Annotated in this window: 57 protein-coding genes, 1 other RNA gene, 1 pseudogene and 2 other annotated features (1 of these 61 only partly in view); of the genes and pseudogenes, 51 read left to right on the top strand and 8 right to left on the bottom strand. The window is 39.7% G+C overall.

The window, feature by feature from the left end; genetic code table 11:
* Nucleotides 1–153 precede the first annotated feature (153 nt).
* The 9 genes from PDT38_RS13895 (at nucleotide 154) to pheA (ending at nucleotide 6,547) form a co-directional block, all read left to right on the top strand.
* On the top strand, nucleotides 154–942 hold the full coding sequence (locus PDT38_RS13895; protein ID WP_270802435.1) for a peptidoglycan DD-metalloendopeptidase family protein: 789 nt from the start codon (nucleotides 154–156) through the stop codon (nucleotides 940–942).
* Entirely contained in the window at nucleotides 935–1,801 is an 867-nt protein-coding gene (locus PDT38_RS13890; protein WP_270802433.1) for a M50 family metallopeptidase, read from the top strand. Before PDT38_RS13895 ends, PDT38_RS13890 begins: the two co-directional genes overlap by 8 nt.
* A gap of 263 nt (nucleotides 1,802–2,064) precedes the next feature.
* Nucleotides 2,065–2,141: a sequence feature (ribosomal protein L21 leader region), on the top strand.
* Between the two features lie 12 nt (nucleotides 2,142–2,153).
* Complete coding sequence (rplU, locus tag PDT38_RS13885; RefSeq protein ID WP_270802431.1) at nucleotides 2,154–2,462, top strand: 50S ribosomal protein L21; 309 nt, start codon at nucleotides 2,154–2,156, stop codon at nucleotides 2,460–2,462.
* A 13-nt stretch (nucleotides 2,463–2,475) separates the two neighbouring features.
* Nucleotides 2,476–2,817, top strand: coding sequence for a ribosomal-processing cysteine protease Prp (locus PDT38_RS13880; RefSeq protein ID WP_270802429.1), 342 nt, complete (start codon nucleotides 2,476–2,478; stop codon nucleotides 2,815–2,817).
* Nucleotides 2,818–2,829: 12 nt separating this feature from the next.
* Nucleotides 2,830–3,111, top strand: a complete 282-nt coding sequence (rpmA, locus tag PDT38_RS13875) for a 50S ribosomal protein L27 (RefSeq protein ID WP_172296691.1) — start codon at nucleotides 2,830–2,832, stop codon at nucleotides 3,109–3,111.
* Nucleotides 3,112–3,304: 193 nt separating this feature from the next.
* Nucleotides 3,305–3,874, top strand: a complete 570-nt coding sequence (locus PDT38_RS13870; RefSeq protein ID WP_270802427.1) for a sporulation initiation phosphotransferase B — start codon at nucleotides 3,305–3,307, stop codon at nucleotides 3,872–3,874.
* 32 nt (nucleotides 3,875–3,906) lie between these two features.
* Entirely contained in the window at nucleotides 3,907–5,193 is a 1,287-nt protein-coding gene (gene obgE, locus PDT38_RS13865) for a GTPase ObgE (protein WP_270802425.1), read from the top strand.
* 54 nt (nucleotides 5,194–5,247) lie between these two features.
* A complete protein-coding gene (locus PDT38_RS13860; protein WP_270802423.1) occupies nucleotides 5,248–5,694 on the top strand; it encodes an ACT domain-containing protein in 447 nt (148 codons plus the stop codon).
* A 1-nt stretch (nucleotide 5,695) separates the two neighbouring features.
* A complete protein-coding gene (gene pheA / locus PDT38_RS13855; RefSeq protein ID WP_270802422.1) occupies nucleotides 5,696–6,547 on the top strand; it encodes a prephenate dehydratase in 852 nt (283 codons plus the stop codon).
* A gap of 106 nt (nucleotides 6,548–6,653) precedes the next feature.
* On the opposite strand, the gene PDT38_RS13850 is transcribed toward pheA, so the two are convergent.
* Nucleotides 6,654–7,196, bottom strand: coding sequence for a transcription repressor NadR (locus PDT38_RS13850; RefSeq protein ID WP_270802421.1), 543 nt, complete (start codon nucleotides 7,194–7,196; stop codon nucleotides 6,654–6,656).
* Nucleotides 7,165–8,343 carry an IscS subfamily cysteine desulfurase gene (locus PDT38_RS13845; RefSeq protein WP_270802420.1) on the bottom strand — a complete coding sequence of 393 codons (1,179 nt, stop codon included), beginning with the start codon at nucleotides 8,341–8,343 and terminating at the stop codon, nucleotides 7,165–7,167. The genes PDT38_RS13850 and PDT38_RS13845 overlap by 32 nt, the downstream gene beginning before the upstream one ends.
* 98 nt (nucleotides 8,344–8,441) lie before the next feature.
* Between PDT38_RS13845 and nadB the strand changes: the two genes are divergently transcribed.
* The 9 genes and pseudogenes from nadB to PDT38_RS13800 all read left to right on the top strand — a co-directional run bounded on the left by nadB (nucleotide 8,442) and on the right by PDT38_RS13800 (nucleotide 16,150).
* Nucleotides 8,442–10,016: an L-aspartate oxidase gene (gene nadB, locus PDT38_RS13840; RefSeq protein WP_270802419.1), complete on the top strand. Its 1,575-nt coding sequence runs from the start codon at nucleotides 8,442–8,444 to the stop codon at nucleotides 10,014–10,016.
* Nucleotides 9,997–10,830: a carboxylating nicotinate-nucleotide diphosphorylase gene (nadC, locus tag PDT38_RS13835; protein ID WP_270802418.1), complete on the top strand. Its 834-nt coding sequence runs from the start codon at nucleotides 9,997–9,999 to the stop codon at nucleotides 10,828–10,830. Before nadB ends, nadC begins: the two co-directional genes overlap by 20 nt.
* Nucleotides 10,831–10,854: 24 nt before the next feature.
* Nucleotides 10,855–11,964, top strand: a complete 1,110-nt coding sequence (gene nadA / locus PDT38_RS13830; protein ID WP_270802417.1) for a quinolinate synthase NadA — start codon at nucleotides 10,855–10,857, stop codon at nucleotides 11,962–11,964.
* A gap of 106 nt (nucleotides 11,965–12,070) precedes the next feature.
* Complete coding sequence (gene safA, locus PDT38_RS13825) at nucleotides 12,071–13,114, top strand: SafA/ExsA family spore coat assembly protein (RefSeq protein ID WP_270802416.1); 1,044 nt, start codon at nucleotides 12,071–12,073, stop codon at nucleotides 13,112–13,114.
* Nucleotides 13,115–13,271: 157 nt separating this feature from the next.
* Nucleotides 13,272–13,913, top strand: coding sequence for a YhcN/YlaJ family sporulation lipoprotein (locus PDT38_RS13820; RefSeq protein ID WP_270802415.1), 642 nt, complete (start codon nucleotides 13,272–13,274; stop codon nucleotides 13,911–13,913).
* 82 nt (nucleotides 13,914–13,995) lie between these two features.
* Complete coding sequence (locus tag PDT38_RS13815) at nucleotides 13,996–14,721, top strand: YebC/PmpR family DNA-binding transcriptional regulator (protein ID WP_270802413.1); 726 nt, start codon at nucleotides 13,996–13,998, stop codon at nucleotides 14,719–14,721.
* A 107-nt stretch (nucleotides 14,722–14,828) separates the two neighbouring features.
* On the top strand, nucleotides 14,829–15,119 hold the full coding sequence (locus PDT38_RS13810; RefSeq protein ID WP_270802411.1) for a hypothetical protein: 291 nt from the start codon (nucleotides 14,829–14,831) through the stop codon (nucleotides 15,117–15,119).
* A 308-nt stretch (nucleotides 15,120–15,427) separates the two neighbouring features.
* Nucleotides 15,428–15,881, top strand: a pseudogene (locus PDT38_RS13805) (DinB family protein).
* 89 nt (nucleotides 15,882–15,970) lie between these two features.
* The gene (locus PDT38_RS13800; protein WP_172296667.1) at nucleotides 15,971–16,150 is read left to right on the top strand and encodes a small acid-soluble spore protein H; all 180 of its coding nucleotides are present in this window, start codon (nucleotides 15,971–15,973) and stop codon (nucleotides 16,148–16,150) included.
* A 393-nt stretch (nucleotides 16,151–16,543) separates the two neighbouring features.
* Here the strand turns inward: PDT38_RS13800 and PDT38_RS13795 are convergent, their stop codons facing one another.
* A complete protein-coding gene (locus tag PDT38_RS13795; RefSeq protein ID WP_270802408.1) occupies nucleotides 16,544–17,191 on the bottom strand; it encodes a phosphotransferase in 648 nt (215 codons plus the stop codon).
* A 214-nt stretch (nucleotides 17,192–17,405) separates the two neighbouring features.
* On the opposite strand from PDT38_RS13795, the gene PDT38_RS13790 reads away from it, so the two are divergent.
* The 7 genes from PDT38_RS13790 (at nucleotide 17,406) to yajC (ending at nucleotide 22,394) form a co-directional block, all read left to right on the top strand.
* Nucleotides 17,406–17,939 (top strand): intercompartmental signaling factor BofC, encoded by a 534-nt coding sequence (locus PDT38_RS13790; protein WP_270802546.1) that lies wholly within the window; start codon nucleotides 17,406–17,408, stop codon nucleotides 17,937–17,939.
* Between the two features lie 101 nt (nucleotides 17,940–18,040).
* Nucleotides 18,041–18,646, top strand: a complete 606-nt coding sequence (gene ruvA / locus PDT38_RS13785) for a Holliday junction branch migration protein RuvA (RefSeq protein ID WP_270802406.1) — start codon at nucleotides 18,041–18,043, stop codon at nucleotides 18,644–18,646.
* 11 nt (nucleotides 18,647–18,657) lie between these two features.
* The gene (gene ruvB, locus PDT38_RS13780; RefSeq protein WP_270802404.1) at nucleotides 18,658–19,662 is read left to right on the top strand and encodes a Holliday junction branch migration DNA helicase RuvB; all 1,005 of its coding nucleotides are present in this window, start codon (nucleotides 18,658–18,660) and stop codon (nucleotides 19,660–19,662) included.
* The gene (locus PDT38_RS13775; protein WP_172296655.1) at nucleotides 19,655–19,855 is read left to right on the top strand and encodes a DUF2905 domain-containing protein; all 201 of its coding nucleotides are present in this window, start codon (nucleotides 19,655–19,657) and stop codon (nucleotides 19,853–19,855) included. The genes ruvB and PDT38_RS13775 overlap by 8 nt, the downstream gene beginning before the upstream one ends.
* 39 nt (nucleotides 19,856–19,894) lie before the next feature.
* Nucleotides 19,895–20,923: a tRNA preQ1(34) S-adenosylmethionine ribosyltransferase-isomerase QueA gene (queA, locus tag PDT38_RS13770; protein ID WP_270802402.1), complete on the top strand. Its 1,029-nt coding sequence runs from the start codon at nucleotides 19,895–19,897 to the stop codon at nucleotides 20,921–20,923.
* A 29-nt stretch (nucleotides 20,924–20,952) separates the two neighbouring features.
* Nucleotides 20,953–22,098, top strand: a complete 1,146-nt coding sequence (tgt, locus tag PDT38_RS13765) for a tRNA guanosine(34) transglycosylase Tgt (protein WP_270802400.1) — start codon at nucleotides 20,953–20,955, stop codon at nucleotides 22,096–22,098.
* A gap of 35 nt (nucleotides 22,099–22,133) precedes the next feature.
* Nucleotides 22,134–22,394 carry a preprotein translocase subunit YajC gene (yajC, locus tag PDT38_RS13760; protein ID WP_270802398.1) on the top strand — a complete coding sequence of 87 codons (261 nt, stop codon included), beginning with the start codon at nucleotides 22,134–22,136 and terminating at the stop codon, nucleotides 22,392–22,394.
* Between the two features lie 67 nt (nucleotides 22,395–22,461).
* Here yajC and PDT38_RS13755 read toward each other — a convergent pair whose 3' ends face one another.
* On the bottom strand, nucleotides 22,462–22,845 hold the full coding sequence (locus tag PDT38_RS13755; RefSeq protein WP_270802396.1) for a TIGR04086 family membrane protein: 384 nt from the start codon (nucleotides 22,843–22,845) through the stop codon (nucleotides 22,462–22,464).
* A 148-nt stretch (nucleotides 22,846–22,993) separates the two neighbouring features.
* Between PDT38_RS13755 and PDT38_RS13750 the strand changes: the two genes are divergently transcribed.
* Nucleotides 22,994–23,626: a DUF421 domain-containing protein gene (locus PDT38_RS13750; protein ID WP_270802394.1), complete on the top strand. Its 633-nt coding sequence runs from the start codon at nucleotides 22,994–22,996 to the stop codon at nucleotides 23,624–23,626.
* Nucleotides 23,627–23,630: 4 nt separating this feature from the next.
* On the opposite strand, the gene spoVB is transcribed toward PDT38_RS13750, so the two are convergent.
* Nucleotides 23,631–25,184 carry a stage V sporulation protein B gene (gene spoVB, locus PDT38_RS13745; protein WP_270802392.1) on the bottom strand — a complete coding sequence of 518 codons (1,554 nt, stop codon included), beginning with the start codon at nucleotides 25,182–25,184 and terminating at the stop codon, nucleotides 23,631–23,633.
* 115 nt (nucleotides 25,185–25,299) lie between these two features.
* Here spoVB and PDT38_RS13740 point away from each other — a divergent pair, with 115 nt between their 5' ends.
* The 7 genes from PDT38_RS13740 to dtd all read left to right on the top strand — a co-directional run bounded on the left by PDT38_RS13740 (nucleotide 25,300) and on the right by dtd (nucleotide 34,253).
* Nucleotides 25,300–25,596, top strand: coding sequence for a post-transcriptional regulator (locus PDT38_RS13740; protein ID WP_270802390.1), 297 nt, complete (start codon nucleotides 25,300–25,302; stop codon nucleotides 25,594–25,596).
* A 39-nt stretch (nucleotides 25,597–25,635) separates the two neighbouring features.
* Nucleotides 25,636–27,849, top strand: a complete 2,214-nt coding sequence (gene secDF / locus PDT38_RS13735; protein WP_270802388.1) for a protein translocase subunit SecDF — start codon at nucleotides 25,636–25,638, stop codon at nucleotides 27,847–27,849.
* Nucleotides 27,850–28,216: 367 nt separating this feature from the next.
* On the top strand, nucleotides 28,217–28,492 hold the full coding sequence (locus PDT38_RS13730) for a LapA family protein (RefSeq protein WP_270802386.1): 276 nt from the start codon (nucleotides 28,217–28,219) through the stop codon (nucleotides 28,490–28,492).
* Between the two features lie 63 nt (nucleotides 28,493–28,555).
* A complete protein-coding gene (recJ, locus tag PDT38_RS13725) occupies nucleotides 28,556–30,892 on the top strand; it encodes a single-stranded-DNA-specific exonuclease RecJ (RefSeq protein ID WP_270802385.1) in 2,337 nt (778 codons plus the stop codon).
* Between the two features lie 17 nt (nucleotides 30,893–30,909).
* Nucleotides 30,910–31,422 (top strand): adenine phosphoribosyltransferase, encoded by a 513-nt coding sequence (locus PDT38_RS13720; protein WP_270802384.1) that lies wholly within the window; start codon nucleotides 30,910–30,912, stop codon nucleotides 31,420–31,422.
* Between the two features lie 172 nt (nucleotides 31,423–31,594).
* The gene (locus PDT38_RS13715) at nucleotides 31,595–33,796 is read left to right on the top strand and encodes a RelA/SpoT family protein (RefSeq protein ID WP_270802383.1); all 2,202 of its coding nucleotides are present in this window, start codon (nucleotides 31,595–31,597) and stop codon (nucleotides 33,794–33,796) included.
* 13 nt (nucleotides 33,797–33,809) lie between these two features.
* On the top strand, nucleotides 33,810–34,253 hold the full coding sequence (gene dtd / locus PDT38_RS13710; RefSeq protein WP_270802381.1) for a D-aminoacyl-tRNA deacylase: 444 nt from the start codon (nucleotides 33,810–33,812) through the stop codon (nucleotides 34,251–34,253).
* A 231-nt stretch (nucleotides 34,254–34,484) separates the two neighbouring features.
* Here the strand turns inward: dtd and PDT38_RS13705 are convergent, their stop codons facing one another.
* Complete coding sequence (locus tag PDT38_RS13705) at nucleotides 34,485–35,783, bottom strand: N-acetylmuramoyl-L-alanine amidase (protein ID WP_270802379.1); 1,299 nt, start codon at nucleotides 35,781–35,783, stop codon at nucleotides 34,485–34,487.
* A 120-nt stretch (nucleotides 35,784–35,903) separates the two neighbouring features.
* Here PDT38_RS13705 and PDT38_RS13700 point away from each other — a divergent pair, with 120 nt between their 5' ends.
* The 5 genes from PDT38_RS13700 to PDT38_RS13680 all read left to right on the top strand — a co-directional run bounded on the left by PDT38_RS13700 (nucleotide 35,904) and on the right by PDT38_RS13680 (nucleotide 40,633).
* The gene (locus PDT38_RS13700; protein WP_270802377.1) at nucleotides 35,904–36,071 is read left to right on the top strand and encodes a YrzK family protein; all 168 of its coding nucleotides are present in this window, start codon (nucleotides 35,904–35,906) and stop codon (nucleotides 36,069–36,071) included.
* Between the two features lie 58 nt (nucleotides 36,072–36,129).
* Nucleotides 36,130–36,365, top strand: a binding site (T-box leader).
* 69 nt (nucleotides 36,366–36,434) lie between these two features.
* Complete coding sequence (gene hisS / locus PDT38_RS13695; RefSeq protein WP_270802375.1) at nucleotides 36,435–37,703, top strand: histidine--tRNA ligase; 1,269 nt, start codon at nucleotides 36,435–36,437, stop codon at nucleotides 37,701–37,703.
* Between the two features lie 15 nt (nucleotides 37,704–37,718).
* Nucleotides 37,719–39,497, top strand: a complete 1,779-nt coding sequence (gene aspS / locus PDT38_RS13690; protein WP_270802373.1) for an aspartate--tRNA ligase — start codon at nucleotides 37,719–37,721, stop codon at nucleotides 39,495–39,497.
* Nucleotides 39,498–39,562: 65 nt separating this feature from the next.
* Nucleotides 39,563–39,759: non-coding RNA, 6S RNA (gene ssrS / locus PDT38_RS13685), on the top strand.
* Nucleotides 39,760–39,868: 109 nt separating this feature from the next.
* Nucleotides 39,869–40,633 carry a tRNA threonylcarbamoyladenosine dehydratase gene (locus PDT38_RS13680; protein WP_270802371.1) on the top strand — a complete coding sequence of 255 codons (765 nt, stop codon included), beginning with the start codon at nucleotides 39,869–39,871 and terminating at the stop codon, nucleotides 40,631–40,633.
* Nucleotides 40,634–41,003: 370 nt separating this feature from the next.
* Here PDT38_RS13680 and PDT38_RS13675 read toward each other — a convergent pair whose 3' ends face one another.
* A complete protein-coding gene (locus tag PDT38_RS13675; protein WP_270802369.1) occupies nucleotides 41,004–42,269 on the bottom strand; it encodes a replication-associated recombination protein A in 1,266 nt (421 codons plus the stop codon).
* Between the two features lie 351 nt (nucleotides 42,270–42,620).
* Here PDT38_RS13675 and cymR point away from each other — a divergent pair, with 351 nt between their 5' ends.
* The 12 genes from cymR (at nucleotide 42,621) to PDT38_RS13615 (ending at nucleotide 53,849) form a co-directional block, all read left to right on the top strand.
* Nucleotides 42,621–43,037: a cysteine metabolism transcriptional regulator CymR gene (gene cymR, locus PDT38_RS13670; RefSeq protein ID WP_270802367.1), complete on the top strand. Its 417-nt coding sequence runs from the start codon at nucleotides 42,621–42,623 to the stop codon at nucleotides 43,035–43,037.
* A 19-nt stretch (nucleotides 43,038–43,056) separates the two neighbouring features.
* Nucleotides 43,057–44,196: a cysteine desulfurase family protein gene (locus PDT38_RS13665; RefSeq protein ID WP_270802365.1), complete on the top strand. Its 1,140-nt coding sequence runs from the start codon at nucleotides 43,057–43,059 to the stop codon at nucleotides 44,194–44,196.
* A gap of 26 nt (nucleotides 44,197–44,222) precedes the next feature.
* Nucleotides 44,223–45,338 carry a tRNA 2-thiouridine(34) synthase MnmA gene (mnmA, locus tag PDT38_RS13660; RefSeq protein WP_270802363.1) on the top strand — a complete coding sequence of 372 codons (1,116 nt, stop codon included), beginning with the start codon at nucleotides 44,223–44,225 and terminating at the stop codon, nucleotides 45,336–45,338.
* 98 nt (nucleotides 45,339–45,436) lie between these two features.
* Complete coding sequence (locus tag PDT38_RS13655; RefSeq protein ID WP_270802361.1) at nucleotides 45,437–46,087, top strand: tetratricopeptide repeat protein; 651 nt, start codon at nucleotides 45,437–45,439, stop codon at nucleotides 46,085–46,087.
* 62 nt (nucleotides 46,088–46,149) lie between these two features.
* A complete protein-coding gene (recD2, locus tag PDT38_RS13650) occupies nucleotides 46,150–48,516 on the top strand; it encodes an SF1B family DNA helicase RecD2 (RefSeq protein WP_270802545.1) in 2,367 nt (788 codons plus the stop codon).
* Between the two features lie 87 nt (nucleotides 48,517–48,603).
* Nucleotides 48,604–49,104, top strand: a complete 501-nt coding sequence (locus tag PDT38_RS13645) for a PRC-barrel domain-containing protein (RefSeq protein ID WP_270802359.1) — start codon at nucleotides 48,604–48,606, stop codon at nucleotides 49,102–49,104.
* A complete protein-coding gene (locus tag PDT38_RS13640; protein ID WP_172296603.1) occupies nucleotides 49,082–49,273 on the top strand; it encodes a hypothetical protein in 192 nt (63 codons plus the stop codon). The genes PDT38_RS13645 and PDT38_RS13640 overlap by 23 nt, the downstream gene beginning before the upstream one ends.
* Nucleotides 49,274–49,300: 27 nt before the next feature.
* The gene (locus tag PDT38_RS13635; protein WP_270802544.1) at nucleotides 49,301–49,414 is read left to right on the top strand and encodes a DUF3918 family protein; all 114 of its coding nucleotides are present in this window, start codon (nucleotides 49,301–49,303) and stop codon (nucleotides 49,412–49,414) included.
* Between the two features lie 120 nt (nucleotides 49,415–49,534).
* Nucleotides 49,535–50,545: a substrate-binding domain-containing protein gene (locus PDT38_RS13630; protein WP_270802356.1), complete on the top strand. Its 1,011-nt coding sequence runs from the start codon at nucleotides 49,535–49,537 to the stop codon at nucleotides 50,543–50,545.
* 188 nt (nucleotides 50,546–50,733) lie between these two features.
* Complete coding sequence (locus tag PDT38_RS13625; RefSeq protein ID WP_270802543.1) at nucleotides 50,734–52,029, top strand: ABC transporter substrate-binding protein; 1,296 nt, start codon at nucleotides 50,734–50,736, stop codon at nucleotides 52,027–52,029.
* 45 nt (nucleotides 52,030–52,074) lie between these two features.
* Nucleotides 52,075–52,962, top strand: a complete 888-nt coding sequence (locus tag PDT38_RS13620; protein WP_270802354.1) for a carbohydrate ABC transporter permease — start codon at nucleotides 52,075–52,077, stop codon at nucleotides 52,960–52,962.
* Nucleotides 52,963–53,006: 44 nt separating this feature from the next.
* On the top strand, nucleotides 53,007–53,849 hold the full coding sequence (locus PDT38_RS13615) for a carbohydrate ABC transporter permease (protein WP_270802542.1): 843 nt from the start codon (nucleotides 53,007–53,009) through the stop codon (nucleotides 53,847–53,849).
* A gap of 225 nt (nucleotides 53,850–54,074) precedes the next feature.
* Here PDT38_RS13615 and PDT38_RS13610 read toward each other — a convergent pair whose 3' ends face one another.
* Nucleotides 54,075–56,219 (bottom strand): alpha-galactosidase, encoded by a 2,145-nt coding sequence (locus PDT38_RS13610; RefSeq protein WP_270802352.1) that lies wholly within the window; start codon nucleotides 56,217–56,219, stop codon nucleotides 54,075–54,077.
* A gap of 498 nt (nucleotides 56,220–56,717) precedes the next feature.
* Between PDT38_RS13610 and PDT38_RS13605 the strand changes: the two genes are divergently transcribed.
* Nucleotides 56,718–57,671 carry the 5' portion of a glycoside hydrolase family 113 gene (locus PDT38_RS13605; protein ID WP_270802350.1) on the top strand. Its footprint extends 21 nt past the window's final position, so 954 of the gene's 975 nt are visible here — the first part of the coding sequence; it begins with the start codon at nucleotides 56,718–56,720; its stop codon lies off the right edge, out of view.

Below are 57,671 nucleotides of genomic sequence, written 5' to 3'. Positions count from 1 at the left end.
AGTCATGTTTTCAAATTCCGTTTCAACAAGTCCTGAGCTCACGCCCTGGTTTCACACACGAAGGTATTTCTTCTATGACGATCTTTACCTGCATAAATGGATTGGACAAGACATACGATGGTACAAACAACCTGAATGTAAAGGATGGGGGTTATGAGTCATAGAAGAGCACATGAGATTCGTAAAAGAATCGCTAAAAAAAGAAAGCAGAGGCCGCTAGGAACGAAACAGGCGGACAGCAAAAAACACGAACATCTACCAGTTTGGACTGCCTTTTCAGAGGAAGATGGAAAACATGGTAATGTTCCTGTATATGAAGGTCATTCCCATTTAAATGGGAAACATCCGCTCATAAAGGCCGATGCACTCATCATCAAATCTCTTTTGTCCGCCTGCCTTGTTCTTGTTTCTGCAATAGCTTATAAAGGTCACTTTGAACCTATTAAGCAAATAAAGCCGGTCGTCAGTCAAATTTTTACTGAGGAATTTCAATTCGCTTCTCTCAGTAATTGGTATGAATCTACATTTGGACACCCGCTGGCAATGTTTAAGCCGAAGAATAGTAAACAACCGAATCAAGTTGAAGTCAACCAAGGACTCGTTACACCTGCAATGGGAAAGGTCCAAGAGAAATTTTCCGGGCAAGGAATTAAAGTGGAAACAGAGAGTGAAGCAATTGAGAGTATGAAAGAGGGCTATGTCATTGAGATGAATAAAAGTCCTAAGACAGGTCTAACCATTGTCATTCAGCATGCGGATAATAGCTATAGTTACTACGGGCAATTGAAAAAAGCAAATGTTGCCTTATATGACTTTGTTGATAAAGGAAGCAAACTAGGAACGATACAGCAAAATAAAGATCATAAGGGTGTTTATTATTTTGCGATTAAACAGGGGGAAGAATTTGTTGATCCGATACAGGTGATATCATTTGATGACTAAATGGACAGAGCTTATGACAAAGCTCCATATTCATCCTCTGCTATGGTTTGTAATGGCGCTTGGTTTACTGACTGGGCATATTAAACCATTATTTTGTTTAATGATTATTATTTTTATTCACGAACTTGGCCATGCTACAGCTGCTATTTATTTTTCATGGAGGATTAGGCGAATTTTCTTGCTGCCTTTCGGGGGAACACTTGAGGTTGATGAACATGGTAATAGACCATTAAATGAAGAAGTTGTTGTCATTCTGGCCGGGCCGCTGCAGCATATATGGCTTCAGTCTGCGGCTTGGTTTTTGTCAGTCAAAGCAATAATCGGACCTCAGTTATTTGAAATGTTTACATTTTACAATTTGACCATTTTGGTGATTAATTTATTCCCGATCTGGCCGCTTGATGGAGGAAAACTCATGTTTCTTCTTTTTTCAAAATACTATCCATATCAAAAAGCACAACGGATGATGTTGATCTTTTCATGTTTTATCTGTGCTTTATTCATTGGAGGAGTGTTACTAGTTTCCCCTTCTCAACTAAGTGCTTGGGTGTTGCTGACATTTCTGTCTGTCTCTTTATACAAGGAGTACCGTGATCGGCATTATAGCCATATTCGCTTTTTGCTAGAGCGTTATTATGGAAAGGATAGAGAGGTTTTTCAGTTGAAACCGATCATCGTTTGTGCCAGTGATCAAATATATGATGTGATGCTTAGATTTAAGAGAGGCTGCAAGCATCCGATTGTAATAGAAAAAGACGGGAAAAAAGTGAGTCAGCTTGATGAAAACGAAGTTCTTCACGCTTACTTTGCTAACAAGCATACAACATCTTCAATGGAAGAGCTTATGATGGCTTTATGAACGACCCCGATTTACGTTTGTTCGCTTCTTGGGATTCAGCGCTTCCCGTAGCTTCTAGCTATCAATATCGTTGATACGAGGAATTGAATATCTAACGGTTTCTTGTGATTTTGGCTGTATTCACAAATATTTGTGGTCATGTCTTTTATTGTTTCACTAGATCCAACCATTTTCATCGAGCTACTTCAATATATCAAAACTGGTAAAAAGCATTGACATTCACCATTGATTTTGGTATAGTTTTTTATGTTATGGCTGTAGCACCATTGCTACAACCGCTCAGCGCAGGTGTTAAGTGCTTACTATAGCCCCCTGCTGACTGGCGAGTCTTAGTCTATTAGGAGGTGCAGAGATGTACGCAATTATTCAAACAGGTGGAAAACAAATTAAAGTTGAAGAAGGCCAAACTGTATATGTTGAAAAGCTTGCTGTTGAAGCTGGCGAAACAGTTACATTTGACAACGTATTGTTTATCGGCGGTGAAAACGTGAAAGTTGGTAGCCCAATGGTTGAAGGCGCTACGGTAACAGGCAAAGTTGAAAAACAAGGCCGTGCTAAAAAGATTACCGTATTTAAGTACAAACCAAAGAAAAACCAACATAAAAAACAAGGTCATCGTCAGCCTTACACTAAAGTTGTAATTGAAAAAATTAACGCTTAAGGCGTGAAAAGATATGATTCACGTAAAAATGACAAGGTCCCAATCGAACAAAGCGATTTTATCCTTTGAAATGTCGGGGCATGCGAATTTTGCTGAACGTGGACAGGATCTCGTTTGTGCGGGAGCATCAGCCGTTACCATTGGAGCCATCAATGCGGTCGTGAAGTTGACAGGTATTGAACCGCTTCTTGATCTCGGGGAAGACGGTGGATTTATACATTTTAAATTCCCGGATGAAACGGATCAGGAGGCATATCATAAAGCTCAGTTACTTCTTGAAGGTATGCTGGTTTCTCTACAAACCATTGAACGAGATTATGAAGGTTACTTAAAAGTAACGACAAATAGAATATAGGAGGTGAGTTACATGTTAAGATTAGATCTTCAATTTTTCGCATCTAAAAAAGGAGTAGGTTCAACTAAAAACGGACGTGACTCTGAAGCGAAACGCCTCGGTGCTAAACGGGCAGATGGTCAATTCGTATCTGGCGGTTCTATCCTTTATCGTCAGCGCGGAACGAAAATTTACCCAGGTGAAAACGTAGGTCGCGGTGGAGATGATACACTATTTGCTAAAATCGATGGAACTGTTAAGTTTGAACGTTTTGGTCGTAACCGCAAAAAAGTGAGCGTATATCCTGTAGCCTAACCTAGACAAACTCCGGTCGTTTTAGACTGGAGTTTTTTACATATTTATTCATATAACCACTACCCCAAGTATGGGATTCCATCTCATCTGCTTCATAAACGTGTTTCAATTACATGACCTTCTCTGTTATAATTCAAAGTGCAAACAAAAATCAGACTCCTAAAAAAGAGACCTAATGATTGGGAGTGCTAAAATGGAAGAAATGTCAAAAAATAAATTGGATCATAAAGTGTTAACAACCGAGCTTGTTCACTTACTTAGCCATTCAAGGCATGATTGGATGAATAAACTGCAGTTGATTAAAGGAAACCTAACATTAAAAAAGTATGACCGTGTGTTTGAAATTATTGAAGAAGCGGTCATTGAAGCTCAGCATGAATCAAAGCTTTCAAATCTGAAAATGCCGCGTTTTGCTTATGAATTACTTACATTTAATTGGAAGGCTCGTTCACTAACACTTGAATATGAAGTGCTTGGAGAAGTCAGAGATTTATCAGCTTATGATGAAAAGCTTGTATGTCTAATCGGACAACTATTGCGTATTTTTGATGAGTCCGTTTTGAAAGGCACTGATAACCATCTGACCATCACACTGCAAATAGATAGAGCTGATGTGAATTTCGTGATTTTTTTGGATTTTCACGGTGTCTTTACAAGCCTGACAAAATTAAAAGGATTTCAACGGTCACAAGAAGATTTTTATGACATGAAACGGTTTGATGTGTCAGATCACGAATGTCTTGTAGAAATCGATATGAAGTAAAAGCGGGTTTTTAGGAAAGAACGGAGGACAATATGTTTGTTGATCAGGTAAAAGTATATGTTAAAGGTGGAGACGGCGGGAATGGCATGGTTGCTTTTCGCCGTGAAAAATATGTACCAAAAGGAGGGCCGGCAGGCGGAGATGGAGGAGACGGCGGAGACGTCATCTTTAAAGTGGATGAAGGCCTCAGTACATTGATGGACTTTAGATATCAAAGACACTTTAAAGCGATTCGTGGAGAACATGGCATGTCAAAAAATCAGCATGGTAGAAATGCTGAAAATATGGTCATTAAAGTTCCGCCTGGTACAGTTGTTATTGATGATGATACAAAACAAGTGATCGCCGATTTGACTGAACATGGCCAGGAAGAAGTGATTGCAAAAGGTGGACGCGGTGGACGCGGCAACACTAGGTTTGCAACACCTGCAAATCCAGCACCTCAACTTTCAGAGAATGGTGAACCAGGAAAAGAACGTTATGTGGTGCTTGAACTAAAGGTTTTAGCTGATGTCGGTCTTGTTGGTTTCCCAAGTGTTGGAAAATCGACGCTTCTATCGGTTGTTTCCTCAGCAAAGCCCAAGATTGCTGATTATCACTTTACAACACTTGCTCCAAATCTCGGGATGGTTGAAACAGAAGATGGCCGAAGTTTTGTGATGGCTGATCTGCCAGGGTTAATCGAAGGGGCTCATGAAGGTGTTGGCCTCGGACATCAATTTCTTAGACATATTGAAAGAACACGAGTGATTGTTCATGTGATTGATATGTCAGGTCTTGAAGGCCGCGATCCATATGAAGATTATCAGACCATCAACCAAGAGCTTGAACAATATAATTTAAGACTTACTGAACGACCGCAAATTATTGTTGCAAATAAAATGGATATGCCTGAAGCAGAAGAAAATCTTCGCGCATTTAAGGAAAAATTAACGGATGATCATCCTGTTTTTCCAATCAGTGCGATTACGAAACAAGGGTTAAGGGATCTGTTGTTTGAGATTGCTAATCGTTTGGAAACAACACCGGAATTTCCGCTTTATGATGAAGAAGAATTGGCTGAAAACAGGGTTATGTACAAACTTGAGGATGAAGAGGAGTCATTTGTTATTACCCGTGATCCGGACGGTACCTTTGTTCTGAGCGGTGCCAAACTTGAGCGCTTATTTAAAATGACGGATTTCTCAAGAGATGAGTCTGTCAAACGGTTTGCCAGACAATTACGCGGAATGGGCGTTGATGAGGCATTAAGAAAACGAGGAGCAAAAGATGGGGATATCATCCGATTGCTGAAGTTTGAATTCGAATTTATTGACTGATCATCAGGAGAGTTTGCCCATGCAGGCTCTCCGTATTTTAAGGAGAGAGAGAAATTGGCGAAAGAGGAGATCTTTTATCTTGTCAGAGAAGACGTATTGCCAGAGGCGATGAAGAAAACACTTGAAGTTAAAAAGCTAATTGAACGGAAGAAAGCTGAATCTGTAGCAGAAGCAGTGCAAAAAGTTGACTTGAGCCGCAGTGCTTTTTATAAGTATAGGGATGCAGTATTTCCTTTTTACACAATGGTTAAGGAGCAAATAATCACTCTTTTTTTTCATTTGGAGGACCGTTCAGGAACGCTGTCCCATTTACTTCAGGTTGTGGCTGAATCGGGGTGCAATGTCCTATCAATCCATCAATCGATACCGCTTCAAGGAAGGGCCAATGTCACCTTATCTGTTAGCACAAGAGGAATGAATAGAAATATTGATTTGCTAATGAATACATTAAGAAAACTAGAATTTGTCGAAAAAGTCGAAATATTAGGTTCGGGTGCATAAGATGAGAGTTGGTTATTTAGGTCCAGAAGCTACGTTTACCCATTTAGCTGTGCGTTCTTCGATTTTGCATGCCAAACACCAACCATATCATACAATCCCAGCCTGTATGGATGCTGCTATGAAGAGGGAAATCGATTTGGCTGTCGTTCCACTGGAAAATGCACTTGAAGGATCAGTCAATTTAACGATTGATTACTTAATTCATGAACAGCCACTTTATATTGTTGGTGAAATCACGGCTCCAATTCGCCAGCATTTACTTGTTCACCCTTCTAAAAAAGCAGATTGGAAAGAGATTCAAACGATTTATTCTCATTCACATGCGATTGCACAATGTCATAAATTTTTACACAGTCATTTTCAATCGGTCTCGTTTGAATATGCCACTTCGACAGGAGCGGCGGCAAAATATGTGAGCGAACATCCGGAAAAAAACATTGCTGTGATCGCTAACGAAATTGCAGCTGAAACCTACCAATTAGAGATTGTGAAACGCGACATCCATGATTATCACGATAACCATACAAGGTTTGTGTTTCTTCACCCTGATCAACATATTTCATTTCAAGTTGATCCGTTATTAACATCGAGACCGAAGACGACATTGATGGTCACTCTTCCTCTAGATAGATCAGGAGCGCTTCACCAAGTGTTGTCCGCTTTTGCTTGGAGAAATTTGAATCTTTCTAAAATTGAATCCCGTCCGACAAAAACAGGATTAGGAAATTATTTTTTTATCATCGATATTGAGAAGAGCTTAGATGAAGTTTTGCTTCCTGGGGCGATCGCTGAACTTGAAGCCTTAGGTTGTAAAGTAAAGATGCTAGGGACTTACCATACTTATCGTTTATAAAATAATAAAAAAACTCCTCCGCAGTGCTGAACAGCCGGAGGAGTTTCGTGGTAAAAGCTGGTGGGTAGTTTTCCACCAGTTTTTTTATCGTTTTTCTGTTCTAAATTCATTCAGGAATAAGAATATTAGCTTTTTTTAGAGCTTCGCAAGCTTGGTCGATTTTTTCGTCAGTCGCCGCTTCTAGTGTATGAAGATGGGTCCCATTTGTAAGCTGAGATAAGTATGCGGCATTTGTTGAAGAAATTTTTTTAATAAAGTCGCTCACTTCTTTTCTTGTGCTCACTCTGATAGAAGCTGTCAAATCGCCATATACAGGATGTTCAATGATGACATCTTTAACTGTTACCCCAAAATCGACAATTAGATTCAGCTCTTCTTCAGCTCTTTCTGGCCCATGTTCACATGCGATGATACGTGTAACAGGTTGTTTTTCACTAGTTTGGGAGTGTAAATACAGATATCCTTGACTTGTAGCGATAATCGGTTCATTTTTGGCCTTTAATAAAGAGATATCCTGGACGATCACCTGTCTTGAAACAGCAGATTTTTTTGCCAGTTCACTACCTGTTAAAGGTGTTTGTGATTCTTTTAGCCAAATGAGTAGTTGTTTTCGCCGCTCAGCTCCTGTAAGTTTGATTTCCTCTGCCAATCCGATAGTCTCCTTTCTCATCATTCATAGCTGAAAAAACATCTAGCAGTTGATCGACATGCTCTTTGGATGTGTCATAACCAAAGGAAATTCGAATAAATTGAAGCGCTTGTTCTGTTGATATATTCAGAGCCTTCATCGTGTTTGAAGGTTCATGGTAGCCAGCTGAACATGCGCTTCCTGTTGATATACAGATATTGTGTCGATTACATTCCAACATAACATATTGTCCTTCAAAAGCATCAAAAAAACAACCTAAAATGTGCGGTAGCACTTCAGTATTTGCCGACGCGGAAACGGCGAGTGAAACCGGAAGTTTCCGGTTCGCAATCCCTTGTAAAAAATGGTTTCGTAGTTTTAGATGTTTTTCGTATACTTCATTCATTTGATTGATCGTCCATTCAGCTGCCGCAATAAAAGCCCCGATACCGGGAACATTGACAGTGCCACTCCGAAAGCCTTTTTCATGCAGGGTTCCAGGATAGACCGGTTTCCAGTTGACACCGGGTTTCATATAGACCGCTCCTGTTCCTTTTGGACCGTATACTTTATGACTTGAAATAGATAAAGCATCAACTCCAAGATTTGAAGCATTGACTGGAATTTTCGCAAATGTTTGAACAACATCACTGTGCAGGAGGACTCCTTGTCGATGCAGATAAGAGGAAAGTTCACGCAGAGGCTGAATAACACCTGTTTCCGAATTTGCATGCTGAATCGATACAAGACCTGTTTCTGGACGAAGGTGCTGTTTCAATATGTCAGTTGTAATTACTCCGTCAGCATTTGGTTTCATTGTGCTGACTTCAAATCCTTGCATGGTCAATTGCTGCTTTAAGATATGGATTGACTGATGTTCCATTTCTGTCATTAAAAAATGACGTTTCTCCGAAGGAAGACCATTTAAAATTGAATGAATGGCCAGGAAGTTAGCTTCCGTTCCACCACTTGTAAAATAAATTCCTTCAGGATCGCCGTTTATCAGTTTTGCCAGTGTCTTACGACAGTATTTCAGAATATTGTCTGCTTTGCCGCCAGCATCATGGAGGCTGCTAGAATTACCATAAATATCTGTGCTTAGTTTTTCAAACGCTTGTAAGGCACTACTTGAGATCGGTGTTGTCGCTGCATAATCAAGATAAATCACATCCAGAGTCTCCCATTCTATAAAAAGTACTTGAGTTTATTTTATCGATATGTAAATATAGGTGTCAAGACAGATGTAAATTTACAGGAGGAGTCAACATGTCTGGTCAGACAATTATTGTTGTCGGTGCTGGTGCGGCTGCTTTATCTTTGGCTGCGGCTATGCCGCCTTCATATCAAGTCATGGTCATTACAAAAAAATCAATCAGTGACAGCAATTCAACACTTGCACAAGGGGGCATTGCCACATCGATATTAGCCGAAGATACGAGCTATGCACATATAGAAGATACACTGTATGCGGGCTGTGGCCATAATCATTTTGATATTGTCAAAGGTGCTATTACAGATGGAAAACGACTTGTTCACGAACTGATCAAACATCATTTTCCTTTTGATGTGGATCATGACGGGAATTTAGAGCTTGGCAAAGAAGGAGCGCACTCTATGAAGCGGATTTTACATGCTGGAGGAGATGCGACAGGACGGATGTTGATCCAGTATTTAATTGAACAGCTCGGTGAACATGTCATGTTGAAGGAGTATGAAACTGCGGCTGACTTATGGGTTGAAAATGGACGCTGTGCTGGTGTTTGGACTAAAGATCAGGCTGGGAAAACTCACCTTAGAAAAGCGGATCATGTGGTTATTGCGACAGGAGGCTGTGGCCAGCTATTTCAAATCAATACTAATAACCGTTCTGTTACAAGTGACGGACTTTCTTTGGCCTATCGGGCTGGAGCAGAGCTGACCGATTTGGAGTTCGTTCAGTTTCACCCAACACTCCTTATCAGTGATGGGGTCTCATATGGGCTTGTTTCTGAAGCTGTTCGTGGGGAAGGAGCTGTGTTAATCGATCAAAATGGCCAACCCGTGATGGAAGGTGTTCACACACTAAAAGATTTGGCACCCCGGGATATTGTGGCAAGAGTTTTACATCAAAAACAGACAGAAAGAGCTCGCCTGTTTTTAGATATTAGAAACATAGCAAATTTTGAAAGTCGCTTTCCAACCATTTCTTCTCTTTGTGAAAAAGCTGGTATCTCAATTGAAGAAGGCCAAATTCCTGTATCACCAGGAATGCACTTTTTAATGGGGGGAGTCTCAGTCAACAAGTGGGGAGAAACAACGGTTCCCAACCTTTATGTGATTGGGGAATCAGCCTGTACGGGTTTTCATGGTGCTAATCGGTTAGCAAGCAATTCTCTACTAGAATGTCTTGTGTTCGGAAGAAGAGCTGCTGAGCGTATACAAAGTAAAAAAAATCTCCCTGTGGTGAATAAAAAACTACACAAACCTGATGAGATCGTATTTGCTGTCCCAGAATCGACTTTGGAAGACATACAGACAAAGATGACACAATCTGTATCAATTGTGCGTTCAGCTCCAGAATTATTAAAGATGAAAAATTGGCTTGAACAAATGCCAGTTCAAATCATAAATGTGAAAGAAATCACAAACGAACAGCTTGAGCTGTCACATGTCTGGCAAACAGCCAAACTGATGACACAATCTGCATTACTTCGTACTGAAAGCAGAGGCGGGCATTATCGCTCAGATTTTCCGATGAAAGACGATGCGATTTGGAAAGGAAAACAAATCATCCATTCAGTTGACGGTGTAAAGATTAGAAAAAATGAAGGGATTGGAGACCATGCAATTGCTCAAGCTTAGACAAATGCTTGTCGAATTTTTTAAGGAAGACATTGGCTGGGGGGATCTCACTTCTCAGGCTGTTTTTGAAGGGGATCATCAATGTGATGCCGTTATCATTGCAAAGGAAAATGGTTTTTTTGTCGGAGAGATGGTGATCAAAGAAGGTATTCGCCTGATTGATGAAACGATTTTGGTGACGATGCACAAAAAGGATGGAGAATCGCTTACAAAAGGCGACATCATCGCTCGGCTTAAAGGGCCAGCCGCTTCACTTTTGACAGGGGAACGGGTCATTTTAAATCTTATTCAAAGAATGTCGGGTATTACAACATTAACAAAACAATCTGTAAACCGTTTAAATGATCCTTATATTAAAATTTGTGATACAAGAAAAACTACCCCTGGGTTGCGAATGCTTGAAAAATATGCTGTCAAAACAGGTGGAGGTTATAATCACCGCTTTGGATTGGATGGCGGGATCATGATAAAAGATAATCATATTGCAGCGTGTGGCTCGATTTTACAAGCGGTTGAAAAAGCCCGTGCGACATGTGGACATATGATAAAGATTGAGGTGGAGATCGAGTCTGAAACAGAGCTTGTTGAAGCAATTGAAGCAAAAGCAGATATTATCATGTTTGATAATTGCTCTCCAGAAACTGTGAAAAAATTCGCGAGCATGACACCTAGTCATATCATAACGGAAGCTTCAGGCGGTATAACATATGAAAACCTCCCTGCTTACAGGGGAACAGGCGTGTCCTATATCTCACTCGGCTATTTGACGCATTCTGTGAAAAGTCTTGATATTAGCATGAATATCGACCTTTAAAACATGAGAACGGAGAGGAAATAAATGTCTATTTTAAACTTAATCAATCAAGCAAACAGCGGAATGATTCCCCACTATTACAAGGAAATGTCAGAAGAAGAAATGGTGACAAGAATTTTGCGGATCAAACAAAAATTTGGCGAAAAGTTGTTTATTCCTGGTCATCACTATCAAAAAGATGAAGTGATTCAATTTGCTGATGCAACAGGGGATTCACTGCAACTAGCACAAATAGCCCAAGCCAATAAAAGGGCGGAATTCATTGTATTTTGTGGTGTTCACTTTATGGCCGAAACTGCCGATATGCTGACAAACAAAGAACAGGTTGTCGTTTTGCCTGATATGAGAGCTGGTTGTTCGATGGCTGATATGGCAAATATGCAGCAGACAAACCGAGCATGGAAAAAGTTGACTGAAATTTATGGTGATACGATGATCCCATTAACATATGTGAATTCTACTGCTGAAATTAAAGCTTTTACTGGAAGAAATGGCGGGGCAACAGTGACGTCATCAAATGCTAGCCGTATCTTAACATGGGCATTGAAGAAAAAAGAGCGGATTTTATTTCTACCTGATCAGCACCTTGGACGTAACACAGCCTATGATCTAGGTATTCCGCTCAGCCAGATGGCAGTATGGGATCCTATTGCCGAAGAACTGATCTATGAAGGCGATATTCAAGATGTGAAAATGATACTTTGGAAAGGACATTGCTCTGTTCACGAAAAATTTACGGTCGATAATGTCAGAAATATAAAAGAGCGCGACCCAGAAATCAATGTGATTGTCCATCCTGAATGTTCACATGAAGTCGTGATGCTCAGCGATTATAACGGTTCAACTAAAAAAATTGTTGATACGATTAACAAAGCAGAACCAAACAGTAAATGGGCAATTGGAACAGAAATGAATCTTGTCAAACGAATCATTAAGGAACACCCTGACAAACAAATTGAATCACTGAATCCCGATATGTGTCCATGCTTGACGATGAACAGAATCGACCTTCCTCATTTATTATGGTCCTTAGAAGAAATCGATAAAGGTCAACCGACTGGTGTGATTCGAGTAAACAAAGAAATCACATTGGATGCTGTAAGTGCATTAAACCGGATGTTAAATATTAGTTAAAAACAAGTTTTTAGCATAACCCCTTCTGACTGTGCATAAATTTGTGAGGAAACATATTAGTTAATCTTATGTGTATGTTCACGTTTTTGCATAGGAGGGGAAAACGTTGAAAATTCATATTGTCCAAAAGGGAGACACTCTGGAAAACATTGCACAAAAATATGAAGTGGATTTCAAGGAGTTAAAGTCATTAAATTCACAACTCAGCAATCCCGATTTGATTATGCCTGGCATGAAAATAAAGGTGCCGTCAGAAGCAGTGCCAGTTAAGAAAGAGGAACAAGTCAATATGAGAAAGGAGTTTCCAAAACCGCCACAACATCCATTTGCAGATGAAAAGCCGATATCAACGGTTGATATCGAAGATACGAAACCGAAGGAAAAGCCTTCTGTTCCATATGTCCCACCTGTTCCTAAGTTGGGAGGGAACGATTTGCCGGAAGGAGATATTTCCGGTGTTTATCAAAATGTAAGCCAGTTACATCAGTCATCTGTACCTCCAAGGCCGTATGAACCTCAACAGCAATCATCCATCATGAATGATCAATGGAGAAATGAGGAGGAGAATAATATGGAAAATGTCAACTATCCAAATATGTCTCAGCAACCCCAAGGAGGAATGGAAAGCCAAATGCCTTCCGGAATGCCATCATATCCTACTGGTTATTATCCTCAGCCATATCCGTTTTATCCAGGGTGTTGGATACCTGTATCACCAATCCTTCCTGGCTCAGGTTTAGCCTATCCATGGTATCCTTACCCTGCTCAAATGCCCTACATGCCTCAGGCTGGCTATATGAATCCAGGAGGATTTCAAAGAGATGACAATTTGGATTATGAAAACGATAGTCGCCAAACATATTATCAACAACCGTTTACAGCTCCAGGCTATATGGGACAATATCCATATCCTCCATATCAGGGGCAGTATCCTACCTACCCTGGATTCACCCCACAAGGTTCCGGTTATACAGGTAACCCGAATGATCCAGACTGCGGATGTGGAGGTCCTAGCCAATTTCAGGGAGGTTACCCAGGAGGCGTACCATACGGACAGATGCCGCAAATGGGAGCTCCTTATATGGGAGGCTACACTCAGCAACCACAAACAAGTCAAATGTTTAACAGACCTGAAGAGGATGAAGACTAATCTAAAACGGGACGATGAACCATCGTTCCTTTTTTCATGCTTTTAAAAAAACTCTCTTGGATTGTCTATAACTAACAAGGTTAGTCTTCCTCGTTAAAGCACATTTTAAAGAAGAGCGGAATATGCTCAAAATTAAAGGTTTAACGGGGGGCTTACTTTGGATAACAAGCTAAAGGTGTTTTCAGGGGTTTTAATTTTGACTGCAGGTCTTTCTGCATGTGGAAATAACAATGCGATGGATACGAGAAATAACGACAATACCCGTCCAGTCGGATATTATACAAATGACAGAGATCGGAATGACAGAGTGGATAATGACGGTCCTGTCACAGATATGCTTGAAAATATGGATGGGCGAAACGGAACAACAAATGTAACAGACCGTAATCGTCGTGATGTTCAAGTTCCAACACGCGGTGGAACGTATAGCAGAGGGGATATGAATTATCACAACCATTTAACAGATACGACAGGTACACCAAATATGAGGTATGACAGACCGGAAAATCTGAGAATATCCAGAAATATTACCGGACAGATCAACAAAATGAATCAAATTGATGATTGCCAAGTCGTTGTAACAGACGAAACCGCCATCATTGCAGTACGTGCTGACGAACGTCTAACAAATGCTGAAAGAAATCAAATACGAAATACGGCCAAACAGTATGCTGGAAAGAGAACGGTTCAAGTCGTCAAAGATAATACCCTATTTACAAGGTTTCGGGAAATGAATGACAATCCTCAAAACTTACGGGATCGTGGCGACATTCGAAATGGTCGTTTAGGAAACCGCTAACAAAATGCCGGGGCTACCCCGGCATTTTCTTTACAATACAGATAAAGTAGTACATAAAAGAATGGATGGGAGGCAAAAAAATATGGCTGGTCATTCCAAATGGAAGAATATTCAGAAGAGGAAGAATGCACAAGATGCTAAACGCGGAAAAATATTTATGAAGCTTGCCAAAGAAATTTATGTGGCTGTTAAAACGGGTGGACCTGATCCAGAATCAAATTCAAGTCTTCGTCTCGTGATGGATAAAGCCAAAAATGCCAACATGCCAAACGATAACATTGACCGTGCGATAAAAAAAGCTGCCGGAAATCAAGATGGAAGCCAATACGAGGAAATGACTTATGAAGGTTATGGACCAGCTGGTGTTGCGATTATGGTTAAATGTTTAACAGATAATAAAAACCGGACAGCAACAAATGTCAGAACCGCTTTTAGCAAAAATGGCGGAAATCTTGGGGAAACGGGTTGTGTTTCATATATGTTTAACAGAAAAGGATACATCGCGATTGAGCGAGAGGAACTTGACTCAGATGAAGATGAATTCATGCTTGAACTTATTGAAATTGGTGTCGAAGAACTTGAAACAAGTGATGAGCTGTTTGAAATTTATACAGAACCAGAGCAATTTGAAGAAGTCAGACACGGATTGAATCAACGCGGTTATAAGCTCGCTATCGCTGAAATCACCATGATTCCTAATATGTATGCTGAAATTGCTGAACAAGATCAGGAGAAGATTGAAAAGCTCGTTGACGTGCTTGAAGACGATGATGATGTTCAAGAAGTCTATACAAATGTTCATGAATGACGCTGATGAAGCGTCATTTTTCTTTGATTTTCAAACGACAGCGGAAACAAGTGATGTTCTCACGTCATATATTAAAAAGGACATTTTAGAAGAGAGGAGGGATCAAAGTGGCTGATAACAACCAACAACCGGATGTCGAAACAGCAGAGCTGATTGAGAGAATCAACAACCAGGTTAACGGTCTTGGCCAAGCGATCTTAGAATTAGTTCAAAAGAATAGCAATCTGGATATAAAACAAATGGATTGGACAAAAATGGAGAACACAGAATTGAATCAATCAATTCAAAACAACATTAACGAATATATCCAAAATATTAACAATTTGAATGCTAATTTACTGGGGCAAATAAATGACTCAACGTCTGGAATGATCAATAAAAACGATGGAGAACAATAACATGATTGGCTAATGAAGCTGTCTAAAAAGTCCTTTATCAACATGAATCAGGGGGAATTGCGAGACTCGTGCGGAAACAGCGAACCAGGCGAGACCCCTAGGAGCAAGGAACGAGCTCCGGGGAGGCTCGCGGATCGCCCGCGGAAAGCGAGCAAATTTTCCCCAATTTTTATTCATCCCCCGTTTTTTTATGTTAGAAATAGAGTAAATGGAAATTTTGTTTTGAATGATAAAGAGAATGAATATTAAACGATGAGGAAAATCATGTTACCATTGATGTAATGAAATATTTGGAAGGGGGATAAACAATGGAACGGATAAACCGTGTCCTTCAAAAATTTCTATCCCATCGCAATGTGACAGAAGAGCTAATTCGAAAAATTGACGGACTATAAACCGACTGAAACTTCAATGTCAGTGAAAGAATTAGTAACACACATTCTGTTTTCGTTCTATCAATTTACATTGACCGATAAAGAAGGGAACCCTGAAGTTTTTAAAAAGAAGCTAGAAGAAACTGAGACAAGCCTTGATGAGCTAACTACATCTTATACGGAAAAAACGAAAAAATTGTTCGAATCTTTTACAGATGAAGAATTAGACCGTGAAATTGATTTGACGAATATATTCGGACAAAAGGTATTTGCTGAACAGCTCCTTCAGTTTGCGATTGACCATGAGATTCATCATAAAGGCAATCTATTTGTGTATGTACGTGAAATCGGGCACACTGATCTGCCATTATACGTTAAACTTCGCTAACGTGATCAGCCTGAAAAAATCCTCAAAAAATGAATATGAAAGTAGGAATCGTGCACATTATAAGTAAAATGGTTAAGGAGGATTTTAGGTTGAATACACAACGTGCCCAAGAAATCGTTGAATCTCCAGTGATGGTGGATGTTACGTATAATGGTAAACAAATTTATATACAACATGTTGATCAGCAAAACGAAACAGCCAGAATTTATCCACTTGATCAACCCGAGAAAGAACAGGATGTACCGGTGGGGAAATTAGAAGAACATTAAAAAGTAGAGAAACTTCCTTAAAAGTAAACAGATGAATGTTTACCTGAGGAAGTTTTTTTGTTATGCCTTTTTCATCATGAACAACAGAGTGGGAGAACGTACAAAGAAAAAGGGATCTATAATATATCGGGAAATCAACTAGACGAGTAACGTTATAAATAAATAGGGTACTAAAGGATCAACCTTAAACAATACGAATTCATGTCTGATGTAAAACGGTGAAATATGGACTCTCAACATAAGATGGGACTGATAGTTAGTCTTTTTGGTTTGAAAAGTTGTAATTGATGACTTTTCCAATGTCTTTGGCCAGCATATAAACGACAGGCTCAGGGAAAATATCACTAGAGTTATCAGATTGCTGGCGTTTGTTTAATACAGATATTCATCTTTTTATGAGTAAAAATTGTTTTTCTTTGAGACCCATTGTTTTTGTAGCCAGTTTCTTTTATAAAGAAAAGCGATGATTTCCATCAACAATTTTGGGACTTTTTGCGGGAATCTCTTATTTTTATAAAGGTTTTGATAAGCGGTTTTTAAGTCTTCCCATTGTGTGCATTGTTTAGTTTGCAAAAACCTTGCGACATCGATTACTTTCACCGCTCTGGACGGTGTCAATATGAGATTTCGAAGATGAATGTCAGAAGGATTTAATCCTTTTAACTTTGCGGCCTGTAAAGCACGGTCCACTTCTTGAATCATTTCGTCTTCAATTTGAATTCCTTTTGTTAAACATTCATAAAAGGTATGTCCTTTAATGTATTCCATTAAAATATAAGAACGGCCTGTTTCATAAATGTCCGGATAATAAGGGGAATCAGCTAGATTTTTGTATATGTCTGCCTCCCTTTCTGCAACTTCTTTGAACTCGGGAAAAAAGATTTTCAATGCCATGTCTTTTCCTTGTTCTGTCAGTTTGAAAACATAGGCACTTCGTCCTTTTCCAATTAGTTCGAGTTCGGCAGGTTTTTGAACAAGCTTGTTAAATTTCTTTTTCGTATTATATATAACGGCTTCTGAATATTTTTGTACTTTAGTCATGTCTCCGAGTTCACCTTCTTTTTAAATGAAAACTCTCTAATGTTGTTATACACGACAATTGCAAACTTTTCATCTTAAAAGTATTGTACCATGCGTTTAGTTGTAAAGTCTGAGGAGAAGTTTGACAAATCCCCAAGACAAATATCATAAATGATTAATTTTTGAAAGCATTGGTCAAACTATGAATGATACTTTGAAGGTAAAAAAGAAGGTGATGTTTGTGAACCGACGAAAAATTTTGATAGGAATGAGTTGTTTTCTGCTTTTTAGTTTATTAAATGGTTTGGAAGAAAAGGCTGCTACGGCAAATGATAGAGTGCCTGCTAAAGTTCAGGTTCAACTTGAAAAAGTGTACTTGGACGGGGATGTGGGTATTGAGAAAAAACAAGAGACCTTTGATGAAATAGCGGACTTTAAAACGATTTATAAAGGATGGCGGCTTGTCGATCAAAAAGAGGGATTTATGTTGTTTCGCAAGCAGATCGACGACATTTCTCCACTAAGCAAGACAAACGGTTATATTGGTGTGACAGAGGATGGGGTCATTTCAACGTTTCATGGACGCCCAGGGCTTTTATCTGAACCCATTCAGTCTTTTTTTCAGATTGATATAAAACGGCTTGAGAGCCGGCTGGTAGATGACCTGAAGAAAGGAATTCGCTACAGAACTAAAAAAGAATTTCAACATGTCATTGAATCTGTAAAATTATCTGGTCATCAACATCATGTGAAAGATCTGAAGACATGACACTGTTATGTCTTTTTTAGAGCGAACATATGTTAACTTTTTCATTCTAGCTTTGCCTGTTTTATGTTACAATGAAGAGCAGTCAAAGAGGTGAATGAATATTGATCGAATTTGTGAAGGGGACCATTGATTATGTGTCACCCCAATATATTGTCATTGAGAACGGCGGAATCGGATATCAGGTATATACGCCTAACCCATTTATTTATAAAGAAAACAGCAAAGAAACGATTTATACATATCATTACATAAGAGAAGATACTTTTTCTCTGTACGGTTTTTCCACGAGAGAAGAAAAAATGCTGTTTACAAAATTGCTGAATGTAACAGGAATCGGACCGAAAGGAGCGTTGGCGATCCTTGCTTCCGGAGACCCTAGTGCAGTCATTGAGGCGATTGAGTGTGAGGATGAAGCATTTTTGGTTAAATTCCCTGGTGTAGGGAAAAAAACGGCTAGGCAGATCATTCTTGATTTAAAAGGAAAATTGGCAGATTTCATTCCATCAACGGAAGCCAACCTGTTTCATCATGAGGAACGAGAACAAGTTCATCAAGCTGAAGTAGCTCTGCAAGAGGCACTTGAAGCACTAGGTGCGCTTGGCTATTCTGAACGTGAGATTAAAAAAGTGTTGCCGCATTTGAAAAAAGAAGGTGCTCTTTCAACAGATCAATACGTTAAAAAAGCTTTGCAAAAATTATTAAAGTAAGGTGATGGTCAATGGATGAGCGGCTTTTATCAAGTGAATTAGACAATGATGAATCAGTGATAGAGCAAAGTTTGCGGCCACAAAAACTTTCACAGTACATTGGTCAGAACAAGGTGAAAGAAAATCTTAAGGTTTTCATCAAAGCTGCCAAAATGAGGGGCGAGACGTTAGATCATGTCTTATTATATGGACCTCCAGGGCTTGGAAAAACAACGCTTGCTGCAATTATCGCAAATGAAATGGGTGTTAATCTTCGGACAACATCAGGACCAGCAATCGAACGTCCAGGTGATTTGGCAGCGATTTTAACTGCCCTTGAACCGGGAGATGTATTGTTTATTGATGAAATCCATCGTCTTCATCGCTCAATTGAAGAAGTTCTCTATCCGGCAATGGAAGATTTTTGCCTTGATATTGTAATTGGTAAAGGACCGTCGGCACGTTCTGTTCGGCTTGATCTGCCACCTTTTACACTCGTCGGTGCCACGACTAGAGTGGGGCTTTTGACGGCTCCACTACGGGACAGGTTCGGTGTTTTGTCAAGGCTTGAGTATTATACCCAAGATGAACTTTCAGAAATTGTATTCAGAACGGCGGAATTGTTTGAAATTGAAATCGACCGCCTCTCCGCCCTTGAGATCGCAAGAAGATCTAGGGGAACACCGCGTATTGCCAACAGGCTGTTAAGGAGGGTCCGGGATTTTGCACAAGTTTTAGGGAACAGCATGATCACGGAGGAAGTGGCGATCGATGCACTGGAACGTCTTCAAGTTGATCGGCTCGGTCTTGATCATATTGATCGTAAACTATTAATGGGAATGATTGAGAAATTTAATGGCGGTCCTGTTGGTCTTGATACGATTTCCGCAACGATCGGAGAGGAGTCACATACAATCGAAGATGTCTATGAACCGTATCTTTTACAGATCGGTTTTATTCAAAGGACACCGCGGGGACGAATCGTAACACCAGATGTTTATCTTCATTTTAAGATGGAGGTTCCACATCATGACTGAGTTTCCAAAACTATTAATGATTTTAGGGGCTGTTTTATTTGCCGCTGGTTTCATCATGCAAGTCATCGGTAAACTACCAGGCGATATTTTTGTCAAAAGAGGAAATATAACATTTTTCTTTCCGGTTGTAACGTGTATTGTCATTAGTGTGATCTTGTCTTTGTTATTTTCGATCTTTGGACGGATGAAATAGTTTTTCAAATCAGTATATAGACAGAATAAGGTGAAAAAAATGAAAGTAGATTTGTTTGATTTTGATTTACCGGAACGTCTGATTGCTCAGGTTCCTTTAAAAGAGCGGGATGCGTCAAGATTGATGGTGTTGGATAAAAAAACAGGTGAGATGACGCACAGTACATTTAAACACATCATCGAGTTTTTAGATGCTGGTGATTGTATTGTGTTGAATGATACGAGGGTGTTACCAGCTCGTTTATTCGGTATAAAAGAAGAGACGGGGGCAAAAGTTGAAGTGCTCCTGTTAAAACAAGAGGAAGAGGACGAGTGGGAAACCCTTGTCAAACCTGCAAAACGGGTCAAACGTGGAACCGTTCTGACGTTTGGAGATGGGCGACTAACAGCAATCTGTACAGAGGAGCTTGATCATGGCGGTAGAAAAATAAAATTTCATTATAAAGGAATTTTTTACGAAGTCCTGGACTCCCTCGGTGAAATGCCATTACCTCCATATATTAAAGAGCAGCTTGATGACAAGGAGCGCTATCAGACAGTGTACTCGAAAAAGCAAGGGTCTGCAGCCGCGCCGACAGCAGGTCTGCACTTTACAGAAGAGATTCTAGATACTCTTAAGAAAAAAGGTGTCCATATCGCGTTTATAACTCTTCATGTCGGTTTAGGAACCTTTCGACCTGTAAGTGCTGAAAATGTAGAAGAGCACGATATGCACGCTGAATTTTATGAAATGACAGCGGAAACCGCAGCACTCCTTAACAATGTTAAAAAAAGCGGAGGGCGGATTATTTCTGTTGGGACTACCTCGACAAGAACACTTGAAACGATTGCATCAGGACATGACGGTCAGCTGCAAGAAGCGCGAGGGTGGACATCGATTTTTATTTATCCCGGATATTCATTTAGAGCTATTGATGGGATGATTACTAATTTTCATCTGCCAAAATCTTCGCTTATTATGCTTGTCAGTGCTCTTGCGGGTCGAGAGCATGTGCTGAAAGCTTATCGGACTGCAGTCGAACACGAATACCGCTTCTTCAGTTTTGGAGATGCCATGTTCATCAAATAAATTTTCGAAAAAGATGGGAGGGCTCATATTTGTCGCAGCAACCAATACGCTATGAGTTCATTAAAACATGTAAACAAACAGGAGCGCGTCTGGGGAAAGTCCATACCCCCCATGGCACATTTGAAACACCTGCTTTCATGCCAGTAGGAACGCTTGCCACTGTTAAAACGATGGCACCAGAAGACCTGAAAGAAATGGGTGCCGGTATTATATTAAGCAATACATATCATCTCTGGTTGAGACCTGGCCATGAGATCGTTAAAGAAGCTGGAGGCCTTCATCAATTTATGAATTGGGATCGTGCCATTTTAACAGATTCAGGCGGTTTTCAAGTTTTCTCGTTAAGCGACTTTCGCAAAATCGAAGAAGAAGGGGTTCATTTCCGCAATCATTTGAACGGGGATAAACTGTTTTTATCCCCTGAAAAGGCAATGGACATCCAAAATGCGCTCGGCTCTGACATTATGATGGCGTTTGACGAGTGTCCGCCATATCCGGCTGAGTATGATTATATGAAAAAGTCTGTCGAACGGACGAGCCGCTGGGCGGAAAGATGTCTTACCGCTCACAAACGGCCTGATGAACAAGGTCTTTTTGGAATTGTTCAAGGTGGGGAATATGAAGATTTGCGAAAACTGAGTGCGAAAGACTTGATTTCGCTTGATTTCCCAGGCTATGCTATAGGGGGATTGTCCGTTGGAGAACCAAAGGATGTCATGAACCGAGTGCTTGAGTTCACAACACCTTTATTGCCAGCCGATAAGCCTCGCTATTTGATGGGAGTTGGCTCACCAGATTCTCTAATTGATGGAGCGATCCGCGGTGTTGATATGTTTGATTGTGTGCTCCCGACTAGGATTGCGCGCAATGGAACATTGATGACAAGTGAAGGACGTCTTGTTGTAAAAAACGCCAAATATGAAAGGGATTTTCGTCCAGTTGATGAACACTGTGACTGTTATACATGCCGTCATTATTCTCGGGCATACATCAGACATTTGATTCGTTGCAATGAGACATTTGGAATTCGCCTAACTTCTTATCATAATCTTTATTTTCTGTTAAAATTAATGGGGCAAGTAAGAGACGCCATTCGTGAAGATCGTTTAGGTGATTTCCGAGAGGAGTTTTTTGAACGCTACGGTTTTAACCAACCAAATGCGAAAAATTTCTAAACGCATAGCATATCATTTGAAAGGGGTGAAACATAATGGAGATGTTAGCTACATTGCTTCCGATCATTTTAATCTTCGCCGTTTTTTATTTCTTGATTATCCGTCCACAGCAAAAGCAGCAGAAAGCTGTTCGGCATATGCAAGAGGAAATGAAAAAAGGTGATAAAGTCGTCACGATCGGTGGTCTACATGGTGTCGTTGATGCTATTGATGAGAACAAAGTTGTCATCAAAGCAGGCGATCATACACTATTGACATTCGACCGACGCGCAATTCGAGAGGTGTCAGCTGAATAGCACACAAACGGCTTATACATAAGCAATTTTAGGGAGCAGATCAAACTGCTCCCTAATTTTTTACTCCTTATGTGCGACTCCCCTGCAAATTCACTCCGAAAATACCGCCGATCGCACTAATCCCGAGAAAGCCAGCATGGTACAGTATCTGTTCAAGATTAAACGTTTCTCCGAAACCAAGATATTGAAACAAGAGGACTGTAAGTGAGAAGCAAAGAGCAGTCAAAGCCCCGATTAACCAGCCTTTTTCCTGGGCTTTTCTCCCTGAAATAAAGCCGCCAATAAATAATGTGATAAAAGAAGCTAGGGTAATAAGCCAGCTGAATGAGCTTTCAGATAATGATGTTAAGGATAGTAATAGTGAAATGAGAAGGCTTCCCACAAACATTAATGCAAACACAACAACTAAGCTATAAAGAATCCCTTTGCCAACTTGTTTTGGTTCGTTCATTACATACCTCCTTTCTGGATGGCTCGTCTTTTAAAATGTATTCTGAACAGTAAGAAAATAGACTATGCCAAGAAGAGCTTTTGTACATAAAAGCGGAATTTTGACAAAGGCTAGTGAGAGATATATTGTGCTGGAAGGAGGCGGTTGTATGGAAGAAATCTATGCTCTGGCGTTTCGAACGGTTATTTTATACGTTGTTATTTTTATCTTATTTCGTTTAATGGGAAAGAGAGAAATTGGTGAGTTAAGTATATTGGATCTTGTCGTTTTTATCATGATGGCAGAAATTGCGGTTTTGGCGATTGAAAATGTTCATGACGATCTTTTTAAAACAATTGTCCCCATTCTTGTGCTAACATTAATTCAAATTGTATTTGCGTATATCTCGATGAAAAGTGAAAAAATTCGCCACCTTCTTGATGGAAAACCAACAATTATTATTGATAGAGGGAAAATTGATGAACGGGCGATGAGAAGCCAACGCTATAACTTTGATGACTTGATGACTCAGCTTCGCGAGAAAAATATAGAGCGAATCTCAGATGTGTCATATGCTATTTTAGAGCCAACTGGAAAGCTTTCAGTCTTTACAAAAACAGATCCCCCGCTTGAGTTCCCGTTAATTATTGATGGAATCGTTCAAAAAGAACATTTAACACGGATTGGCAAAGATCAAAAATGGTTAGAACAAATGCTTGCCGAAAAAGGTCATCATCACTTTTCTCATATTTCTTACTGTTCATATCACAAAGGTGCTATTTTTATTGATATGAAGAATTAAGATCTTAAGAAATCCAGCGACCTAACAGAGGAAATCGCTGAAGTTCTTCTTTTTTAATGAGCCCGAAGATGATTAAAAGGGACATGTACGCGCAACTTGAAAGTAGGATGCAAAATAGGAGGCGCACAGGTTCAGATTGATCTAGGAACAAATGTTGTTTAAATAAAATGCTTATCCAACCACAAAGGAATATAACTGCAAAAGACATGCTATATTCTTTTAAGTTGATGCTGATTGGCAACACTTTGCTGACCGTTGCACCATGCAGCAAGGTGACAAGGACGATACCAGTCAAAATTGCAAGTGCTGCACCCATAATGCCTAATGAAGGTCTTGAAGCAAGTATAAAAATGAGTCCTGTTTTAACGAGAGCACCAATTAAGCTGTTCATCATCGCTGCGCCTGCTAAATTTAAAGCTTGTAAAACCGCTTGGAGGGGTCCTTGAAAATAGTACAGCAAAAAGAACGGCGCCATCACTTTGACATAGATTGACGCGTTAGAAGCGCCATACATAACAGTGACAAGTTCATCTGCATAAGAAAACAAAATGACAGCTGAAATCCCCCCACTTAATAAACAGAGCCGCATCGCTTGTTCGAGCCGGTATTCAACGACCTGCATTTTTCTTTGTTCAATTCCTTCGCTGATCGCTGGAACAAGCGCTGTTGACAATGAATAAGTAATAAAACTTGGGAGTGTGAGCAAAGTCATCGCAAATCCAGTCAGCTCACCATACTGTCTTGTAGCTGCTGAAGTTGCAATACCAGCAATTGCTAGGCTTTGGGCGACAACAATAGGTTCGAAAAACCAAGAAAGATTGCCAATAAATCGGCTTCCTGTTGTTGGTAAAGACACACTCATTAGTTCGAAAAACGTCTGTCGTCCAGACTTTAATGACTGAAAAAAGCGTCTTCTGATTCGGATTTTCTTTTTATGTTTAAAAGCAATCAATAAATAGAGAAGTGAGATCAGTTCACCAAACACCGAAGAAAGCATGGCTCCGGCTGCGGCATATTCGATTCCAAACGGTAAACATGCTGTTGTACAGACAGCGACAAGTGATATTCGAACAATTTGTTCAATCACTTGAGAAATGGCCAATGGGCGCATATTTTGTTTTCCTTGAAAGTAACCTCGCAGTACACTTGAGACTGCGATAATCGGAACGACTGGTGCCACAGCCAATAGTGGATAGAGTGTTCGTGCATCTGTGAAAAGTGTCTCAGCCATTAGCGGTGCATAAATGAGAAATATCGGGGTAAAAAGGGCGCTGAGTGTACCAGTAATGGCAAGAGACATCACTAAAATTTGTTTTGTTTTCTTATGGTCACTGCGCGCTTCTGCTTCTGCTACAAGCTTGCTGATGGCAACTGGAAGACCGAACTGGGTGAGAGTTACCGCTAGAAAAAAAGTGGGTGCAGCCATCATATAAAGACCTACACCTTCTTCTCCGATAAAACGAGCAATGACGATCCGGTTGATAAAGCCGAGTATTCTAGTGATAAATCCTGCTGCTATTAAGATGAGTGTTCCTTTTAAAAAGTTCTGCTTGGTCATTTCTTTGTCCCCTGCCTTCTCAAACAAGCATTAATCATATACAATAGGATATGCGCATACATCGTCCAAGCATGACAAGTCTCTCTTAAAAAATTTGAAAGGAGTGTGGCTTATCATGGACAAACATCCTGCTGACTTGTATAAGGATCACTTAAAACCGTTTCTTCTCAGTAAGTTAGAAGAGTTTAGAATACTTGGTTATGGTGATGTCAGAATAGAGGATTTGTGGTCATTCTTATTGAATAAGAAATGGAGAAATCTTAAAGATGTTCAAATTTACAAATTGGCAGATGCTATATTAGCAGTTAAAATTGGCGAATTTATGAATTATGCAACCGTAGAATCGTTTAAAACGTCTAATTTACTCGACAGTAAAGAAGGGCAGAACTTGCTTGATGAACTGCTGAAGTAATGATCGATTCATCGGTTTGATTTAAGGAGGATATACATAATGAAAAAAGGACGCTTGATTGCGTTTTTCCTTACCGTTTTATTAATCGGTACAGGATTAGGAATGTTCACAAAGCCGGCAGCTGATCATATTAGTTTGGGGCTTGATCTTCAAGGCGGTTTTGAAGTTTTGTATGATGTGAAACCTGCTAAAAAAGGTGATAAAATCGACAAAGATGCATTGATCAGTACTGTTGAAGCGCTGAACCGTCGAGCTAACGTCTTAGGAGTTAGTGAACCCAATATTCAAATCGAAGGAAACAATAGAATTAGAGTTCAGTTAGCAGGTGTTGATAACCAGAACAGAGCACGCGAGATTTTATCAACACAGGCTGAGCTTTCTTTCCGAGACACGAATGATAAAGAACTTTTAAATGGCTCAGATCTCGTTGAAAACGGAGCAAAACAGGCATTCAAACCAGATACAAATGAACCGATCGTTTCGATCAAACTGAAGGATGCCGATAAATTTGGTAAAGTAACGAAAAAAGTGCTGGGCATGAAGCCGAATAATCAACTTGTCATCTGGCTTGATTATAAAAAAGGTGATTCTTATAAAAAAGAGTCGCGCAAAGAAAAACATAAATATATTTCAGCACCTAATGTCAGTCAAGTACTCAATACATCCGATGTCATGATCGAAGGGCATTTCACAGTTCAAGAAGCAAAAGATATGGCAAACATATTGAATGCAGGTGCTCTTCCAGTTAAATTGGTTGAAGAGTATTCAACATCTGTCGGTGCCCAGTTTGGTGAACAAGCATTGAATGATACCGTATTTGCAGGGGTCATAGGAGTTGCTATTATTTTCTTATTTATGCTGCTTTACTATCGACTACCAGGCTTTGTCGCGGTCATTACGTTGTCTGTTTACATTTACATTACGCTTCAAGTTTTTGACTGGATGAATGCTGTCCTAACACTTCCAGGAATAGCTGCACTTATACTCGGTGTAGGTATGGCGGTGGATGCCAACATTATTACCTATGAGCGAATAAAAGAGGAACTAAAGCTTGGTAAGTCAGTGCGGTCAGCTTTCAGATCTGGAAATAAAAGGTCTTTTTCAACCATTTTTGATGCGAACATTACAACAATGCTTGCGGGGATCGTTCTGTTCATTTTTGGAACAAGCTCTGTCAAAGGGTTTGCGACCATGTTGATTCTTTCGATTTTGACAAGCTTTATCACAGCGGTCTTTCTATCAAGATTTTTGCTTTCTTTATTGGTCGAAAGCCGATGGTTGGATCGTAAAAAAGGTTGGTTTGGCGTCCGTAAAAAAGATATTTTAGATATTAGTAAAACAGATGAACATACAGAACCGCCGACACCATTTGATAAATGGGATTTCGTTGGGAAACGAAAATGGTTTTTTGCGTTCTCAAGTATTGTTTTAATAGCAGGTATTGTCATCTTGTTTATTTTCCGGTTAAATCTTGGCATTGACTTTTCAAGTGGCGCACGAATTGAAGTTCATGGCAACAAAAGCCTTGCCGTTGAAGAGCTAAATAAAGACTTTAAGGAGCTCGATCTAAAGGCGGATTCCATCATTCTTTCTGGAGATCAAAAAGAACGTGGTGTTGCTAGGTTTGTCGGTGTTCCAAGTCAGAAAAAAATTGCTGAAGTAAAAGACTACTTTAAAGGTAAGTATGGCATGGAACCAAATGTCAGTACGGTATCACCGACTGTCGGAAAAGAGCTTGCTGAAAACGCCTTAAAAGCAGTTATCATTGCTTCTATTGGCATCATTTTGTACGTATCAATTCGCTTCGAATACAAGATGGCGATTGCAGCAATAGCCTCACTACTGTATGACGCATTTTTCATTATTGCGATCTTTAGTATTACAAGGCTTGAAGTTGATATCACCTTCATTGCTGCCGTACTAACGATTATTGGTTATTCGATTAATGATACGATTGTTACATTTGATAGAATCAGGGAACAAATGAAAAAACGCAAACCGAAAAGCTTTAAGGACCTATCCTACATTGTCAACTTAAGCTTACAGCAAACGTTCGCACGTTCAATCAATACTGTGTTAACAGTTGTCATTGTGGTCATTACCCTTCTTGTTTTCGGTGCAGCATCGATTACAAACTTCTCTGTAGCCCTGCTCATCGGTTTGTTAAGTGGAGTCTATTCTTCACTATATATCGCTGCTCAAGTATGGCTTGTATGGAAAGGACGAGAACTCAAGAAAGCCAAGCAAAACTAAACTTAAAAAGACTGTCCATTTTGGGCAGTCTTTTATCATGGTTTGAATTCTTGAGAATTGGAATGAAACTCAAGATGAACGATTTTGGATGGCAACAAGAATATTGATTAAAATTGTACGGCTTTAATGGAAGAAACAACATTTAGGAAGAATTCATATGTCAAAAGTAGAGTTTCGAAATTGACTTACCAACCAAGGGAGACTTCAAGAGTTATTTTGTGGTGAAATTAACACACCTTATGTTTGCCTGTAAATCTAGTAGGGAAATAAAAAAATATCAACGAACGATCACTTCACCTCCTGCTGTTTTAAAACGGGTGTGGCGGGCAAGACTATTCGAAAAACGATGTGGATTGGGGGACTTGCGATGTATAAACAATGGACCATCATCACAGCTCTTTTTTTTACAATGGTTGTTGCCATTTTTGCTGTTATGAATGTTGAGCCTGTAAAAGTTGATTTTCTGTTTGGAACGGCTGAATGGCCCTTAATTCTTGTTATTTTGGCTTGCGTTTTGATGGGGGCGCTTATTACCGGCTTGACCGGTGCCTTTCAGATCATCAAGCTAAAGAAAGAGCTTAAGACATTTAAAACAAAAAAAACGGAAGAGGAACAATCCCTTATATCAGAACAACGAGAATAGAAAGATTTAAATTGAATCCCCTCAAGTCATTCGAGTATAATAGGGTGGTTGAGGGGTGAAATTATGTTAGCGTCAAAAATGCGTTGGGATGTGAAAACAACTGACACAAAAAAGGCGAAGTCACTTTCCGAGCAATTGGAGATTACTCCGCTAGCCGCCTCATTGCTTGTTATGAGAGGCTATGATACAGCTGATAAAGCTGCTTCATTTTTATATGGTAAGGATGCTGAGTTTTACGATCCGTATCTGCTGAAAGATATGGAAAAAGCTGTACAGCGAATTAAACAGGCGATTGCAAAACATGAACAGATTATGATTTATGGAGATTATGATGCCGACGGTGTGACAAGTACGACTGTTCTATTACAGACTTTGAAAAAATATTCGGCAGAAGTCGATTTTTATATACCAGACCGTTTTAAAGAAGGATACGGCCCTAATGAAGCTGCTTTCCGCCAAATCAAAGAACAAGGGTATTCTTTGATTATTACGGTGGACACCGGTATTGCTGCTGTACATGAAGCAGAAGTTGCCAATGAGCTCGGAATCGATCTGATTATCACAGATCACCATGAGCCTGGTCCTGTTTTGCCTCATGCTTATGCAATCATTCATCCGAAACAACCTGGTTGTCGTTACCCTTTTAAAGAGTTGGCTGGTGTTGGCGTGGCATTTAAGCTTGCTCATGCGCTTTGTGGTGAGGTGCCAGAAGATCTTCTTGATCTTTGTGCAATTGGAACAATTGCAGACCTTGTGCCACTTCATGATGAAAATAGACAAATTGCCAAGCTGGGAATGATGCAATTCAGGAAAACAAAGCGGCTTGGCTTAAAAGCATTGACAAAAATTGCAGGAGCAAATATTCACGATGCAGACGAAGAAACGATCGGCTTTCAGATTGCGCCACGTCTTAATGCAGTAGGCAGAATTGAGCAGGCAGACCCGGCTGTTCATCTATTAAATACAGAAGATGAAACAGAAGCACAAGAACTGGCAGAAGCCATTCATGATCTAAATAAAGAGCGACAAAAAATCGTCGGCCAGATGACAGAAGAAGCTGTTCAAATGATAGAAGAACAGGGTCTAGAGCAACATGTAATTGTTGTGGCTCGTTCAGGTTGGAATCCAGGGGTCGTGGGAATCGTCGCTTCAAAGCTTGTTGAACGCTATTATCGGCCTGCCATTGTTCTTGGTATCGATGAAGAAAAAGGAATTGCCAAAGGTTCAGCCCGGAGTATTAAAGGGTTTGATTTGTTTCAAAACCTTTCAGAATGTCGGGATATCCTTCCGCATTTTGGCGGACATCCGATGGCTGCAGGTATGACATTAAGTCTTGATCATGTGACTGCTTTAAGAGAAAGAATAAATAGACAAGCAGCAGCTGTTTTAACAACAGCTGACTTCATTCCTGTTCAAGATGTTGATCTTTCCTGCCGTCTAGAAGATATTACACTTGACAGTATTGCGGAAATGAATATGCTTGCCCCATTCGGAACAGGGAATCCAAAGCCATTTGTTCTAATCAACGGTGCTAAGGTTGATGAAACAAGAAAAATTGGTGCTCATCAAAATCATTTAAAACTCGTGTTAACTGATGGACAAATGAAGTTAGACTGTGTCGGTTTTCATAAAGGTGAAATTGAAGATGAAATTGTGACAGGCACAAATATTTCCCTTGTCGGTGAGTTATCGATCAATGAATGGAACAATAGAAAAAAACCGCAGCTTATGTTAAAAGATGTAGCTGTTCAAGAGTGGCAGCTGTTCGATCTGCGGGGAAAACGGTCATGGGAAGAAAAAATTTTAAAACTAGACCCGAAAAAACGGACAATCGTTTGCTTTCGGGAGGAAACAGAGTCAAAATTAACAAGGCTCGGTTTTGAAAATGAGTTGGTTTTGATCAAAGGTGAAATAGAAGCAACTCAGCTTCATTTACATGGTCGTTACGCGGTTTTTATTGATATGCCACCATCGATTGAGCTGTTTTATCAAACCATTAAAGGTCAACAATTAGAGCGAATCTATCTAATTTTTAATCAATCTGATGAGCATTTTTTTTCGACCGTACCTACAAGAGAATATTTTCGATGGTATTATGGGTTTCTTCTTAAAAGACGCACGTTTGATTTGGAAAAACATGGCGGGGAATTGGCGAAATTCAAAGGTTGGACAAAAGACACAATAGATTTTATGACAAAGGTGTTTTTTGAGCTTGGTTTTGTTACAATAGAGAATGGTGTTTTAACTGTTACTTATCAACCCGAAAAACGGGACTTAACAGATTCAACAACTTATCAGGAAAAACAGCGCTTAATTGAAGTGGATCAAAAGCTCGGATATTCTTCAGTAGACGAGCTTAAACAGTGGCTGGATAAGCAGATAATGCTTATGAAAGTATGAGGAGGACATGAAAACAGATGGATTTAAAGAAGTATGTAACAATTGTACCGGATTATCCAAAGGAAGGCGTACAATTTAAAGATATTACAACACTGATGGATAAAGGAGAAGTCTATCGCTATGCGACAGATCAAATTGTAAACTATGCAAAAGAAAAGCATATCGATCTTGTCGTCGGTCCTGAAGCAAGAGGATTTATTATTGGCTGTCCGGTTGCGTATGCACTTGGTGTGGGTTTTGCGCCAGTTCGAAAAGAAGGCAAACTACCTCGTGAAGTCGTAAAAGTTGACTATGGCTTAGAATATGGAAAGGATGTCCTCACGATCCACAAAGATGCGATTTTGCCAGGGCAACGTGTCCTTATTACAGATGACCTTCTTGCAACCGGAGGAACAATTGAAGCAACGATCAAGCTAGTTGAAGAGCTTGGTGGTGTTGTTGCGGGAATCGCCTTTCTCATCGAATTGACATATCTTGAAGGAAGAAAAAAACTGAACGGATATGATATGTTAACCTTGATGCAATATTAAACACATTTTATACTATAAAAAGCACTCATGAAATGCGAGTGCTTTTTTCCTATTCTTTAAAAAATGTTATAGAACGGTTTTTTTTGACCTTTTCAATTTCTTCTCTTTACATCTGTGACATTTTTCTTGATAATAATTACAATACAGTTTTCAATATAAAAAAGGTGATTCCATGGCGAACGAACAAGTATTAACTGCTGAGCAAGTCATTGAAAGGGCAAAAGCTTACCTTTCCGATGAACATATTGCTTTTATAAGAGACGCTTATCAATACGCGGAAGACGCGCATCGCGAACAGTACCGCAAATCAGGTGAGCCTTACATTATCCATCCGATTCAGGTAGCAGGAATTCTAGTTGATCTAGAAATGGATCCAGCGACGATTGCGGGGGGATTTCTTCACGATGTTGTCGAAGATACCAGTGTAACGCTTGATGATTTAAAAAATGTATTTAACGAAGAAGTCGCAATGCTTGTAGATGGTGTTACAAAGCTTGGAAAAATTAAATATAAATCGCAAGAAGAGCAGCAGGCGGAAAATCATCGCAAAATGTTTGTGGCAATGGCTCAAGATATCCGCGTCATTTTGATTAAATTGGCAGACCGTCTTCATAATATGCGAACACTGAAGCATTTACCACAGGAAAAGCAGCGGAGAATATCCAATGAAACACTAGAAATTTTTGCTCCGCTGGCGCATCGCCTTGGGATTTCAAAAATTAAGTGGGAGCTTGAGGACACCGCTTTAAGGTATTTAAATCCACAGCAGTACTACCGAATTGTAAATTTAATGAAGAAAAAACGAGCAGAGAGAGAATTATATGTTGAAAAAGTTGTCAATGAAGTGAGAAATCGCGTTGAAGAGGTCAACATTAAAGCGGATTTCTCTGGACGTCCTAAACATATATATAGCATTTATCGAAAAATGGCGATGCAGAACAAACAGTTTAACGAAATTTATGATTTGCTCGCTGTACGAATTTTAGTCAATAGTATTAAGGATTGTTATGCAGTGCTGGGGATTATCCATACATGCTGGAAACCGATGCCTGGTCGATTTAAAGATTATATTGCAATGCCAAAACCGAACATGTATCAGTCGCTTCATACGACAGTCATTGGACCAAAAGGAGACCCACTCGAGGTGCAGATCAGAACATTTGAAATGCATGAGATTGCCGAGTACGGGATTGCAGCTCACTGGGCCTATAAAGAAGGCAAAAATGTCAATGATGGGGCAAGCTTTGAGAAAAAATTATCATGGTTCCGCGAGATCTTAGAATTTCAAAATGAATCAAATGATGCGGAAGAGTTTATGGAATCACTTAAAATCGATTTGTTTTCAGACATGGTGTTCGTCTTTACACCAAAAGGAGACGTGATTGAGCTCCCATCCGGTTCTGTACCTATCGATTTCTCTTATCGGATTCATTCAGAAATCGGCAATAAAACGATCGGAGCGAAAGTGAACGGCAAAATGGTTACACTCGACTATAAGTTGCGTACTGGAGATATTGTCGAAATTATGACATCCAAGCATTCATATGGTCCGAGTCAAGACTGGATTAATCTTGCTCAGACATCTCAGGCAAAGCATAAAATTCGCCAGTTTTTCAAAAAACAGCGCAGGGAAGAAAATGTTGAAAAAGGCAAAGAACTGATCGAAAAAGAGATTAAAAACTTGGACTTTGAAGTAAAAGATGTATTGACAGCTGAAAACCTGCAGAAAGTAGCTGACAAATTTAACTTCACAAATGAAGAAGATATGTATGCCGCTGTTGGTTATAACGGAATCACGGCGCTGCAAGTCGCAAACCGTCTGACAGAAAAAGAACGGAAAATGCGGGATCAGGAAGAACAAGTAAAGAACGTTCAGGAAGTGACCGCTGAAACAAAGCCGTACCAAGGAAAAAAACGTGAAGCTGGTGTACGTGTTAAAGGTGTGGACAACCTATTAATCCGTCTGTCTAAGTGTTGTAACCCTGTTCCTGGTGATCCGATCGTCGGCTTTATTACGAAGGGGAGAGGTGTCTCTGTACACCGCGAAGATTGCCCGAATGTTTTGACAAATGAAGCGCTTGACCGTCTTATTCCAGTAGAATGGGAACATGAGCCTCAAACACAGCGGAGAAAAGAATACAATGTTGAAATTGAAATATTAGGCTATGACAGACGCGGCCTATTAAATGAAGTACTCCAAGCCGTCAATGAAACGAAAACGAATATTTCATCTGTTTCAGGCAAGTCTGATCGCAATAAAGTGGCAACCATTCATATGGCAATTTTCATACAAAATATCAATCATTTGCATAAAGTTGTCGAACGAATTAAGCAGATCAGAGATATTTATTCAGTACGCAGGGTGATGAACTAGGAGGGACACCGTCATGAAATTAGTTGTTCAGCGGGTCACAGATGCAACTGTATCAGTAAGCGGTGAGATCGTTGGTAAAATCGGTCTCGGCCTGATGGTGCTTGTTGGGGTGACTCATGAAGATACGAGTGAGGATGCCGTCTATTTAGCAGAGAAGCTTGTCAATCTGCGTATCTTTGAGGACGAAGCTGAGAAAATGAATCTTTCCCTGTTAGATGTGGGTGGTTCGGTATTGTCAGTATCGCAATTTACATTATATGGTGAAACAAAAAAGGGAAGGCGGCCTAACTTTACAAAAGCCGCCAAACCGGATGTAGCGCTTCAATTATATGAGGAATGGAACAGACTTCTCCGTGAAAAAGGAGTGTCTGTAGAGACAGGTAGGTTTGGAGAAATGATGGATGTCAAATTAACAAACTCTGGCCCCGTTACATTAATTATGGATTCACAAGCTTAGAAAACTGAATGATGGCTGTAGCTTTAAGATGCTGTCTATCACATATTAAAGTTGCTGCCATTTATTTTTTTAGCTCCAATTGTTTTTTATTTGATTTTGTGATGGCATGAATTGTTGCTTTGTTTATCGTTTAGGTCGTACAGCTTGACCATCTGTCATCTGTTTAAACAAAGGAACTACCTTAGCAAGTTGATTTCAGTCCATTTTAGATCATAATGCTCTATTTGGCATTTAATTAAAATAATCTTCGAGTCCACTTAAGATCCCTTCTGTCACTCTTTCCTGATAACCATTCGTGCTGACGATTGCTTCTTCTTGGGGATGACTTAAATAGCCGAGTTCAAATAAAGCAGCTGGTTGTTTATTTTCTCTTAAAACAAAATAATCGCCAAACAAAACACCACGGCTTGGCAGTGACGATTGTTTCTCGATCTCAGCTTGAATATCTGCTGCAAGTTTCTGATCTTTAACTGTGCTGTAATAATAGGCTGTATTTCCTCGAACAGAAGAATGAGTGTAACTATCGAAATGAATGCTGATAAAAGCATCTGCATGCCATTGATGGGAGGTCGCAACCCGCGACTGAAGGCTCACAAAAAAATTGTCATCACGGGTCATGTACACGTTGGCTCCAGCGTCTTTCAATTTTTTCTCCAAAAGCTTAGCCGTTTTAAGTGTTAAGCTTTTTTCAAGAGTACCTTGGGTTCCGATGGTCCCACTATCATAGCCGCCATGTCCTGCATCAATAACAATCGTTTTATGTTCAACAGAGCCGATATCTATATTTGAACTTGCTTGATTGGATGTCTGGACAACCCAACTGGCCACATATGCTGATCTTCCGTTTGCCAAGGTGATTTCATACCAATCACCTTTTGTAGCGGAAATAGGATATACTTCACCATTTTTAGCGCGTTTGACAATGTGAGAGGTGGTTGTTGGCTCACTTCTGATATTGGTATCATCATGAATAATGATGGTCTTTTGTGTTGATCCCTGTTCACTGTTTTTGAAGACGATGTATTGGCTTCCAACCCAGCCTGTTTGTCCATTAAAATCAATTTCATACCAACCGTTTCTTTCGTTTGTAATGGTCATGTTGTAATTTCGTTTTAAGGTTGCAACAATGGGAGCCTGCTGGGAAGCAGAACTTCTGACATAAAGGGTGGAAACGCCAACTGTACCTACGCGTTTGTCTTTTGAAACTGGATCAAATGTTGCCATGCTGTTATCGTTAGAATCAGCTTCTTCTTCTGATTTCTCAACTAGCTTTGACATAACCCAACCTTTTTGTCCATCGTTTAATTCGATTTGAATCCAGTTGCTTTTTTCCTCCAATATCGGATAGCTGTCATTTTGACTAATAACACTTATGATTTCGCTATCTCGTTTCGGTGTACTTCTGACATTTACTACATCATGAGTTATGACTGCTTCCTCAGTTTTTGCCGAAGCTGTTTCAAGTTGTGTGAAAAATGAAACTTGAGCAATTAACACTAGCGATAAAATGAAGTATGAGCTTTTTTCCAAACGAATGTTTCATCACTCCTTTCAGGTGGATTACATACTTCTTTTCCAAGATCTTTTTTTCCTTGCCTTTTTTTAAATAAAATGAAAATGGTTTGTTCATACTATAGAAAAAAAGGGGTAGTGACATTGAGATATAATCATCAGATGGGTAAAGCGATTCACGAGCAAGAAGGAAATTTACATATGAAAGATCATGTTGATCCTGAAAGTGCTGGCTTTTTAGAAGAGACTGCGCCAGAATTGGGAATGACATTAAAAGAGATCATTAAAAATAAAAAGAAACGCTAACAGGGTTGACATCAATATGGTAACCCCGTATTATTATATAAATTAGTATACATATTTAAATGAACTGTTGATGGAGCATAGTAGGTAAGAGTACGTGGGAAGAGAGGAACCGCCTTAGGCTGAAAGCGGTCTGCACGGTATCTTACACGAATGAACACTCCGAAGGTTTCCCGCTGAAAGCTGTCCGTGAGCACAGTACATAGGCGGAGGACGTGAACCTGCGTTAAAGGATTGAAAGCGGGAACTGTTAAGTTCCAACTAGGGTGGCACCACGGGTATACTCTCGTCCCTACTATTTATTTTATAGTAGGATCGAGGGTTTTTTTATTATATAGATAAGTAACTGATGAGGAGGCTCATAAAATGGAATTTATGATACCAAGGGGAACGCAGGATATTCTTCCTGGAGAGTCAGAGCGTTGGCAGTATATCGAAGAAATTGTAAGAGAAATTTGCCACACACATCAATATAAAGAAATTCGGACACCGGTTTTTGAACATACAGAATTATTCTCGCGAGGTGTAGGAGAATCGACTGATATCGTCCAAAAAGAGATGTATACATTTGCGGATAAAAAGGGTAGAAGTCTAACCCTTCGTCCCGAGGGTACAGCTCCTGCAGTTCGTTCGTTTGTTGAAAATAAACTGTTTGCAAACCCAATTCAGCCGACAAAGCTCTACTATATCGGTCCAATGTTCCGTTATGAACGGCCGCAGAACGGACGCTACCGTCAATTTTATCAATTCGGGATTGAAGCGATCGGCTCTAGTGATCCGGCTATTGATGCGGAAGTGATGGCACTAGCAATGAGCGTTTACCGGAAAGCCGGGTTAAAAAATTTGAAACTCGTTATAAATAGTCTTGGTGATAAAACAAGTCGAAATGCTCACAGAGAGGCATTAATCAATCACTTTGAAGGGCGAATTGGCGAGTTTTGTGGTGACTGTCAAAAACGTCTAAAGCAAAACCCGCTAAGGATTTTAGACTGTAAACAAGACCGAGATCATGAGTTACTGAAGTCAGCCCCATCTATTCTTGATTATTTAAATGATGAGTCTAAAGCGTACTTTGCAAAAGTTCAGCAATACTTAACAGATATCAGAATACCATTTGAAATCGATCCGAATCTTGTAAGAGGACTTGATTATTACAACCATACCGCTTTTGAAATCATGAGTAATGCGAAAGGTTTTGGTGCGATCACAACACTTGCTGGAGGAGGACGCTATGACGGATTGACCGAGGAATTTGGCGGACCGAAAGCACCTGGTATCGGCTTTGCGATGAGTATTGAACGTCTGCTAGCTGCACTCGATGCGGAAGATGTCGAGATTGCTGCTGATCAAGGAATCGATTGCTATATTGTCACATTAGGAGAACAGGCAAAAGACTATTCGGTATCCCTTCTCTATAAGCTGCGAGAATCAGGGATCTCTGCTGAAATAGATTACGAGCAGAAAAAAATGAAAGGTCAGTTTAAATCGGCTGACCGTATGAATGCAAAGTATATTGCCATTTTAGGTGAGGATGAATTAAATCAGCAAAAAATCAAGCTTAAAGATGCCAAAACAGGGGAACAGCAAGAAATCATGCTTGATGAGTTGATTGAGTTTATAAAAGAAAATAGCTAAAAGGAGAGAATCGATTTGTTTGGACGAACTTATTATTGTGGCGAAATTATAGAGACAGCGATCGGAGAAACGATAGTCCTAAAAGGTTGGGTTCAAAAAAGACGCGATCTCGGAGGTCTGATTTTTATCGACTTAAGAGACCGTTCTGGTATTGTACAAGTTGTCTTTAACCCAGATGTTTCTAAAGATGCATTGGCTATCGCTGAAACGATCAGAAGCGAATATGTCCTTGATATTACAGGTAAAGTGATTGCACGGGAAGAATCAACGATTAACCCGAACTTAAAAACCGGAAAAATTGAGATTCAGGCGGAATCAGTCACGGTGCTGAATACGGCAAAAACACCACCTTTTTCTATTGATCATCAGGCTTCTGAAGTCTCAGAAGATATTCGATTAAAACACCGTTATCTCGATTTACGCCGTCCGGCAATGTTTAATACTTTGCGCATGCGTCATAACGTAACAAAATCTGTGCGCCGTTTTTTGGATGATCATGGGTTTCTTGATATCGAAACACCTGTGTTGACAAAAAGTACACCTGAAGGAGCACGCGAATATCTTGTACCAAGCCGCGTTCATAAAGGGGAATTTTATGCGCTTCCACAATCTCCGCAACTTTTTAAACAGCTTTTGATGGTATCTGGGTTTGACCGTTATTACCAAATTGCTCGCTGTTTTAGGGACGAAGATTTACGGGCTGATCGTCAACCAGAATTTACACAAATTGATATTGAAGCATCGTTTATGAGTCAGGAGGACATTATGAAGTTGTCCGAAGAAATGATGGCGGAAGTGATGCGTGAGACTCGTGGGATGGAGATCTCTCTCCCTCTTCCAAGAATGTCCTATGATGTGGCGATGAACCTTTATGGATCTGATAAACCTGATACGCGCTTTGGCATGCTTTTGACCGATATTTCTGAAATCGTTCAGGATTCTGATTTCAAAGTGTTCTCATCGGCTGTTGCTAATGGTGGGGCAGTTAAAGCGATTAATGTAAAAGGAGCTGCTGCAAACTTCTCGCGCAAAGATATTGATGCGCTTGGAGAATTCGTCGCAAACTATGGGGCAAAAGGACTGGCTTGGCTAAAATCTGAAGCGGATGGTCTTAAGGGACCAATTGCAAAATTCTTTGCTGATGAAAAACAAGAAAGTCTTAAAGAGGCGCTTAACGCTGAAGAAGGAGACTTGTTATTGTTTATTGCTGATCGGCTGAAAGTGGTCAACCAAGCACTTGGTGAGTTACGCCTAAAGCTCGGCAAACAATTGCAGCTCATTGATGAAAGTATGTATAACTTCTTGTGGGTAGTCGATTGGCCGCTGCTTGAATATGATGCTGAAGATGGCCGTTTCTATGCAGCACACCACCCATTTACAATGCCTGTACGAGAAGATCTTCATTTGATTGAAACACATCCGGAAAAGATAAAAGCGCAAGCCTATGACCTTGTCTTAAATGGCTATGAACTTGGTGGTGGTTCAATCCGTATTTTTGAAAAAGATGTACAAGATCAAATGTTTGCACTACTAGGGTTTACGGAAGAAGAGGCGCAAGAACGATTTGGCTTCTTACTAGAGGCATTTGAATATGGTGCACCTCCACACGGTGGAATTGCCCTTGGTCTTGATCGGTTGGTGATGTTGTTAAGCGGTCGTACCAACCTCAGAGATACGATTGCATTTCCAAAAACAGCGAGTGCAAGCTGCTTAATGACCGAAGTTCCAAGTGAAGTGGACAGCGCTCAACTTGATGAGCTAGACCTTTTAATCAAAAGTAAAGATCGGCAATAAAGGTAAAATCTACAGCCGTTCAATCCATTGAAAATCAATGGAACATATGATATGATTTTTACAAATAAGTCCTGATGTGTTTGTTGTAAACCTAGTTTTGACCGAACATTTTTTTCTTGGGAGTTCGCCGTTTTCAATCTGAGTAAATGCCTCAGCCTACCTTAGGCGTTAGAGGACTTGCAAGACGTTTGAAACAGAACACCCACCTGCTGAGAGCGGGATCAAAACGATGGAATACGACAACGGCACAATTGGGACTTTTTGTGTTTTAATATTTAGATTATGTGATGTGTTGAAAAGATATGACATGTTTAAAGATTAAGCGCTGATATCATACTATCGGTAATTGTACATAAAGGTGAGTGAGTTTCTTGTTACATCAGTTTTCTAGAAATGAATTAGCAATAGGTAAAGAAGGATTAAATATTTTAAAAAACAGCACGGTCGCCGTCTTGGGAATCGGCGGGGTTGGATCTTTCGCGGCAGAAGCTCTTGCTCGCTCTGGTGTCGGTAAAATTGTGTTGGTTGATAAAGATGATGTTGACATTACAAATGTAAACCGTCAGCTGCCAGCTCTACTTTCAACCGTTGGTCAACCGAAAGTCGATTTAATGAAAGCAAGAATTGCTGATATTAACCCAGAATGTGATTGTATGGCTTTAAAAATGTTTTATACAGAAGAAACATATGAGCAGTTTTTCTCTTACGAATTGGATTATGTCATTGATGCTTCAGATACGATTCATTATAAAATTCACTTAATGAAAGAATGTCTCAAGCGAAATATTCAGATCATTTCAAGTATGGGAGCTGCTAATAAAACAGATCCAACGAGATTTCAAGTTGCCGATATTTCAAACACACACACTGATCCAATTGCAAAAGTGGTTCGGACAAGGCTCCGAAAAGAAGGCATTAAAAAGGGTGTTACAGTTGTTTTTTCAGATGAAAGCCCGATTGTTATCCGCGAAGATGTCCGGAAAGAGGTTGGAAATGATCAAGCTAAAATTCGAAAAGCACAAATGCCGCCGTCTTCAAATGCATTTGTTCCATCTGTTTCTGGTTTAATCATGGGTGGTCATGTTGTCATGGAACTGGTGAAAGATATTCCGATTAAACGAGTGAAAGATAAATGATACAAAAATGGAGCATAATTTCATGTGTGAAAGTTTGAAAACCTGCGTCGTTTTTTAAGTGACAAGCTATCGAAAAGCTCACGATCAAATGGGTAGACTTTACCTTGAAGACATGTCTGAAATCTATATTCCCCAAGAAAATATGAACAGAACTTTAGGTACGAGCGGTTGCGCAGGCACTGATGCCGGATATTTTTCAAAATATCACTTTTGGTATGCTTGATAAAAGAATGGAGAAAAACGCAGACTGCTAAAATGAAACAGCAGATTCAAGGTGACCACGACATCGATCAGATCAGAATGAAAGCGGAAGGGTTTAACTAAAAAACCGGTCTCTCTCCCTCTTATAAAAAGAGGAAGAGAGATTGGTTTATTTTTTCTTCATTAGCTTTTCATATACTTGCTTTAATGCAAGCTCAAATTTCCCTGTTTGTTTTGGTTGATAATACACTTTATTTTTCAGAGGATCAGGCAAATACTGCTGTTCTACCCAGCCGTTGTGATAATCATGTGGATATTTGTACTCAAGTCCTCTTCCTAGTGCATGAGCCCCTTTATAGTGGGCATCCTTTAAATGATTTGGCACATCACCGATTTTTCCTGAACGAACATCAGCTAACGCATGATCAATAGCAAGGATTGCTGAGTTAGACTTCGGGGATAGAGATAGTTCAATTACCGCATTTGCTAAAGGAATACGCGCTTCGGGAAAACCGATTCTTTCTGCTGTTTGAATAGCTTGAAGTGTTCTTCCGCCAGCTTGAGGGTTTGCAAGTCCGATATCTTCGTAAGCGATGACCAGAAGTCTTCTTGCAAGACTTTCTAAATCTCCTCCTTCAATTAGTCTTGCTAAGTAATGGAGTGCAGCATGAACGTCAGATCCTCTGATCGATTTTTGAAAGGCAGAGATCACATCATAATGAGCATCACCATCTTTATCATAGCTAAAGCTTTTCTTCTGAAGGCATTCCTCTGCTGTTTCAAGAGAGATTTGAATATTGCCATGTTCATCCGCTTTTGTCGATAAGACAGCAAGCTCCACAGCGTTTAGAGCGGAGCGGACATCTCCGCCACAGCCTGTCGCGAAATGTTCAAGTGCCTTTTCATCAATCGTGATGTTGTAAGAACCAAGTCCTCGATATTCGTCATCGAGTGCCCGTTTAATGGCTATTTTAATTTCATCTACCTGTAAAGGATGCAGTTCAAAAATTTGTGTTCTACTTCTAATCGCTGGATTGATCGCATGATAAGGATTAGCGGTTGTTGCCCCGATCATTGTGATCATTCCGTTTTCTAAATAAGGAAGAAGAAAATCTTGCTTGCCTTTATCAAGCCGATGTACCTCATCTAATATTAAAATGACCTGGCCTGACATTTTCGCCTCAGCGGCAACCGCTTCCATATCTTTTTTATTATGAATGACCGCGTTCAGTTTTCGAAATGCAATACTTGTGCTTCCAGCGATTGCAGTTGCGATTGATGTTTTTCCTATACCGGGAGGACCGTATAATATCATGGAAGATAAATGTTTTGCTTTTACCATTCGCTGAATGATTTTGCCTTCTCCCACCAAGTGATCTTGCCCGAGAATCTCTTCAATTTTCGTTGGTCGCATTCGATATGCTAATGGTTTCATCATCATCTCTCCTGAATCTTTTCTTTTTATAGAGTACCGAAAAAAAAGCGATTAGAAAAGAAATGAATATGGTAAGCTGAATAATAACTGTAAAAATGAAAGTTCATACAAAGTGTGCTATAATAACCTGTAATCTATTAGACGGATAAGGCAAACGGCCTTTGTATATGACATATGAAACGAATAAATCGAAGGTGGACGGATGGTAACTCTAGAATGAACCTCTTACGTTCCTATGAGGGTGTCGAGCCCTTTCGTCCAGGTGGAAACTCGGACTAGAAGCTCCCGCGTCCTGCGGGAAACGCTGAGTACCTTCGTCCTGAAGGCATTTTTTGTGTAGAGGTGTTTAATTTGAAAATATCAACTAAAGGTAGATATGGGCTAACGATTATGATTGAGCTTGCGAAAAAGTATGGGGAAGGCCCAATTTCTTTGAAAAGTATTGCCAAGACAAACGATTTATCTGAACACTATTTAGAGCAGCTTGTTTCTCCATTACGAAATGCAGGACTTGTTAAAAGTATTCGTGGAGCATATGGTGGTTATATTCTTGGCGGGGAACCTTCGACGATTACGGCAGGAGATGTTATTCGTGTTTTAGAAGGACCTATCAGTCCAGTGGAAGTTCTAGAAAATGAAGAACCAGCAAAACGTCAATTGTGGATTAAGATCCGTGATGCCGTGAAGGAAGTGCTTGATAATACGACATTAGAGGATTTAGCAAGCTATACGGAAGGCGAGCAAGAAGCTTATATGTTTTATATTTAAGATAGAGGTGTAATTAAGGATGGAACGGATTTATCTAGATCATGCAGCGACTTCTCCGACTGACCCTCGTGTTGTCGAAAAAATGTTGCCTTATTTAACCAAAAATTTTGGAAACCCTTCAAGTATTCATTCATTTGGTAGAGAAAGTCGCAAATGGCTTGATGAAGCGAGATCATTGATTGCTGAAGAAATTGGTGCCCTTCATCATGAAATTGTATTTACAAGCGGTGGTACTGAAGCTGATAATATGGCTATTTTTGGAAGTTCGCAAGCGAGAAAGTCACTAGGTCGTCATATTATTACAACAAGGGTTGAGCATCATGCTGTTCTCCATACTTGTGAAAACCTCGAACAAATGGGTTTTTCTGTTACATACCTTGATGTGGATCAAAATGGCCGAGTAACTAGCAAACAGGTCGAAGAGGCGTTGCGAGATGATACGATCCTTGTAACAGTCATGTATGGAAATAATGAAGTGGGAACACTTCAGCCGATTGCGGAAATCGGTGAACTGTTAAAAGACCATCAGGCATTGTTTCATACAGATGCTGTCCAAGCATTTGGATTTTTGCCGATTGATGTGAAAGACAGCCATATTGATATGATGTCTGTCTCCGGGCATAAATTGAGTGGACCGAAGGGGACAGGCTTTTTATATGTCAATGAAAAAGTAAAACTGACTCAGATTCTTTTCGGTGGTGAACAAGAACGAAAACGCCGTGCTGGTACTGAAAATGTTCCGGGTATTGTTGGATTGAGAGAAGCTGTTTTTCTTTCAAAACAAGAAAGACAGGAAAAAACAGCGCTTTACTACCGCTTCAAAGAAATAATCATCAAAACACTCCAATCTGAAGGGGTCACTTTTGAAGTGAATGGAAGTATGCAAGACAGTCTTCCGCATATTTTAAATTTGTATTTTCCGGGAGTGTCTGTTGAAGCACTTCTCGTCAATCTGGATATGGCAGGGATTGCTGTGTCAAGTGGTTCTGCCTGCACTGCTGGTTCAGTGCTTCCTTCTCATGTTCTTTCTGCAATGTTTGGTGAACAGGCAAGTCAACTGACTTCTTCAATCCGCATCAGTTTCGGTCTTGGAAATACAGAAGAACAAATCAAGCAAGCAGCTGAAGAGCTTGCGAAGATTGTCAACCGTTTAGTTTAGGTTTAAAAGATTTGGAGTTGATAAAAATGACGAAACGGCCTGAAGATACCAGGGTAGTCGTTGGGATGTCCGGTGGTGTTGATTCATCTGTAGCAGCCCTTTTGTTAAAACAGCAAGGGTATGATGTCATTGGAATCTTTATGAAAAACTGGGATGACACAGATGAAAATGGTTATTGTACTGCAACGGAAGACTATGATGATGTGATAAAAGTTTGCAATCAAATTGGAATCCCTTATTATGCTGTGAACTTTGAAAAACAATATTGGGAAAAAGTTTTTCAATATTTTCTTGACGAATATAAAGCGGGCAGAACACCGAATCCTGATGTCATGTGTAATAAAGAAATTAAATTCAAAGCTTTTTTAGAGCACGCTCTATCACTTGGAGCCGATTATTTAGCGACAGGTCATTATGCGAGAGTCGCTCGTACGTCAGACCATGTTAAAATGCTAAGAGGGCTTGATGAAAATAAGGATCAAACTTATTTCTTAAATCAGCTAACCCAAGAGCAACTAAGTAAAGTGCTGTTCCCAATTGGTGAACTAGAAAAAAGCCGTGTCCGTGAAATTGCAAAACATGCAGGACTTGCAACAGCTACGAAAAAAGACAGCACAGGAATATGTTTTATCGGCGAACGAAATTTCAAAACGTTCCTTAGCCAATATCTTCCCGCACAACCAGGAGAAATGCAGACAATGGCTGGTGAGATCAAAGGTTCACACGACGGTTTGATGTACTATACGATCGGCCAAAGGCATGGCCTCGGTATCGGTGGAAGCGGAGATCCATGGTTTGTTGTCGGAAAAGATTTAGAAAAAAACATTTTGTTTGTTGACCAAGGGTTTGACAATCCATTGCTTTATTCAGATAAAATCACGGCGACAAATGTCAGCTTTGTCCGTGATGGTATCAATGATCAAGGTGAATTTTCCTGTACAGCTAAATTCCGCTATCGTCAGGCTGATCATGAAGTGTCGGTCAAAATGACAGGAAGTGATGAGGCGGAAGTCGTCTTTAAAGAACCAGTCAGAGCTGTCACACCTGGACAAGCAGTTGTGTTTTACAAAGGCGAAGAATGTCTTGGCGGAGGGACAATTGATGATGTATATAAAGACGGAAAAAAACTGTGGTATGTCTAAACATAAATAACCTCGGGCGATGAGCAGCTCGAGGTTACCTGCTGTCGAGATCATGTCGATAGCTTTTTTCAAATAGAAACAGGAAAGGAAGAAAGCTGGTGGATTACAACAAAATCGGAATAGAGGCCATGCAAAAAGGAGATTTTGAAAAAGCTGCAGAAGCATTTACAAAAGCAATCGATGAAAATAGCGGTGATGCTGTTCCATATATTAACTTTGCTAATCTGCTATCAGCGGTCGGTGAATTGGAAAGGGCACTCGCATTTTATGATAAGGCGATTAGCCTCAATGAAAACGCAGGAGCGGCTTTCTATGGAGCTGGAAATGTTTATGTTATAAAAGAAGATTATCTTAAGGCAAAGGATATGTTCGAAAAAGCGTATCGAACAGGTATGGAAAACAGTGATTTGTTTTTCATGCTTGGTACTACACTCCTGAAGCTTGATCAGCCCAAACTAGCCATGCCATATTTACAAAGGGCAACCGAACTAAATGAGGCAGACGCTGAGGCACGATTTCAATATGGGTTGTGTCTCGCCAATGAAGGCATACTTGATGAAGCAATTGCCCAGTTTTCCAAGGTAACGGAATATACCCCCTCACATGCAGATGCATATTACAATTTAGGTGTTGCTTATGCATATCAAGAAAAACGTGAACAAGCGCTCGCTATGCTCAATCAGGCACTCGACCTTCAACCTGATCATCTGCTAAGTATCCGTGCGAAACAACTGTTGGAACAAGCTTGATCAAGGGCTAAAAGAAAGGAGGGCGGAAGATTGTGAAACAGCAAAACCCGCAACAAATTCAAATGGATGAAGCCTCTTTTTTAAAAGGAATGGTAACGGCTGTTATTTACCGTAATGAAACAAATTTTTACACGGTATTGAAGGTGAAAGTTCAAGAAACATCTGAGATTTTCGAAGATAAAAGCGTGTCTGTCACAGGCTGTTTTCCAATCGTTTTAGAAGAAGAAATCTACACATTTTATGGAAAAACCGCCTCCCACCCAAAGTTTGGTCTGCAATTTCAAGCTAATCATTTCAAAAAAGAAGTTCCGGCGACAAAGGAAAGTGTTATTCAGTATTTATCTAGTGATTTATTTGAAGGGATCGGTAAAAAGACGGCTCAGGAAATCGTCAACAAACTTGGTGAAGGAGCCATTAACAAGATTTTAGGAGATGCTACAGTGCTTTATGACGTGCCAAAGCTTTCAAAGAAAAAGGCGGATAAGCTTGCATCTCTCCTTCAAAAGCACCAAGGACTTGAACAAATCATGATGTCCTTAAATGAATTTGGCTTTGGACCTCAGCTTTCTATGAAGATTTATCAGGTGTATGAAGCAGAAACACTTGAGAAAATCCGTGAAAACCCATACCAGCTTGTCAAGGATGTAGAAGGGATCGGTTTTATTAAAGCTGATGAACTCGGCAACAGAATCGGTATTTCGGGGAAACATAAAGAGCGAATTAAAGCGGCGGTTTTATATACGGTTGAAGTGACATGCCTTCAAGAAGGCCACACTTACATCATGACAAAACAGCTGATCATAGAGACGATAAAGCTCTTAAACCAATCAGCAAGTGAAGAAAAAGTATTAGAAATGGATGTAGCAGATCAGATCATTTCACTCGGTGAACAAAAAGAGCTTTTCATTGAAGAAGACAGATGTTATAATCCTTCACTTTATTATGCGGAACGAACCTTTGCCAAAAGGGTGCAGAAAATTATGGAGCAAACTGAGTATGATGAGCAGTTTCCTGAATCAGAATTTTTGCTTGCTTTAGGTGAACTTGAAGAACGAATGCAGGTCCAATATGCACCAACTCAAAAAGAAGCCATTCAAAAAGCGCTCATGTCACCTTTACTTCTTTTAACCGGCGGTCCTGGTACTGGAAAAACAACTGTTATCAGAGGAATTGTCGAATTGTATAGTGAGCTTCACGGTTTAAGTTTAAATCCGGCTGATTATAAAAAAGATGAAACCTTTCCTTTTGTTCTCGCTGCTCCGACAGGACGAGCGGCCAAGCGGATGAGTGAGTCAACAGGGTTGCCCGCCGTAACCATTCACAGGCTTCTCGGCTGGAATGGCGCTGAGGGATTTACACATCATGAGGATCATCCGATTGAAGGCCGGCTCGTGATTATCGATGAAACAAGCATGCTTGATATATGGCTTGCAAATCAATTATTCAAAGCTATCCCTGACCGAATTCAGGTCATTATGGTAGGGGATGAAGATCAGCTCCCATCTGTCGGTCCCGGGCAAGTTCTTAAAGATTTGTTAGCATCAGATATTGTCCCATCAATTAGATTAACTAATATTTACAGGCAAGCTGAAGGTTCTTCCATTATCGAAATGGCGCATGAAATGAAACAAGGTAGACTTCCCAAAAACTTAATAGTCCCTACAAAAGATCGTTCATTTATCCGTTGTCGTCAACACCAAATGAAAGATGTGATCGAAAAAATCGTAAAAAATGCTTTACAAAAAGGATATTCAGCACGAGACATTCAAGTACTTGCACCAATGTACAAAGGGCCAGCTGGCATTAATGAATTAAATGTAGCTTTACAACATATTTTAAACCCTCCGAAACCAAAGGGAAGAGAACTGAAGTTCGGAGATATCGTTTATCGAACAGGCGATAAAGTCCTTCAGCTAGTCAATCAACCGGAAAACAATGTTTTCAATGGTGATATGGGTGAAATTGTTTCAATTTTTTATGCAAAAGAAAATACAGAAAAAGAAGATATGGCTGTCATTTCATTTGATGGAAATGAGATTACTTTTACAAAAAAGGATTTTAATCAGTTTACCCATGCCTATTGTTGTTCAATTCATAAATCACAAGGCAGTGAATTCCCGATCGTTATTCTTCCTGTTGTGAAAAGCTATTATCGAATGCTAAGAAGAAACTTACTTTACACAGCAATTACAAGAAGTAAGCAATTTCTTATTTTATGTGGAGAAGATGAAGCCCTAGAATGGGGTGTGAAAAATAAAGATTCATCATTGAGACAAACTTCTCTTCAAAGAAGGCTTTGTCAGGCAGTAGAGAAAGACGATGAGGAACTTATCGCACTTCAAAAACAGCTGCCTTTCAGTGTTTATGACGCCAATATCGGTATGGAAGGTATTACACCTTTTGATTTTATGGAAGAAGAGGTGAAATAACTGTTTAAGTGGAATCCTTTTCATCGTATGAGTCTTTCACTTTCAGCAGAACATAAGACTGTTCAATAAAAGGTGGTTGATCACACTTTGAGAACATGCAATGAATTGGAAGGACTCAATGTTTACGACAGACAGTCAACTCTTTTACTTGGGCTCATTACAGATATTTGTTTTTCGCATGAAGGGACTTGTCTCGGTTTTATTATGGAGGAGAAACGACGATTTTATCATCATCGTTCTTTGCTTCCGCTTCCCTCAGTTACTGACATTAACAGTAACGGTGTTTATGTTGATTTCACGCAATTTAAACCGATGCCGATCCCTAAGAACAGCTATTCTTATGATCAGCTCAAACAAAAAATGGTCAAAACGAAAAAGGGAAGTTCTTTGGGGATTTTGGAAGATGTATACTTTACATCTGACTCGGGCATAATCGTAGCATATGAACTCTCAGACGGTTTTTTTGCTGATCTTTCAGGTGAAAAAAAACAAGTTCGCTCATCAGGTGAACCGCTTGAAGTAGGCAAAAACTCAATTGTCTTGAATGAACAAGAGGTGTGTTCTAATGCTAATATGTCCGAATTGTAAAAGTAAAAACATCGGAAAAATCGGTGTGAATCAATATTATTGTTGGGGATGCTTTATCGAGCTGACTCTTTCGAAAGGAATAATCTCGACACATCAAGTAGAAGAGGATGGAACATTAAGCAGTCTGGACGATTTATTTTCTGAAGATGAACGCAGCATCAATTTTTAATGATGAAAGGAGATGCGCAGATTGAATATGAATCGGACAGTGACTTCTCTTTTAGCACTGGGAGCCGGAGCTCTTATGACGACGATGTTCAATAGAAGAGGTATGAGACGGACGAGAAGACGAATGATGAGAATGTTTTAATTGATAACAGCTTGCAGGATTTTTCTGCAAGCTGTTTTTTACACGTCATTTGACAAACTGTTCTGCGAACAATAAACTAAAGTTATCGATAAACAATTCGTTTGGTGAGGAGAAATGAGCTTGAAAACAAATATAACAATGCGTGATATCGCTGAAAAACTTGGTGTTAGCAGTGTGACGGTATCAAAAGCGTTGAATGATAAAGAAGGAGTCAGTGCCGAACTAAAAGTGAAGATAAAACAGGCTGCCGAAGAGATGGGGTATCGCTTTAATACTTTGGCACGTTCCATGAAAGATGGTCGTTCCTATAATATTGGTGTGGTTATTCCCGAACGCTTCACCGGGATGGTTCAGTCATTTTATTTGAATGTTTACCAATCACTTTCAAAATCATTAGAAAAAAAAGGTTACTATGGGATTCTACAGATTTTAAGTTTATACGATGAAAAAGCAGTAACCCCACCACGTATATATTTGGAACACAAAGTAGACGGACTGATTATTTTAGGACAAATTTCAAAAGAGTATATTGATATGTTAAACTCGGTTAATATTCCTGTCGTATGTATGGATTTTTACGATGAACATGCCAATATGGATGCTGTGATTACAGATAACTTTTATGGCGCATATGATATAACAAACTATTTGCTCAGCAAAGGTCACAGGCAGATAGGCTATGTTGGCAATTTGTATGCCACAAGCAGTATTCAAGATCGGTATTTAGGTTATTATAAGTCACTGCTTGAACATAGAATTCAATTAAATCAAGCTTTTGTATTAAATGATCGTGATGAAGAAGGGAAACTAATAGACATCAATCTTCCTGAACAGATGCCAAGTGCATTTGTCTGCAATAATGACCAAGTTGCAAGGCTTTTAATTAACAAACTGAACTCGCTTGGATATCTGGTACCTGAGGATGTGTCTGTTGTCGGATTTGATAACGATGTATACGCCACAATTGGTTCCCCTGGCTTGACGACAGTTGCTGTCAATGTTGAAGAAATGGCAATGACGGCTGCGCAGTTTATGTATGAAAAGCTGAATGATCCCACAATTAAATTTGGCCGTGTTCTTGTAAAGGGAAAAGTGATTTATCGGGAGTCTGTCAGCGACGTCAAGAATTAAATATTAAAGAAAGACCCAGAGCTTGCAGAAACTGCAAGTTTTTTGTTTTGCCAAAATTAATCGGTTAACTAAAAAATTAAGTATAGAATAAAATTAGGTTGACAGGAAAGCGCTGCCATTCTAAAATTATAATTAAGTTTATCGATAACTTAATAAAACTGCGGAGGGATGTTCAATTGAAAAGTAAAATGAAGTGGTTGATTTCGCTTATGATAGGACTGCTCATCACTGGGACTCTATCAGGCTGCGGTTCTGAAAAGAAACAATCCGGTACAAGTGAAAAAGACATCAGCGGGAATATAACAGTGATTACACAACGAACGGATATTGTTGATACTGTATTTCAAAAATATGCAGAAAAGTTTCAAGAGAAATACCCGAATGTCAAAGTATCTTTTGAAGCACTTGCAGATTACGGAGGGCAAATTACTCCGCGGATGAACACAAAGGATTATGGAGATGTTTTATTGATCCCGACACAAGTACCAATTGCTGATATCCCTGATTACTTTGAGCCTCTCGGCAGTTTAAAGGATATGGAGAAAAAGTATATGGGTGTTGAAGAACGTGCTGTAGATGGAAAAGTTTATGGTATTCCGATTGCTGTCACTTACACTGGTATTGTATACAACAAAAAAGTATTTGAAAATGCCGGTATCAAAAAATTGCCCCGTACTTTTCATGATTTTATGGAAGCGCTTAAAAAGATAAAAAACAGTACAGATGCCGTTCCGCTTTATACAAACTATGCTAGCGGTTGGCCACTTACACAATGGGAAGGTGTCATTACGACTGTGGCTGGGGACCCCGATTATTATAATGTGAAAATGGTAAATGAAAATGATCCTTTTGCAAAAGGAAAACCTCATTATCAAACATATAAATTGATGTATGATTTAGCGAAGCGAGGTCTGATTGAGAAAGATCCGCTGACAACGGATTGGGAGTCTTCTAAAGCGATGCTGGGTCGAGGTGAAATAGCAACGATGGTCATGGGTTCATGGGCAGTTGGTCAAATTAAAGGAGTGGCAGAACACCCAGATGATATCGGTTTTATGCCGTTTCCAACGAATGCAGACAAGGTGATTTTTCCGCTTGGTGCAGACTTCCAAATTGCCATTAACAAAAATAGTGAAAATAAAGAAGCTGCAAGAGCTTGGGTAGACTGGTTTATCCATGAATCTGATTACTCTGTTAAACAGGCGGGTGGAATTAGTGCTGCAAAAGATAAACCTTTACCAGATGAACTTCAGCAATATAAAAAAGAGGGTGCCGAATTTAAGTTGCTTACCCCAGCTAAAGAAGGTCAAAAAGGTCTGATGGATAAAATTGATAAAGAAGCGGAAATTGGTTTTTGGCTTGAGAAAAATAAGAAAATTATAGTAGAAGCTGGAATTGGGAATCGAAGCGAATCATTTGACCAATTAGCAGAGCAGTTTAATAAAGCTTGGAATCAAGCAAGAGCAAAAATCATGAAAAAATAAGGGATGAGATTTTCATCCCTTATACAATGATAAGGGGGTGCATCTGTGTTTAAATTTTCCAATCTATCTTATCATAAACAACGTAAAATCATCATCATTTCCTTTTCGATATTGCCTGTAGTCTTACTCATTACTTTTGCTTATTTGCCTGTTTTTAATATGATTTATTATAGTTTTACGGATTGGAATGGCTTCAGTAAAGAGAAGCATTGGGTCGGACTTGAAAACTATTTGAGTGTTTTTACAAATCCAGAATACTTTAAAGTTTTTAAAGTTAGTTTGTATTATTTTGTGGCGACATTTGTCCAGTTAGGATTAGCCTTGTATTTTGCAACCATTTTAAGTTTTAAAGTCAGATTGAAGAACTTCTTTAAAGGTATATTGTTTTTCCCTTATTTGCTGAATGGTGTTGCAATCGGGTTTATGTTTATGATCTTTTTTCGTCCTGAAGGGACACTTGACACAGTTTTACAGATGATAGGTCTTGGAAGTATTGTTACTCATTGGTTGGGGGATCCTGATATGATTAACATTTCCCTTGCTGGAACATCTGTGTGGCGCTATATGGGATTTAACTTTATTATCTTTCTTGGTGCGATTTCTTCCATCCCGAATGAAATTTATGAAGCTGCGGAAATGGATGGGGCAAATCGGTGGCATCAATTCCGTTATATCATTTTGCCAAGTATTAGCCGGATTATTCAATTAAATATTATCCTTGCCATCAGCGGGGCAATCAGTGTATTTGAAATTCCTTTTATTATGACAGGCGGAGCAAATGGCAGTGAAACGTTTGTCATTAAAACAGTAGATTTGGCCTTTAAATATGGAAAAGTCGGCTTAGCTTCAGCGATGGCTGTCATTTTGCTTCTGATCGTCATCATTGTGACTGTTATACAGCGTGCGGCTTTTAAGGAGGATCGTTCGTCATGAGTCAGATGCCAACGCTAAAAAAAGATCATGGACCACATTATAAGATGGTTTCCAAACATAGGGTGTTTTCTAGTACTAGTTCCATTTTTAAATATTTGTCACTGCTTGTAGGCGGGTTGATGGCTTTACTACCAATCCTTGTCGTCTTTTTTGCATCTTTTAAAACAAGCAGTGAATACGCATCTACTGGACCGTTGACACCTCCGAGCAATTGGCTTAACTTTGATAACTATGCTCGTGCATTTGTGGAAGGGAAAATGCTGTTGGGGTTTATGAATACAATTATTATTTTAGTTGTGTCGATTGTAGGGGCAACATTGCTTGGATCGATGATTGCGTTTGTCCTCCACCGTTTCCAGTTTAAAGGGCAAAAGTTGCTCATGGGTGCATTTTTACTGGCAGCTTTAATTCCTGGTGTTACAACACAAGTGGCCACTTTTCAAATTATTAATGAACTAGGCTTGTTTAATACACGTCTAGCAGCCATTATCTTATACTTAGGAACGGATATTATTGCAGTCTATATCTTTCTGCAAATTTTAGATTCGATTCCGGTTTCACTTGATGAATCCGCTATGCTTGATGGTGCATCATATTGGCAGGTTTATTGGAAAATCGTCTTGCCATTATTAAAACCAGCGATTGTTACTGTTATTATTGTAAAAGGTGTTGCTGTTTACAATGATTTTTATACTCCGTTTTTATATATGCCGAAAACAGATCTTCAAGTCATTTCAACCGCGCTTTTTAAATTTAAAGGGCCGTATGGAGCTCAGTGGGAAGTCATCTCTGCTGGCGTCATGATTGCAATCATCCCTACAGCCATTGCTTTTATCGCCTTGCAAAAATATATTTATAATGGCTTTTCTCAAGGATCTGTTAAATAGCGCAAGAGACCGCTCAACACATACTAGACGGCTTTAGCCCTGTATTCCATCGGGTTAAAGCCGTTTTGCATTCAATCTGTTGAAGGTGCTCGGTCTTATCATGTTTAGCCCGCTCCAGACTTTTCATGTATCGGCTGTGCGATTTAAACGAAGCTCGGATATAGAACATGTCTTTTCATAAAAAACTCCTAAGATAAACAATCTACCTTAGGGGTTTTTGAAAAATTATGATAAAAAGAAGGATGCACTCACAAAATCACCATGTAATGATGGTAATGGAAGACCTGCTTCATGAAGGGTATTCCCACAAAAAGATTCTCCAGTCCGTTCAATTTTGTATTGTTTATCTGGCTGAAGTCCTTTTAAACGAAGTCGTTTTGGTACATAATGGTTTTTTGCTAAAGTTCGAAAATAAAAAATGGCCGCTTGTTGTTGATCTTGGGAAACAAACATCCATGCTGCTTCATTTCCTGCAAAAGGGCTTTTCAAGCGGTAAAAATCGCCCTTTTGTATGAGTGGTCTGATTTCCTTATAGCGAAGAATTTGTTTCTTTACTATTTCTTTTTCTTCATCATTAAATTGACGGACATCCATCTCATACCCGAACGCTCCCATCATAGCGACATCTCCCCTTGTTTTAAGCGGGGTGATTCTGCCTATTTGATGGTTTGGGACTGTTGATACATGTGCACCGATTGAACTTGGTGGATAGACGAGACTTAGTCCATACTGGATTTTTTGGCGGCAAACAGCATCTGTGTTGTCGCTGGCCCATGTTTGAGGCATATAGTAAAGCATCCCTGGATCAAACCGTCCTCCACCGCTTGCGCAGCTTTCAAACAAAATATGGGGAAATTCGAGTGTTAGCGTTTCCAATAGCTCATAAAGGCCGAGCATATATCTATGGCTGATTTCTTTTTGTTGATCAGCTGGCCATTCGGGTGAGCCGATTTCGGTCATGTTTCGGTTCATGTCCCATTTCACATAAGAAATTGGTGCCTTTCTGAACAAGGTGCTTAACTGTTCATATAAATATGTTCTAACATCTTGGCGTGATAGATCAAGAACGAGCTGTGTTCGCGCCAGTGAGCGCCTGCGCCCTTTTACATGCAGACACCAGTTGGGGTGTTTTCGGTATAGATTGCTATCAGGTGACACCATTTCAGGTTCAACCCATAGACCAAACTGCATACCTAAGCGTTGAACGCGATCTGCTAAGTCTTTCAGGCCTTTTGGGAGCTTTGCTGGATTTTCAACCCAATCACCGAGCGATGTTTTATCATCATTACGTTTTCCAAACCAACCATCATCGAGCACAAAAAGTTCTATACCAAGTTCTGCACCTGCTTTTGCAATAGATTCAATGATTTCAGCATTAAAGTCGAAATAAGTTGCTTCCCAATTATTAACGAGCACTGGCCGCTTTTTCTCCCGAAACATACCTCGTGCAAGCCTTGTTCGATACAAGCGATGAAAAGTTCTGGACATTCCACCAAGCCCATCAGGTGAATAAACGAGTACTGCTTCTGGGGTTTGAAATGCATGGTTTGGCTCGAGCTTCCATTCAAAGTCAAATGAATTGAGTCCGATGTTAACACGTGTTTGATCAAATTGATCCACTTCTGCCTCCGCCTGAAAATTCCCGCTGTAGACAAGGTTCAATCCATAGACATCACCATAATCTTCTGTTGCATCAGGTCTGAGTAAAGCGATAAATGGATTAAGTTGATGACTGCTTGCGCCGCGGCGGCTATCCAGTGAAATAGTTCCGTGTGCAAGGTGTCTGCGCTCAATATTACCTTCCCGCGTCCATGCGCCAAAAAGATGGATAAGATCATACTGGTCATCATGAAAATCAATACTTGCGCTTAAGGCGCGTTCTAAGTATACCGTACTTTGACCATAGTGAATAAAACGGGCTGAGCGGGTGATCACGTTTAGATTGGAAAAGGCTGTATATGACAGTAAAACGGACACTCCAGAATATGAATCAGTCAATTCGATTTCGAGTGTGTCGGCTTCATTACTGTTTTCGACATAGACGGCAGGAAGGCCTTGTAATTTTTCTTTTCCTTTTACTAAACGATAGGATTTGTAGACAAGTTCTGTGATGCGGCTCCCATCAGCTAGACGTACTTGGTAAGCGGGTGAACGAAAATCACCTGAGCCATACTGTGGATACTCTAAAGGGAGTCTGTCAATTCCATCTGACTGGCGAGGACTGAAAAGTGAAGTGAGAGAAGAGGTATCATCTAGTTTTCTTCCCCAGTATACATGGGTTGGGAAACCGTTTACAATTTGCAGGATATAACTTGATTCGCCAGCCTGAAGATGAAACAGTTTTTCAGCATCATGAGTATAAATAGGCAATTTGATCATTCCTTTCCACATGAATTCATTTTCATTATAAAAGAATAAGAAAACCATGTATATAAAATTACTTAATTTTATTTTATAAAAAATTATTGAATTAAGTTATCGATTAGTTTAAGATAAAATAAACATTTATTTAGGAGATGTCGATCCTTTAGCATCACTAAATGGGACGACATGAGATAGAGCCGATCGATTAATAGCGGAAAAATAAAAGCCAATCAAGACTAAACATTACTATTGATAGGGATCGATGATGGTCAAGTGACATAGATCAACCTGATGAAACAAGTGTTTGAAAAACGAATAAACAGTTGAGCATAAAAACTGGCCCAATTGGGAAATTGCTTTGCAATCGCATTCAGTCATTTGAGAAAACATTACACTGGTTATGTACTGCAAGGTCTATTAACGGTTGACGGTATCTATACAATCGTTGATTGTATGATCTTTTCATGTAGCAGACACGGTAAAGCTCACATGGAGAGAGTTTAAATGGAGATCGGTACTATCAATGATGAAAGGGTGAGCGGATTGGATACGATTAAAGGGTTTACATACGGATGGTTAAGTGGAAGAGGAAAGCTGCTCACAGAAAAAGCCAAGATATCACTTCGTTTAATGAAAGAGCGTACATATAGCACACATGTTGTGATTGCACTTGCTGCACTACAAGATACAGCTCAGTCAACAAAACTAGATTTTACAGGAAATCATCTCCCATCTGATGAAGAATTAATAGAATGGATTTCTTATGCCCAGTCCCTTGGGCTTCGAGTCATTATGAAACCGACTGTCAATGTGAGAGATGGAACTTGGCGTGCTCATATCAATTTTTTTGACATCGATGTCCCCTGTGAACCGAAGTGGGGGGATTGGTTTGCATCTTATACAGACTATCAGCTTCATTATGCACGTATTGCCGAGAAAACAGGCTGTGATATGCATATCGTTGGCTGTGAAATGGTACAGTCAGAACGACGTGAACAGGATTGGCGGCGGCTCATTTCAAACATTAAGCAAGTTTATAGCGGTTTGGTGTCTTATAACACAGATAAGTATCAAGAAGGAAATGTGAAATGGTGGGATGCGGTCGATGTTATTTCATCCAGTGGATATTACCCCATTTATGACTGGGAGTGTCAGCTGAATCGGATTGAAAAGATCATAAAACCCTTTAATAAACCATTTTTCTTTGCTGAAGCTGGTTGTCCGTCACGATCTGGTTCGTCTCTTATACCGAATGACTGGTCACATCAAGGACAGATCAATATTGAAGAACAGGCTGAATTTTATCAAGAAATGTTTAAAACAACTCACAAACGCTCATGGGTTAAAGGTTTTGGTCTTTGGGATTGGAGAACAGAGCTTTATCAAGAAGACGATGCACACCTTGATGATGGTTATGACGTATATGGAAAACCGGCTGAAAAGGTAATTGCCGAATTT

It is taken from the genome of Bacillus changyiensis, from assembly GCF_027706145.1.
Taxonomy (GTDB): domain Bacteria; phylum Bacillota; class Bacilli; order Bacillales; family Bacillaceae; genus Bacillus; species Bacillus changyiensis.
This window is presented reverse-complemented; position numbering and strand designations above follow the sequence as displayed.

Excerpts from the sequence above, each read along its gene's own strand:
- PDT38_RS13755 (WP_270802396.1), bottom strand. The coding sequence starts at position 22,845 with ATGAACGAACCAAAACAAGTTGGCAAAGGGATTCTTTATAGCTTAGTT.
- PDT38_RS13795 (WP_270802408.1), bottom strand. The coding sequence starts at position 17,191 with ATGACTAAAGTACAAAAATATTCAGAAGCCGTTATATATAATACGAAA.
- nadA (WP_270802417.1), top strand. The coding sequence starts at position 10,855 with ATGTCTATTTTAAACTTAATCAATCAAGCAAACAGCGGAATGATTCCC.
- ruvB (WP_270802404.1), top strand. The coding sequence starts at position 18,658 with ATGGATGAGCGGCTTTTATCAAGTGAATTAGACAATGATGAATCAGTG.
- nadB (WP_270802419.1), top strand. The coding sequence starts at position 8,442 with ATGTCTGGTCAGACAATTATTGTTGTCGGTGCTGGTGCGGCTGCTTTA.
- PDT38_RS13750 (WP_270802394.1), top strand. The coding sequence starts at position 22,994 with ATGGAAGAAATCTATGCTCTGGCGTTTCGAACGGTTATTTTATACGTT.
- PDT38_RS13625 (WP_270802543.1), top strand. The coding sequence starts at position 50,734 with ATGAAGTGGTTGATTTCGCTTATGATAGGACTGCTCATCACTGGGACT.
- PDT38_RS13815 (WP_270802413.1), top strand. The coding sequence starts at position 13,996 with ATGGCTGGTCATTCCAAATGGAAGAATATTCAGAAGAGGAAGAATGCA.
- hisS (WP_270802375.1), top strand. The coding sequence starts at position 36,435 with ATGGAATTTATGATACCAAGGGGAACGCAGGATATTCTTCCTGGAGAG.
- PDT38_RS13775 (WP_172296655.1), top strand. The coding sequence starts at position 19,655 with ATGACTGAGTTTCCAAAACTATTAATGATTTTAGGGGCTGTTTTATTT.
- PDT38_RS13790 (WP_270802546.1), top strand. The coding sequence starts at position 17,406 with ATGTTTGTGAACCGACGAAAAATTTTGATAGGAATGAGTTGTTTTCTG.
- PDT38_RS13665 (WP_270802365.1), top strand. The coding sequence starts at position 43,057 with ATGGAACGGATTTATCTAGATCATGCAGCGACTTCTCCGACTGACCCT.
- obgE (WP_270802425.1), top strand. The coding sequence starts at position 3,907 with ATGTTTGTTGATCAGGTAAAAGTATATGTTAAAGGTGGAGACGGCGGG.
- rplU (WP_270802431.1), top strand. The coding sequence starts at position 2,154 with ATGTACGCAATTATTCAAACAGGTGGAAAACAAATTAAAGTTGAAGAA.
- PDT38_RS13870 (WP_270802427.1), top strand. The coding sequence starts at position 3,305 with ATGGAAGAAATGTCAAAAAATAAATTGGATCATAAAGTGTTAACAACC.
- PDT38_RS13730 (WP_270802386.1), top strand. The coding sequence starts at position 28,217 with ATGTATAAACAATGGACCATCATCACAGCTCTTTTTTTTACAATGGTT.
- pheA (WP_270802422.1), top strand. The coding sequence starts at position 5,696 with ATGAGAGTTGGTTATTTAGGTCCAGAAGCTACGTTTACCCATTTAGCT.
- PDT38_RS13895 (WP_270802435.1), top strand. The coding sequence starts at position 154 with ATGAGTCATAGAAGAGCACATGAGATTCGTAAAAGAATCGCTAAAAAA.
- queA (WP_270802402.1), top strand. The coding sequence starts at position 19,895 with ATGAAAGTAGATTTGTTTGATTTTGATTTACCGGAACGTCTGATTGCT.
- PDT38_RS13740 (WP_270802390.1), top strand. The coding sequence starts at position 25,300 with ATGGACAAACATCCTGCTGACTTGTATAAGGATCACTTAAAACCGTTT.
- PDT38_RS13615 (WP_270802542.1), top strand. The coding sequence starts at position 53,007 with ATGGTTTCCAAACATAGGGTGTTTTCTAGTACTAGTTCCATTTTTAAA.
- mnmA (WP_270802363.1), top strand. The coding sequence starts at position 44,223 with ATGACGAAACGGCCTGAAGATACCAGGGTAGTCGTTGGGATGTCCGGT.
- secDF (WP_270802388.1), top strand. The coding sequence starts at position 25,636 with ATGAAAAAAGGACGCTTGATTGCGTTTTTCCTTACCGTTTTATTAATC.
- nadC (WP_270802418.1), top strand. The coding sequence starts at position 9,997 with ATGCAATTGCTCAAGCTTAGACAAATGCTTGTCGAATTTTTTAAGGAA.
- PDT38_RS13675 (WP_270802369.1), bottom strand. The coding sequence starts at position 42,269 with ATGAAACCATTAGCATATCGAATGCGACCAACGAAAATTGAAGAGATT.
- PDT38_RS13635 (WP_270802544.1), top strand. The coding sequence starts at position 49,301 with ATGAATCGGACAGTGACTTCTCTTTTAGCACTGGGAGCCGGAGCTCTT.
- recJ (WP_270802385.1), top strand. The coding sequence starts at position 28,556 with ATGTTAGCGTCAAAAATGCGTTGGGATGTGAAAACAACTGACACAAAA.
- PDT38_RS13890 (WP_270802433.1), top strand. The coding sequence starts at position 935 with ATGACTAAATGGACAGAGCTTATGACAAAGCTCCATATTCATCCTCTG.
- PDT38_RS13880 (WP_270802429.1), top strand. The coding sequence starts at position 2,476 with ATGATTCACGTAAAAATGACAAGGTCCCAATCGAACAAAGCGATTTTA.
- rpmA (WP_172296691.1), top strand. The coding sequence starts at position 2,830 with ATGTTAAGATTAGATCTTCAATTTTTCGCATCTAAAAAAGGAGTAGGT.
- PDT38_RS13640 (WP_172296603.1), top strand. The coding sequence starts at position 49,082 with ATGCTAATATGTCCGAATTGTAAAAGTAAAAACATCGGAAAAATCGGT.
- dtd (WP_270802381.1), top strand. The coding sequence starts at position 33,810 with ATGAAATTAGTTGTTCAGCGGGTCACAGATGCAACTGTATCAGTAAGC.
- yajC (WP_270802398.1), top strand. The coding sequence starts at position 22,134 with ATGGAGATGTTAGCTACATTGCTTCCGATCATTTTAATCTTCGCCGTT.
- PDT38_RS13720 (WP_270802384.1), top strand. The coding sequence starts at position 30,910 with ATGGATTTAAAGAAGTATGTAACAATTGTACCGGATTATCCAAAGGAA.
- spoVB (WP_270802392.1), bottom strand. The coding sequence starts at position 25,184 with ATGACCAAGCAGAACTTTTTAAAAGGAACACTCATCTTAATAGCAGCA.
- PDT38_RS13715 (WP_270802383.1), top strand. The coding sequence starts at position 31,595 with ATGGCGAACGAACAAGTATTAACTGCTGAGCAAGTCATTGAAAGGGCA.
- recD2 (WP_270802545.1), top strand. The coding sequence starts at position 46,150 with ATGGATGAAGCCTCTTTTTTAAAAGGAATGGTAACGGCTGTTATTTAC.